The organism is Bacillus cereus group sp. Bc031 (assembly GCF_027716265.1).
Taxonomy (GTDB): Bacteria; Bacillota; Bacilli; order Bacillales; family Bacillaceae_G; genus Bacillus_A; species Bacillus_A paranthracis.
In genome coordinates, this window is the sequence record NZ_JAQFUL010000018.1 from 1 (window position 1) to 57,671 (window position 57,671).

A 57,671-nucleotide genomic window follows, 5' to 3' on the forward strand; every position below is an offset into this window, starting at 1 on the left:
CCCAAACAACGATTTAGCCGTTCATAATGGGGAATTTCATTTCGTTGAAATTGGGGAAATTTGAATCGTTGTTGACACTATCTGTCTAATTTAATTATTGCTGTCATTTTATTCTTAATTTTTATTAACGTAAAAGATAAGTTTAAAATTAAAGGTTAAAGAAAACTATAATTGAAACGAAGCCATTGTAGAGCTACATTTTTCATAAAAAATAAGAGCACCCTGCTATTGGATGCTCTAATGTGATTAGAGGTTTTTTCTGAGTATTGATTCAGACACGAAGATCTTGTCCTACTATTTAATATATGCTTGTACTTATTTTATTGTGCATATATTAAATATCATATCTAGCTACTTCATACATGCATAGGTATCGTTAAAAAATTTGTTCAAATATCCATTGTACAATTATCATATAAAAAAACATCCCCCTGGATGTTTTTTATGTACACATTTTTAAGCTTCCATAAATTTAGCCGGTACACCGATTTTTTCAACTACAGAAGATATATTAGTAGGATTAATCATTACATTTTCAATGCTAACTAATTTATTTTCTAATAGCCCATTCTCTGTTGTAATAAGTTCTTCAAACCGAGCTAAAGTCATCGAAAATTTGTGTTCACTTCCACCATTCATACTGACTTTTACGTACTTCATAGTGTCACCCGACTTTCATAATAATCTATAATTCGGTAAAAAGGCGCTTACATCCTTTTTATTTACCCCTAGATTTTTCACTTTTACATTTGCTATTTTGAAGAAAACAGCCACCATTTTATGTTCAAGTTATAATTGCTAATAAGAATGATAAAGATAAAAATGCACAAAGTGGTATATATAAAACAGTATCCATTCTAGCAAATTGAGTATCTTTTTTTCGCTTAAAAATACCAAAATAATGAAACTCACCAATTACTCTTATGAGAAATACAATCATACACACCCAGGATGCCACTTGAACAATACTATTAGGAAATGCAAAATGAACAATATTAGTTTGTTGTAATAAAATTATTGCTGCCATACTTAATAATAACGCAATGATCAATGTCATTCCTGCACCTGGTGTAAACGCCTTTTCTCCATCTTTAGTCGGAATAACACTATTTGTCGCCCACTTACCTCCGAAAGCCCAGTAAACATGTAAAAAGCTAACTAAAAATAATATACTGACGGCAATATATATAATAATAAGCATTTTATCCTCCCATTATTTTATTGGAGTCCTCAGTTTTAGATTATGCTATAAATTTCTCATTAGCAATCTATATGTAATTACAAAAAAGCCTTTAATGATAAATCATTAAAGGCTTACTAATATTTCTTATGCATTATACCTATTTCTACGACGTTCCATCCTTGTTTGTCCTTGAACAGTACCTTCTTTATATTGATGTATTTGCTCTTTCATTTCATATGTTGCAGCTGGAGCCGGTTCTTCGTAATTATGCTCATGTAGTTTTTCTGGTGTTTTTCGTTTTGATACTTTTTTACCAAACTTAAATAATTTCATCCTAAATTTAGGTAATCTTGGAAGTGGAATCTTAAAGGATAATTTTTTGCGTTTCTTTTTTTGTTTAAATAGATTTATATTTTCTTTATTATCATCTTTCTCTTTGCGGTGAATTAACATCGCAAGTAATCCACCAAATATAAGTCCACCAACTAAAAGCATGATATATTTGAAATTGCTTGTCATTAAGCTAGACATACGTTCAAGTATGACTAACGACTGTACTTCTTTCATATCCCAAAGTAAAGCGGACCATAATGCAAATAAACCGAAAGTAAGTCCATATGTACGAAAACGGAATAAACATGGGACTAAAGCGATACAAGAGGCAATTTTCGCATTCGCTATTATTGAACTAGTTGAAATATCTTGATGCCAAATGATTAACAATAATGTAATAAATGGCGCATACGCTATCCAACTACATATACGTGAATATATTTTTTTCGCAAAATAACTACCGAAACTAGTAAAAAATAAAAGACCTCCAATATATAAAGATTGTTCTAGTGGGATTTGCTTTAAAATTCCTGCAACTGGAAAGAGGCCGCTCAATAGCATGAATAGCACATCTAATTTCTTCACAATTCCTCATTCCTTTCAAATTTCTTTTGAGTCAATTCATATAGCTTTTCCGTATGATGTAGTTTTTTATTTCTAAAAAACATCTTAATCCTGTATGGAAATAAAGTAAATATGTAAAAGAAAAGATACATGACAAAAGATATCCTTATTTACATGAAAAAATGACAAATCCTGACCGATATAATGAACAGGATTTGTCTACTATTATTTAAATCCGAATAATTGAATCTTTCTTTTCTATTTTTATAATATCTACATCCAATTCATCATCAAACTCTTTAAACTCTCTTGCATCTATATCCGTCATATAACTTTTTATTACTTTCGCCATATGCATAGAATATGGCATGTGTATATTCTTTTCCAAAAGCATACTTGAATTACAGCGCATGTAATGTACCATTTTGGCAATATAGTTCCTTTCAACAGCTTTTACACCTAGAGGTAATATTTCAAGTATATATCGATGCAATGTTTCACTATCATTACACAGATACTCACCAGTGCTATAATACATTCCCTTTTGATCTATATATAGACTCGTACTATCTAATACGTCATCACATTCTATCACACCGTATTTGGGTACATCAAAAGATGTATTTATTCTTACAGCATTTAAGTTTGGAACCCTTAGCACATCTGGAACAATGTCAGGGAAAGTATCTATATCAATTTTTTCATTTTGCAACTCTTTTATCCAATATTTTCTTACATTCGCATCTATAATGAAGTATACTTGCTCATTTTGCTCTTTTGCAGGTTGTAAAATTTCCGCTAATGTTTCAGAAACAAATTGTTTAAATTGAATGCCCATATCATTTCTTTTTGAAGGCTGCGGCAAAAAGGTGTTATGTTTATCTACATTTAATAATAAACGATCAATCGTTTGCCACTCTATATTCCCATATAATTTATATGAAATTTCTTTTCCTTTTATTTTTGAAAAAATGGGTAAGAAATCAAATTTCGAGATTCGTTCAATTGATAAATTAACATATGTACAAGGTAAATTTATCTTATTCCAACTACGTTTTAAAAATCCTTTTTGTTCTAATAAACTCAAAATACCATTTATAATCGTTTTACGAGACACACTTTGACCTATAAATAAATTAATAAATGCTGAAATACGGTTTGTTCGTGCAAATCCTTCTCTAACAATTTGCTTTGGATCAATTTTTTCACGTCCATCACAATTTTTCATTGCAATTAACGCCAATGTCGTATCATTACGCTTACCTGCAGTAGCATAAACCGCTTTCATAACATCCTCTACTAAATTCGTTTTATACTTCTGGCAATATTGCATTTTATATGGATTTTGCAATACCTTTTCAATATTACATCTTTCTATTTTTAACAATACTGGAGAATCTGCATGTAATACATATGACGACTCACTGATTTGAGCTAACACCATTTTACTTTCAAATAATGCTTGTTCTACTTCCAGCGATATTTTTTCAGACCATATTTCTAGCGTTATAGTCTCTAATCCTTTTGGTGCAATTAAAGGGAATACTTCTTTCCTATTGCCTGTTTCAATCTTTTTACATTCTGGTAGTAATGTGAAATAAGAAAATTTTTGCTGAAACCCTTTAAATAGATACTCTCTTTCTTTTGCTTTTATACCAGATCTTATTTTAGTACCTTGAACTTTATATATTCTCTCATTGTATGGAAGAAGTACCCTAAGATTTGCTCCTAGCATATAATCTTTCGGATATTGAAGAATATGATCCAATTCAACTTCTCCACCTATACGAAAATCATCTTTTAAATTTCTAAATATCTTAATCCATTTGATGCCGTTTGTAGCCTGCTGAACTTTTAGTTTTACAAATCGTAATTTCTTATTATTCGATGCAAATTCCGGAGTGGAAATTAAAATCATGCCCCGCTTTCGTCTTAATAGCAAAGGAATGTCTGGATGGTTATATTCTTGATAAAATCTCCGAATTCCTATTGAAACATTTAATAATGGAATGTTCTCTCCTCCGCGTGTTATATATTCGAACCGAAATACATAGGCAAAATAATCTTGTGTTTGTTCATCTTTAATAGGCTCTGACATCGCCTCACAAATATTTTGTGATCTAAGAGGAGAAAAATATATATCTTCTTCATTTATGTTTTCTATTTGTACAGGAAGTTCACAAAAAATATGTGAAATTAAAGCGGGCACCCATTTAGAATATACTTCCTTATCATGTAGTACTGTTAAATTAGAAATTAAATCATAATGCCATTCATATTTTGGCGATTCTATTAATTTATTAGGTTTCCAATCATGAATAATCTCATACCAACTTTGAAAAATATAATCAAGTTGTTCTTTTCTAATAGGTTCTTTACTTACAATCCATGGTGTATTTTCATTTAGTACATATGGATTATGCTGAATAAATAATATATCAGAAAACATATCATATAACCTTTCATTCAATCGTTTCAACTTACTCGTTAATAAAAATGTCTTATAATGTATCTCTACAATATCGAGCCATTCAATAGGAAAATATATAAATGATACGCTTTCGTTTAAAAGAGGTTCTACTATATTTTCAAATGTTAACAACTTTAATTTTTCCATAAAATGATTACTTCCTTTCTTCATTTTTCTTGATCACAAAAAAACTAAAGTATTATCACATAATTTAATTATTTAAAAGAATAGCAAATACCGCTTATCCGACTTATATATTAATGACATGACTCTGATAAAAGTTAAAAGAAATTTCCATACATATCCCTCCTTTCATATGATTAATATAATATATTTAGATTATATAATATTAGTCACGTATTGTATTTGGGATTTACAATAATTTTACAAAAGATTATAAAAGAGGTATTGACCATACATATGTATATCAAATCTTCTTTTCACTATCCTATTACCTTTTTCGCTTCTTTATTCACTGACCACTGCTCTAATGTATAAGTCATTTCCCAAAATGAATATTCATATTGACTGCTAATAATAAAATGCTGTTTCATTCCTTTGCGGTCAGACTCTGTCACTTTTTCAGCGATAATTTATGTATATTTCTTCTACAAAACCAGCAACATCCTTATCCCGCCAAGATAGAGCATCATAGAAACGTAGATTGTTAACCTTTGAAACAACACGCTTCCCTACAATAGAAGAATCCACTGTGCTTTTCTTACTGAATTTCACATAAGATGGATCATTTTTAATCCATTGTTCTCCACCAAGATTTAACCAGCCATCTTTTTCAGTCCATACAATATAAGCTTCTGGATTGTTTAACTGGCGAATCATAGAATAGCTTGTACCTGATCCTTTACGTAAGTTAACGTTGTAACCTTCAATATAGGCGATACCGTCTGCTTCTCTAATATAGCACCAAATCCATTAGTAGCTTCTGTTACTCCCTTTATTTGTTTTAATGTTTCAAATGTATCAACATTAATATTAATCTCTAACTTGTTATTAACCATTCTTCATCCTCCTCCGAAATAACTCTAATTTAGTATTGAAATTCTCTAAAACTAGATGTATTATATTTTTGTGTTTTTCTCAGTTCCCGAGCCGAGAATACACCATCACTTGTGAAAGGACCCGAACTCCAGCGGGTTCTTTTTTATTCCTCTTCTTATATTTTTGTTCTTTTTTGTTACGAAATTGCGTTTTGCTTGTATATACCCATGTAAGCACTGAATAAAGAGAGGAGTTTTTATATGAACACTAAATTCGAGATTAATATTTCACCAGAGTTTATTATCTCTATCGTTCAATTATTAAATTTTTTACCTTAGCAGGAATCATTTGATTCTTGCTTTTCTTTTTTCGTTTGTTTTGCGAAATGCAACACGTTTGCGCTTATCTTTCTTTAACAACAAACAAGACGCCACCCAGATCACGGTAGCGCCTACAATAATTGCTGTTGGTTTAATCATTAACAAGTATATCTGGTCCCTTCTTTAACATGTACGAGAAACCCGAAATGAATACGACACTAAATATAATAATAGAAGACCACATATTAAAATGATATTCTTTACCTGCAGCTAAATTATATATGTTATGAACCAAGAAATTAGCACCTATGATAATCACACCTAAAAATGCACTAATTAATATGCTCATTAAATAAAATTTAAGCTTTTGAAACATTTTCCCTCTACCCCTTTTCTAAAATAAACTTTATTTGAGTTTCTTTAGAAAATTATAACATTTATTTTCAGGTATTATTAAATCCATAGTTAAATTAAGGTTATTTTAAGGATGTGTTTTCTATCCAAATGTCCATTTTATTCAATAAAAAGAGTGCACCTGCGCCAGTAGGTGCACTCTTAATGTGATAAGGAAGTTTCTTATGAGTATTGAAACGAGATAGATACAAGCGAGTGAACTTGTACTATACTTCAATATATGCTTGTCCTCATCAAAAGGTGCAATAAAAAAAGCACCCTCGCCCAGGCGCCAAAAGATAGATCATATACTTTGAGGTAACTAACACGTTAGAAAAGACCTTTCCATATCATTGTATGATTATCAATTATCTTTATACCTAGATGACTCATTAAATATGTTTAATGTATAATTTCTATATAATAAAATAAAAACATTTATTACTGACTCATACTTTACCTAAAAGGATTGTTCGCAATGCTTTTTCTTAGATACTCTTCACTGTGTATCAGTTCCATTCTAGGTGGCATACTAATACTTTCTTTATTGTTCTTGTAAAAGTACATACTTTCTAATAAAAAGAGGACATCCATGTTTGGAAATGTCCTCTTTTTCAGTACACTATTCTGTGATTCAATTACGGTAAATGAAATTTTATCCTGCTTCCAATTACCTATTTCGCTACACTCACCCGCTCCAACAATATTAAGTAGCTGGAAGAAGAGCAAAAGCCCTTCCTTGCTTACACAACAGATTTGACTTTGGAATTGAAAACAAGAAACTTGAAAGGAGAGTATTTCTAACTCTTATTATTCCGTTCATACTATAAATGCACTTGAGTTCTGAACTTCCTTCTTAATGCGTTTCAGAAGAGCAGTTAGCTTTTGCTAACTGCTCTTTTATTTGCAATCAAAGAATGATAAGAATTCACTATAATTAATGTGTTCGAAGTTACCTGTATCATTTTTAACAGCTATACCAACTTCTTCTGGTGTTCTAAACAACTTGAAGTCTTCGTCATTAAAACAATATTCTTTACCAGTACTAAATCCTCTTGATTCAGTTTTTGGCACCACATATGATCAATCTCTAAGACTAATTAATATTGATAAGTCGATTAGAATTTGCAAAACGTCCAGAGTCTTACTCATATCCATTCCTCCTTGAATATAAGTGATAACTTGTCATATACTATTTATGCATCTAGATTTTCATTTTGATCGGAGCAGTTAGCTTTTGCTGGCTACTCTTTGTTTGTAAAAACACTCAATTAACTGAACGCGCATATAATATTCTGCGTTCCTTTCTTTATAAAATAGTCATTACAAAATGAATCTCGTCATGAGAGCACTTTATTAAGTGCTCTTTCTTGATTTTAAACTAAACCATAATGAATTTTTTACCACATAGCTAATTGTTAAATATTTTACGTTTATACATTATAATTGAATACGGTATTGTGTATTGGCATTAAGAGAAGCACTCTGGTCAAGTGCTTCTCTTTTTTATAAAATAGCGTTTTTGTCTAGTTTTATTACACCAAAGACATATAGACAACTATATATCAAGATGTTAAAATGTTATTGTGATTCCCATATGGTTTCACAAGCGACTTTTTCTCTGTTCATGGGTTCTTACTATTACGTAAGAACCATTTTTCTATTCAAATTACGATTTTGTTCAATTTTTTGATACATTTATGAAACATTCATATGTTATCTTCAGTATGTTCTTTTCTCTTTTATTAATGCCGTGTGAGATATACTCAGACTTGAAGCCCTAGACCTCCTAACTCTAGGGCTTCTCTATTCAAATAAGAATTTTGTTCTATTTTTTCATTTAAAATATATAAAAATGATCCCTTTATAGAATTCGTCACACCCTAATAAAACAGACATATACTATTGTGTAATTCATTCACTTCTCTATTGGACCACCACCTAAAGGGCACTTATATAGTGCTCTTTTTTAGTATAAATTTTTATTTAAAATAACTATTTTGTTAAATTTCTCAATTCACTAAGTGCTAACTTTATAAAATGAATTCATATACATTTATTGAATACATATACGTTCATATAGAACTAAATAATTTAGGAGCTGATTAGTATGACAAGTAAACCAATGGTAATAACGCTTCCTCCTATATCAAAAACCAAAATTACTTTTTATTCTTCTTCTGGTGAAGTAATTAACAACACTTTTTTTACAAACGAGACTTCAGAGCCTATAGTAACGTTTGCATATTGTCCTATAGACTTTGAAAGATTTGAAACTAAAAGAATGCCAGTCCTTATAAAATAATTTTCATTCTCATTTACGAATAATCTTTTTTTCATTACACATACTACATCTGAGCGCTCTCTCCCTGGGCTTCGCTCTTTCAAAACGGAAGGCACTCCTCCGTGCAGTGTATAAACATAGCGGGTAATCCAGTCAGTTGCCTGCTATGTTTGTTTATAGGTGTAAAGATTATTGTAAAAACTAACGCTTTTATTTCAAAATTATATTGTTTTAAACTATCTATTCTACTTCTCTTGTTCATATGCCAAGTTCTCTATTCATACACTAAACATAATTGACATAACTGAATGGAGGATAACTATGTCTTTTGCAAATATTATTAAATACGGACGCGTTCCCCTCTTTAATTCTAACTTCCCTTTAATTTTATTTTGGAGTCAAAAAAGTGGCTGTACCTCTCTTGCACATTGGTTTTTTTATCAAATAAATTTATTTAAACAAGCCATAAAATACGATTCTTTCATCCATAATTATGAAAATGAAATATATAAAAACTCCTCGGACTACTTTATTGAATTAGCTGCAGCTTTATATTCAAAAGAAAAAGATACCTATAAATTAGTAAGAAACCCGTATACAAGAGCTGTAAGTTCATTCTTCTCATTAATCGCTCCCCCTTACATAGAAAACCCAGCATGGAATCCTATTCGGAATTTTTATTATGGTAATCAATTTTGTAATAAACCTATTTCATTTAAAATCTTTCTCTACTACTTAAAAGCACAAATGATGGATTTAGAACAAGTAGATCCACATTTAATGCAGCAGTATGAACCAGGTGAGGATGAGTTTGTTACAAAGTATATCTACCTTGAAAATTTCTCTACTGAAATTATTCGCCTCGAACAAATATATCAACTAAAAACTTCCCCTTTACATATACTAACCAAATCATGGCATCATCAAAAGGACAGGGCGATTTTTAAAGGTAATTTTGCAGATGCTGATATTACCGATCCTTTATTCCCACGCCTCCCAACATACGATAGCTTTTATGACTATGAAACTATCCAATTAGTACAAGATGTTTTTAATAAGGATTTCAGCACATACAAATACCCATTAACTCCTTTAAAAAATAACTGATTTTCTAATTGCAGTTTCATATATTATGAGGAAACTTAAATTGACCTATTTAAGCTTTCTCATAAAACTCTCGTCGTAAGTTGGGACACTGGAAGCCGTGTCTTTTTTTAATAAAATTCAAATTTAGTCTTTATCAAAATCTTCAATACCATGTAAAATTTATGTAAAAAGTGTTAACCAATCCTCGAAATATACGTAAAATAGAAAGATGGTTAGATGATCCCTACAGCTCGCCAACTCTAACTTTAGGTATAGAGGTGATGAAGTTATTGGTGGATCTATTGTAAGAGGATCTGAAAATGTATTAGAGGTAACTAATGCTAAAATTATCTAAAAAAAGACGGACAAGGAAGTTATATTCGAACAGGATATCCCGTAAGATAGAAATTTAGGAGGATACTTATGAATGATAAAGATTATATGCACAGATAATTAAGCGAATTTTCAGACGCAATATTTCATCAAGATATAGGAACAGTAGAAAAAGCCTTAAATGAATTTATAGAAGAAGCTCACAAAGTGTGTATAGAAAACACTGTAAAGCACATAACTGAATTTTCAAAAAGTGATTTATCCACGCAAGAAAAAGAAGAATTCATTGAATATTATACTGAAATTTATTTTCCTTCTTTAAAACTTAATCCTATAGAATAGCTTGAACAAACAGTTGAAACGTTAAAACAAGCATTAAAAAATCATTAATAAAAATCGACCGCCCTTAATTAAAGGGCGGATTTTATTTTTTTATCAAACTATTCTTTTGTTTTATTTAACTTCATACCACCAACCTTTACGATCAAGGTATTCTTTCATTGTTTTAATTGAACGTCCGACGTTGAATCAGAAATGAAATATGTTAATCCATCAGGTTTTAAAATGATTTTAGCAATCATTTTTAAGGGCATTACCCCCTGTAACATCAGGAGTTTCATAAGGTAAAAAAGCACCTGATTGGATGATGTTTTGTTTAGGTGCTTGTACAACTTCTTGTGTTGCTGATTCAGTAAAACAAGACATTGATTTATTACCTATAAGTAAATTTTCTCTTTAATTTAAGAAAAAAAGATAAGACTCTTTAAAATGATTTTTCTTGATTTCTCAATATAAAGAGTCTTAGATTTCCGCTAACAATCCTATACTATATGAACAAAGAGTAAGGTACGATTGAATGATTGAATATATCCACTAGCGATGGCGCTATATTCTTTGCCGGCATGTACATATATAAAGCTAATATTTTATATGAATATTCGTAATCAATATTCATATATTACAATATCGCCAGAAGTACCATTAAAACAATTAGAGCAACTACCACAGCTACCACAACCGCCACAACTAAAACAACCAAAACAAACCGAAGCAACCAAAACAACGGAATCCACCGCAACGACCACAGCCACCACAACGACGAGCAGCATCTTCAATATAGTAATATGGATATTGGTTTTGCTGGTCCCAATACACAACATTTCCAGACTGGTAATCATTAAGGCTTAACGCTTGTAGTTCTTGTTGAAACTGATTCATTTTCATGACCTCCGTTTATTAACTTTTAACCTTTTGACGCTTTCCTATATTTCCTAAGTAGAAATAGCGCTATAAAGTGAAACGTTAATCAGTGGGGGTTTTGTTCATCACCCACTGATTATTAGTTGAACCAATCGGACGTTTACGGACAGCCCGACTCCCACCTAACTTCTTTGCTCCAACTGAATTTTGAGGTGGGAGTTTTACTGTCCGTTAACGCGGGATAAACTAAGTTCAATACATACACCTACAAAATATGACCTATCACTAGATGATGCACCTTGTTCATGTACCTATTTTTCCACGGGCTCATTTTTATAAATTAAAAAAAGACGCATTTAGATTGATGCGCCTTTTTGCGATACTTCTTTTGTTAAGTATTATTCATACCTGTGAATAGCAATACCTCTTCTCTTTATCCTATTACGTTTTGCTCTTTTGTACTTACCGGCCACTTTTCTAATGTATAAGCCATTTCCCAAAATGAATATTCATATTGACTGCTAATAATAAAATGTTGTTTCATTCGATTTCGGTCTGCCTCTGTTACTTTTTCAGCTATTGCATCTAATCGTGTAATTTGTTCTTCAACCAATGTTCGGAACCAATCGGATCCATAAGCAGAAATCCATTCCTTATAAATTGGCTCTTCTGGCTTACACTCTTTTAAACGCTCACCAATTTCATAATACAACCAATAGCAAGGTAAAATTGCTGCAATAATATCGCCTAAATGTCCTTCATACGCAGCACGATACATATGTGAAGTGTACGCATATGCAGTTGGAGCAGGGATAAAATTATCTTTTTCTTCTTGTGTTATCCCTAATTTCTTCGCAAAATTCTCATGTAAAGATAATTCCGCTTCATATGTATTTTGAGCATGGTGTGCCATACGAGCTGTCGTTTCTAATTCTAGTGCTTTTGCAGCTCCTAAAGTTTGTACTCTAGCAAAGTGACTTAAATAATACGAATCTTGAAGCACATAATAGCGAAAACTAGCTAAATTTAACGTTCCTTCACCAAGTTTTTTTACAAAAGGATGATGAAAACTAGCTTCCCAAATTGAGTCTACTTCTTTACGTAATGATTGTGAAAAAGTCATGTAAATCCCTCCAATTATGTATGAAATTTAAGTATTTACCCACCATTATTAAATCTGTAAAACAAAAAAACTTTCTTTACAGACGTAAAGAAAGTGAAATTGACAGTATTTATACATGAAACAGCAATGTCTTTCCCACTTCCCTACGCTGGCATTAACCAGATCAGGTACTAAGAGTCTCAAATTCCAATTTGATCTCAGCCTATAATAGGCCCCCCTAGTGGATAAAATATTTAATTTTCGTATTGTATTCATCATAACATACTTCATGTAACTGTCAAAAGTTATTCATGATACCACTACTTAAAATCCTTCGTCTTTTCTTACTCTTAATGAAGTTTCAATAATCATATCTAATAGTTTACTATATTCAATTCCCGCTGCAGCTGCACTTTTTGGTAGTAAACTCGCTTGCGTCATCCCTGGTAATGTATTAATCTCCATTACATATGGAATACCATCCTTCACCATCATATCCACCCTTGCATAAACGCTGCATTTTAATGCTTTATAGCAAGCCAGTGACGCTTTGTTTACACGTTCCTTAAGTTCAGCTGGAAGTTCAATAACTTCTTCAATTGTACTAGTATCATCATATTTCGCATTGTAATCAAAGAACTCAGCCGCATGTCGAATTGAAATGATAGGTAACTGTTTTCCATCAAAAATGGAACATGTAATCTCATCACCTTTAATATACTTTTCTATTACTACTTCAGAATCCCATTTGAACACAGTTTCCAGCATTGAAATTAGTTCGTCTTTATCATAGACAATCTTTACCCCCACACTCGAACCACCAGAGTTTGGTTTTACCACTAATGGAAATCCTAACTTATCTAATTCATCAACATTTAGATCCTCCATTTTTGTAAGTTCAATCCAATCTGGTGTTTCTATTCCTTCATAACGTAAAATCTTTTTTGACATGTTTTTGTCCATACATATACCACTAGATAACATATTACTTCCGCTATAAGGAATACCTAAACTTTCAAGCGTTCCTTGAACAGTTCCATCTTCTCCGTATTTTCCGTGTAATGCGAGCAGCGCAAAATCAATGTCTTTCGCTTTTTCGATTAAATCCATTTTTTCATTTAATGTAATTGGGACAATTTCATATTTATTTTTATCTAAATTTGCAATCATTTCATTTCCAGTCATAATGGATACTTGTTTTTCAGAGGATACTCCTCCCATAATAACGCCAATTCTCATTTCCTCAACTCCAAATTTCGTTTTTTATCCCGCATTAACGAGCAGTAAGACCCCCACCTCAAAATTCAGCGAAAGCAATGCAGTTAGGTGGGGGATCAACTGCCCGTAAAAGCCCGATTGGTGAGGGCTAATAATCAGTGGGGGATGCCCCCCCCTGATTAAAGTTTCACTTTATTGTATCACCGATTATTTTGATTCCCCGAACTATTTCTTCTTCTTTCAAACGTGAAAATCCTAATCGAAACGTGTTCGCTCCTCCTCCATCAGAATAAAACACATCTCCAGGAGAAAAAGTAACCCCTTGCTCATAACACTTTTGCAAAAGCGTGCGGGCATGAATTTTTTCTTCTAACTCTATAAATAAATGAAGTCCACCATCACCGGTCATTCTTTGAAACGGAATGTACTCGTTACACGCCCCAACAGCTAACTCATATTTTTTCTTATAAACAGATCTTGCCTTTTTTAAATATTTTTCAAAATATCCTTCATGTAAATATTGAAATAGGACAGCTTGATCTAAAGTAGATGTGTGAATAGTTCTTGCTCTTTTCACACTTTCTAAATAATGAATTAGTTCTTTATCTGCAATGATCCAACCTACACGCAAGCCAGGGAAAAGTACCTTTGAAAAGCTACTAATATAAATCACATTATTACCAGCACCAGCAAAAGTTAATAATGGTGCTAAATGTGAACCTGAATAACGTAACTCTTCATTAAATCCATCTTCTATAATAGGAATCTTATATTTTGAAAATAATCTCATCAGTTCCGTTCTTTTCTCTGAACTCGTCACAATGCCGGTTGGATTATGATAGGAAGGAATTAAATACGCAAAATCAAACTCTTTTTCACGCAAGCTTTTTTCAACTTGATTCGTATCAATACCATCTTCATTCATATCAATACCATGAACTTCAAGGCCATGTAAGCGGAATAGCTTCAGCGCAGCATGGTGAGTTGGATTCTCACAAATAACTCGACCTGATTTCTTTGATAACGAGGATAGAACAATATCTAACCCTTCAGTAAATCCATTTGTAATTAAAATATCTTTGTTCGAAATATCTACACCTTTCATTTCCATATAATGAAGTAGATATTTCATTAACGGTCTATAACCTTTTGCGTATCCGTAATTTAATACGACATCACCTTCAATGGACATACGAGTAAGAAAAGCTCTTTTGAAATTTTCCACATCAAATAGCTTTTCGTCCGGAGCAATACTGTTAAAAACAATCATTCCTTTTTCCCAACGAACACCATGTTTCATTAAATCTAATTCATCCGCTAATAAAGTAACTGTATTAAGTTTATTTTTCCAATCTATTTCAACAGACGAAGTGTTCGATATATCAACCTTCGCAACAAAATTCCCTTTTCCTTTAACTGCATAAATGAGCCCTTCTTGCTCTAAATCTGCATAAGCAGCGAGTACAGTGTTTCTGCTTACACTAAGTAATTCACTTAGTTCCCTTGTTGAAGGAATTTTTTGATCCCCGAGCAAATGCCCTTTCATAATCATCTTCTTTAAATAATCTTTTAATTGAATATAAACGGGACGATCTTTCACAACTTTAAAATCTTTAAACAATTCCTTACCCCCTGCAATCATTTTTGCATATTTATTTCATTCTCAAAAGGTCCACTACATATGTATTTTTTATAAAGGGCGGTACGGTTTTATAAAATACAACTTTAATCAATTAGTAACTTTACTCCCCGTTAATACGTGACAAATCTTTACGATATAAATTAATTATATCTTTTAAAGCTGCTGCTGCGGCTCCGCGTGGATTTGATGCACCACCAATTGTAGTAACTTGGCCCATCGTATCTGTAAAGAACGTAATCCCTTTTTCTGTCCCATTTATATTTGCTAGCGGATGATCTTTATCTATTTCGCACGGTTCAACATTTAAATTCACATTGCCATCCTCATCTTTATATGCTGATGCAATTAATTTAATAAATTTATTTTGTTCCTTAGCATTTCGAATTTGTTGTTTTGTAACATGTTCAATTCCTTTTATATGTATATCTGTAAGCATATGCTCTGTTCCCATTAAACTGTTTGTCAAAAGTAACAATTTACACGCACTATCAGAACCACTTACATCTAATATTGGGTTCGTTTCAGCAATTCCTTTACGTTGCGCTTCTTTCAGTGCTTCTTCAAACGTAATATTTTCCTCATTCATTTTCGTCAGAATATAATTTGTTGTCCCGTTTAATATTCCTTCTATTTTTTCAATATGGCAACCAGCTAAACTAAATTGACCAATATCAAGTGTAGGTAATGCGGCCGCAGTTGCACCACTATATCGAATTCGTACATTCGCAATTTTTGCTGCTTCATTTATTTCTCTCCAGTTTGTAACAAGCGCACCTTTTGAAATTGCTACTATGTCCATTTGTTTTTCAATCGCTTGTTTTATATATTGTTTTCCTGGATTTCCATCTTTAAGGTTTGTAACTGTTGATTCTACCAGCACTGTACCACTTATGTTATCTGTTGCACGTTCCTCCGGATGATATTCTATATACTTCTCAATTGCTGCGCTACTGCTACCATACGTTAATAAGTCCTGAATAGATAACCCATCCTCATTATGTATTGCAACATTTCTACCTAATAAGCCACTTACAACTAACTCTATACCATATGTTTCATATATATATGAACATTTTTCATGTAGTAATTTTATAAACTCTCTTCCTACTGTTCCATATCCTGATAATACAACTTTAATTTTCATAATATCCCCCCATATTTTTCTACCAAAGCCCTCTTTCAATATAATATAAAGCGCCCTCGAATTCCATCGAGAGCGCTTTATTACTATCTATTTCGGTAAACGTGATAACTTTTCAGCAATTGCTCTATAAAACTCTTGAATGCTAGAAAAACCTAACGTGTCCGAAACACTTAATCCTACCATGTCGAAATGGTCCCAATTTGCTTTCGTTTCGATATGATTCCATTTCCCAATCTGTAATGACTCGCTATTATTTACAGTAGCATGAGATGATGGTGCAATCATAGAATTTGTATTTACTACACCATCATTTTGCCACCAAGAAGTATTAATTAATGGACGATTTTCTTCATACCTTGCATAGGAACCTAAGAAAAATGCATTCCCCATTAACACCTTATTCATTGTTATATGAGGCAAATGTAAACCTGTTATAGGTGCTGCTTGTGATGCATGTCCACTATAGGATAAGTAATACACATTTGGTTGCGTCTTTACCCAATTATTTAACTCCTTTGCACCATCTGTACTTAAATCCCATTGACTTATATCTTTTGTATTTTTCCAAATTGAACTATTTAGAATACGATCAGTATATTGTAAAGAGGACTCTCCAGCATTCTTCTTCAACCCCCATTGATCCAATTTAAAATCATATAGTGATAAATTATCGTTTCCTCCAAAACTTGCAGCTGTAATGAGTAAATCTTTAACGAACGGTAGTAGAAGACTACCATCCGCAAGTGTTGTACCGTTGTGAGGAGTTGCTAATGTTGTAACACTATGAACATATGATTTCTCGCCCTCAAATAGTGGTGATATTTTGGTGTTTGGGTGATTTTTCACATAATTTTTTTCTTCATAACTGCCTTCTTTTAATATCTGTACCAATGTTCTAATTGTTTGTCCACCCATGCTATGTCCAACTAAATGTACTTTATTTGTTTCACTCCAACTCTGCGTGAAACCACTATAAGTTCTTCCAAAACGATTATGTCCATGTTTCTCAGCATGTGCGGCACCGTAGTCTACTGTTCCACCGTTAATTTGGGCATATAATTCACATGCACGATCCCAGTTACTAGAAACTGGCCCAACGGCTGCGGTATGAACTGTATAACCATTGCGTTTCAAATCTTCCTGTATATCATGAACACCACCCCAATATTTAACCCCTAGCATTTCCTCTCTACCCCATCCGGCAAACCCGTTTACTAAAATGATCGGATAATTATTTTGTTGACTCTCTTCAGCGTATATTACTTTCGTGGCGAATGAACATACAGTCATCAATGCAAAAAAACATATTTTTAAAAATAACTTCCCCATACTTCCTCCCCCTAATAAAACGTTTACATTTTTAAATTTACAGCATGCTTTAATAACTTAAACATAATGTAAAGTATTTTATATACGTTGTATATATAGAAAACATATACAAATGTTGATAAATATTTACTTTTTACAATACATCTTGTAAATCTGTTTATTTGAATTTATAATTAGATATAGTTTCCTCATGTTAAAAAGATTTAAAAACCATAAGAAAACTAATCTCATTGCTTCAAAAGGAGGAAAAATCATGCAAATCGGATCAAATATTCATACATTGTCTCAACCTACTAAAATAACTCCATCTAATCTTGAGCATAATACTATCTCTTCTACTAAACTTGAAAGTAAGAAAGTAAATGATCCCATCAAGTTCGATATTCGTTCATCCGAAAAAGAAATGAAACAGCCAGAGCATAAATTTAATGAATTAGATTTATGGAAGATGCTAAAAGATAAAGGTGTTCCTTTATGGATCATCCTTGAAATGCTACAAAAAGTTCGTAAAGAAAAAGAAGCTCAAAATAATTCGACTCAAAATACTAATGCGATTGAGGAAACAAACGAGACTCGATTAAATGAAGTAATGTAATCTTTTTTATATAAATAGTCTATAAACTAAAAAGAGTTCAAGCTTGATAAAGTTTCTATCAAGCTCGAACTCTTTTTTAAGATTTTTCTCCAATCGTTACAAACTGAAAAGATACTTCTCCTTCCAAACCTTTAATTAGCTTTTTTACTTTGACATTTTCATTAATCATTGTATTATCTGTCGACATTTTAGGTTTTTCGTCACCTATAGATTTTTTAAATTGAAGAAGATGCATTTTTGTTTCATTTGCTTTTATTTCCTTATATACGCTATTTTTTGCTACAATCACATACCATTGTGTTGGATAAATACGCTTGTTACCTATCCAAGCGTCACTATTGTATATGACAGGAATCTCTTTCCCTTCTAGTTTAATACTTTTCAAAGTCTTTTCGTCGTCTTGCGCAAACAGCAGCGAACCCTCTTTTGGGAATTTCGGTAACGTATTTACAGGTATATAATTAGAGCCATTGTCTCGTTCACGAAAAACTTTAGCTTTAATCAATGCTTGTGCTGTAGACTCATTTAAAATTAATACCTGTCCGTTTCCAACTTTACCTTTTTTTACAGAAAATACTTCATTTTCTTTCGTAATTTCCTGATAACGATTAATAATTGGTGAAATTTTATTTTCATCTCCAATGATTAATATACCGTTTGCAGGAAATAGATTCTCCTTTTTAGAACATGCACTAAAACTTATTAATAGTAGTATCGTTAACATAAAAATAGTTAGAGTTCTTTTCATCGCGTTTCCTTTCATCATACAGTTGATTTTTCACATACTTTCATATAGTCTTACAAGCTAATAAACTCTATTGTTCCATAACCTTATAAAGCTTTTGCAGGTAACGCCAACGGGTTATAAAGAAATATAAAACTTGTATACAAATAAATGAAATTAAAATTACGATAGAACTATTCATAATAGAAAAATCGAGTAATTGTTGTAATGCCATATAAGCGACTACGGCATGTATCACTGCAATGATAATCGGTAAGAAGAACATTAATAATAACTGTCTCGTTACAACTTTCTTTAGCTCGCGTTTACCTAATCCCATTTTCGAAATCATTTTATATTGCTGTTGATCACGATCCAAATCCGTATATAATCGGAAATAGATAAAACTAGCAGCGAATGTAAAGAAGACGATTCCGACTAAAACACTTGCCATAAGTAATAGTCCATTCGTTTGCTTCGCACTTAACAAATCTAGAGTTAAAGCTTGAAATTGAAAACTACCTTCTTCTTTCGCGAATGTACTAATTAATTCGTTTGAAATTCTCTTCGTTTTTATCCAATCGTCTACAACAAATCCGTAAGTACGATATGGAATATGAATATTATTTGGATCACTAGTAATAGGTATTTCATCATATACTTGATCCTGAACAGCGATATATATTTTTCTAGTATCATGTGGTAAAACTAAATTTTCTACAGCTTTTTCCACTTGAAATGTCTTTGTCCATTCACCTTGAATGACTTCTATACTTTTTTTATAGTCGCCATTTTTAAATTCGTGTTTTTGTGATACGACTCCAGGAATTAATAAAGTTTCACCTTCATTTTCAATTGTTTCTTGTTGATATCCAAGTGCTTTAGCAAGATCGTTATATTCGCTTAACTTCATTACAATTACATTACTTTCTGTGTATATATATGAAGCTGAAGCCATTCGATATGGAATATTAGCATCAGCAAGATGTTTTTTTATAATAGAAAGATTTTTATTTAATGCTTTATTGTTTTCAAAATCCTCATATAAAAATGTATACGGATTTGTCATCCTTACTAAATCTTTACTTCCAATTGCAGCTGTTGTACCAATCGCTGTAAATGCAACTGCTGAAACAATAGAAACTATAAAAAACATTGTTGCATTATCTTTCATACGGTAAATTAATTCAGAAATCGTTAATATATTTGTTCTCTTTAAAAAGAAAGATTCTCTCCTTTTAGCAAGATGTAATATATACAGGCTACACTGTGTATATAAAAAGTACGTTCCTATAATTACTAGTAGGACACCCATTCCGAGCGTAGTAAAACTGGAACTTGAAATGAAACGAAATACTAAGAAATATCCATATCCTATACTAATTAAAGAAAGTAGTGATAATAAAATTGAAGATTTCGGTTCAGGTTTTGGTTTTTCCTCTGCTCGAATAAGTTCCACAAGTTCCGTAATTTTTACCATTTTAAATGTAAATAGTGAAACAATGAAAAATAAGAAAAGAAAAGTGATAATCGTTAATAATACAGCCTTCACTGGTGTATAAAAAGGCAAACCATTATTAATCATTAATACACTTGCGCTTATCAATAAGACTAGTTTAGAAAATATGAGTCCAATGAAAATCCCTATACAAATTGAACCAAATCCAATCAACATATTTTCAATTAATAATAATTTCTTAAATTGTCTCATTGACATACCTTGCATCATTAATATGCCAAATTCTTTCTTACGAGTTTTTAAAAATGAACTAACTGAATATAGGATAAAGAAAAATGAAAATACAAAAATCAAACCTTGCGAAATTGTAAATCCCATCGTACCATATGCACTTATTGTTGCACTTGTTGATTTTAATTCCCCTTGTAAATCAGGATGAAATAATAAAAGGGCATATGTAAAGAAAATCATAATAGAAAATGCACTACTTAAAAAATGAGCAGCATATGTACGCTTATTCCGAAAAATATTATTAAATGCGAACTGACGAAAAGTCATGCCTTTTCCCTCCTAACAAAGAAAGGACATCCATAATCTTTTGATAAAAAGTTTGCCGACTTTCACCACGATAAATTTCGTTATACAGTTGACCATCTTTTATGAAGATTACTCGGCTGCAAAAACTAGCTGCATACGGATCATGTGTAACTAACATCATCGTTGCCTTTTCTTCCTTATTAAGCGTATCCAGCATCTCCATTACATCATTTGAAGATTTAGAATCTAAATTCCCGGTCGGTTCATCAGCAAGTAATAATTGCGGCTTATGAACAATTGCACGAGCAATTGCTGTTCTTTGAGCTTGTCCCCCTGAAATTTCAAACGTTCTTTTATTCAAGATATCTGTAATATTTAATTTCTCTGCAATTTCTTCTACTCGTTTATTCATTTCTTGCACAGAAACACCATCTAATGTCATCGGCAATACGATATTTTCCTTCACTGTAAGCGTACTAAGTAAATTAAATGATTGGAATACAAATCCTAATTGTTTTCTACGGAATAAAGCCAAATCTTCAGATGATAACTGGAAAGGATTCGTACCATTTATTACTATTTCTCCCGATGTTGGAGAGTCAATAGTAGATACCATATTTAATAACGTTGTTTTCCCGCTACCAGATGCCCCCATGATCCCTATAAATTCACCTTCTTGAATTGATAAATCAATATCTACTAATGCTTTAAAAGGTATTTTCCCTTTATATACTTTACTAATATTTTTCGCATGTAAAATTCCCATTTCTATTCTCCCTTCATTTGCACGTCTCATAACAGAGTGTAAATGAATTGTCTTACAGTTCATATTGATTCTTCTTTCATTTATCTTACACGCTTGTAAGATTTCTAAAAAAACTGATAATAACATTATTTACAAATTAAAATTAACGCATAACTATCTTATAATAATTGTATAGTGGTAGGAAATACAATCTCCTATCTTTATTATACGAAAAAGAAAAGACCGATAATGGTCTTTTCCTTCCCGAAGTTATATTTTTAACTTACGCCTTTAATTGAAATGTATTTGATAAATACTCTCTGCATCACTGATCGTAAACTCTTGTAGGTATAGATCTCCACAATCTATTTTAAATAACTTAGTGAATCTATCTTCTTCCATGTTAATCCCCCTTACTTATATTAAAGCTCCTTAATCTGCTTCGTAAGTTCCATAAATCGTTCATCCAGAGCTTTATATTCTTTATCTTTAGAAGTTAAAAAGCTTAATTTACCTAATACTTCTTGTCTTTCTGTTTCTAATGTTAAACGTAGCTCTTCGATTTCGTCTCTTGTTTTCGTAGGTTCTTCGAGCTGCTTTTGTATTGTATTGTTTACAAACACAAGCTTTGTATTAGTTGTTTTCTCCAGAAAATATCGATCGTGAGAAACGATAACGAGCGTTCCGTTATACTCAGCTAATGTATTTTCAAGCTGTTCACGTGAAGGAAGATCAAGGTGATTCGTAGGTTCATCTAAAATAAGTACATCTTTTTCATCTAAAATATAAGCCATTAGCTTACATTTTACTCGTTCACCCATACTCATATATCGAATCGGCTCTTTCCATTGGGAAGATTCAAACCCTAAATGTTTCATTAAATTTTGGACTTTTCCTCTTTCTTCAAACGTCTCTTTGAAAAATAAATCTTCTGGTGTTTTTTCCAGCGGTAAATCAAATACTTCTTGTGTTAAATAACCGATGTTTGCTGAAGGTGAAATCCATACTTCTCCTTCAGCAGTTTCGTTTCCCATAATCATCTTCAGTAAAGTTGTTTTCCCGCTACCGTTTGGTCCAACAATCGCAATCTTCTCACCGTGTTGAATTGTAAAATTAACGTTTTCAAATAATATTCGATTATTAAATTCTTTCCGCAATTGTTTTACTTCTAAGAAACGTTTCCCTACTTTTTTACTCGCTTGAATAGAAAATTCAACCGAATAATCTTCTTTCACACGTTCAACTTTCGTTTTCTCAAGCTCTTTTTCAAGACGTTTTCGTTTCGATTTTACTTGCGCATCCATTCGCTTCGCCTTTACACGATAAAACTCTTTCACACCTTCTTGTTTTGTGGACTGCGCATGTGCCTTTTGTGACCATGAGCTTAATTCTTTTATATGAGTTTCTACTTGTTCTATCTTTTTTTGTTGTTTTTCATATTCACGCTGCTGCGCCATTCTTTTATGTTCACGCGCTTTCATATAACTCGTATAATTCCCGCTATGATCAATTAATTTCTTATCCTCAATTGACCATATTCTAGTCGCGACAACATCTAAAAAATATCGATCATGCGATACGACGATAACTGTACCTTTCATATTTTTTATTTGTTTAATAAGAAATTCCGTACTCATCTCATCTAGATGATTTGTCGGTTCGTCTAATATTAAGACATTAGGATTTTCAGCAAATCCTTTTGCTAATCGAACTTTTAGCTTTTCACCACCACTTAAAGTAAGAAAATCATTCGTTGGCACGCCCCATTTCGCAAGAAGTTCTGCTTCTTTTGCAATTATATCCTTACTAACAAAAGATTCTTTTTCTTGTTCAACATATGCTGTTGTCATGTTCATTTGCATCCATTCAACAGTACCTTTTGAAGGCTCAATCTTCCCATTTATTAATTGAAGTAACGTTGATTTACCGGCACCATTTTTACCAATTAATCCGATAACATCCCCTTGTTTTACTGTCACATTCATTTTCTCTAACAACATATTTTCCTTTATTTCAACATAAACATCATTTAATTTTAATAGTTCTTTCATAATACCGATCCCTTTCATTAAGGGAGAATAAAAAAATCCTCCCAAATAAATTTGGCAGGATTAGTCGTTAAAATATTTATACCCAAATAAGCTATTGCGCAACATAAATAGCAATACCGTTGTATGGAAATTGGGCAGACTAATCCTATTTTTTAGAAATTGAAATGTATTGAATTTCAACATTTAAAAATAAGATTAGTTAATCATCGTCCACCCATCATTCCTTTCTGTCATTAATAACCATATTGTACCATACTAGTACTGTATGAGTAAATGTAATTATATGTGCTGTTAAAAAGATTGCTTTCTTTTAGATTTATTTATCATTCCTTAACTTCATGTTGAATAAGCACAAATTACATTGATTGTAATACGTCCTTTAGGTTTCCCCAGTAATAAATTTTATATAAAAACAAAATCTTATTCGTTATCCAATAACCACTTATTGTTTTTCGATAAATTTTTATTGATTATTCCCTTGTAATAAGCTATTATATCTTTACAGAAAATATTAATGTAAGGATTGAATTTATGGACAGGACATTAGAAATCACAAAGTTAAATATGTTTGTAAGGATTTTTATCCTCCCGATTATAGTAGGGATACTTGTTGGTATACTAACGAAATTGGGGCAAGGTATACTTCCAGGAAATTGGCATTCATTAGCTAACTTAGGAAGCGTTTGGTTAGTTCCATCCTTTTTCGTGGCTAGCTTTAGTTATTCTAAGCGTACAGCTATGCTTTCTGGTATCCTTGCACTACTCGGTATGGTATTAGGCTATTATGGTTATGCAATAGTTATTAAAAATGTAGCTCACTCTATTTATTTTATATCTGTATGGATTGTATGTGCATGTATAGGAGGAACGATCTTTGGAATTGCAGGTTTTCTATGGAAAGATACTACAAATCCACTTCATAAATTCGGAAGCGCACTTTTAAGTGGAGTTTTTGTAACGGACGGACTTCACATTCTATTAAACTTTGAAGATTACAGTCACATGTTACCTGTTGGATATACGGAAGTGATAGTCGGAATTATCTTGATTCTTGTATTAGAACGCTCTAATGCTTATCGTGTGTCTTCTTTCTTAATGATGATTCCTATCACTATTTTAGGATTAATTGGGTATAAATTATTAAGTTTGTTTACTTAATTACAATACTGTATCATGAAAAAACAAAAGACTAATTGTATTATAGTCCACAAAACATATCACGTATTCGAACATTACACTTATACATAGGATAGATCCATGAAGCTATCTCTTTCAAAGGGGTGGCTTTTTTCTTACAAAAATATTTATCAGCTTTTTATTAAATCCTTCAAATTTAACAATCGTATTTATTAGTGTGTCATTATACATACTAATATAACGTTTTACCATTTCATATAACCGCTATAAAAAAAGGCTAAAAAACTTATTTCCAAAGCTCTTTAGCCTAGATCACTTATTTATACATTATAAAATTTAATTCGTACAACCGTACCTTTACCAACTTCTGAATGGATTTCTACACTATGTCCTAATTGCTTCGTAATTTCATATACGAGATATAGCCCCATTCCAGTTGATTCTTTAAAATCTCTACCATTTTCTCCTGTAAAGAAAGGTTTAAACACTCTTGGCAAATCTTGCTTCGGTATGCCTACACCATTATCAGCAATTTCAAGTATAACATTATTACCTTCCTTACAAGCTTTCACTTTAATCTTCTCTCGACTACCAGATGAATATTTAATCGCATTTGATAGTATTTGTCCAATTAAAAATTGTAACCATTTCGCATCACTTTCTACTGTAATGTCCTTATCAATTTTAAGCTCTGGATATACAAAATTCCGGATAAAGAAGCGTTTATGTTCATGCACAGAATCATTCACTATTTTATGTAATTGTACTCTTTCCACATAAAAATCTTGTGTAAATGCTTCTAAACGTGCGACATACAGTGCCATCTCTAACCCCTTTTTCAGCCTATCTGTTTCCTCATTTATACTTTCAAAACGCGAATCGACTTCATCCTGTGTAATTAATTCTATTACAGATAAAGGTGTTTTCATTTGATGAATCCACTGATTCATAAAAGTTAAATGATCATTATTTTTTCTTTCTTGTATGTGGAGCTGATTTTGATAATGGCGATATTGTACCTCAAGCAAGTCTTGAAGCGCAGCAGATATAGCTGCAAAATCAGATTTTTGAACAGATTCATCTAAAGATTGCATCGGGTTTGCTAATCGTTCATAGAAAGTACGATGAGTAAAGTAACGAAATACTAAATAGCCTACCATAAAAAAGGCACCTAAAAACATTGCATACAATGCCGTCGCGATATGCTTATGCCCATCAAACCAATATACGAGAAATATGGATAATAGTTGGATGACTGTAAAACAAATAAGAGGTATATGATCACGTATAAACAGCCTTATCATTTTTCCATACCAGTATCCCAAGTAATATGTAGTCTATATCCAACACTACGAATCGTTTCAATCGCATCCTCAATCTGTAACGTTTTCAACTTTTTTCGCACACGTGTTGTATTTACACTCAATGTATTATCATCAACATAGGATTCGCTATCCCATAATTTATTTAATAGTACTTCTCTACTCACAACACGCGGATAATTTTTCATTAACATTTCTAATAAAATAGCTTCATTTCTCGTTACATCAATTTCTTGATTCTTAAGCTTCAATACAAGCCTTTCAGGATATAAACAAAGACCATGTTGCTCAACCATCCGTTCTTCTACTTTCGGTGCATAATCTCCGTAAGCACGCCTTAAATGACTTCGAATTTTAGCCATTACAACTTCGTAATGGAATGGCTTTGAAATGAAATCATCGCCACCGTTTTCTAGCGCCATAACTTGATCCATCGTACCTTCACGAGCTGAAATAAATAATATCGGACATGTAGAAACTCCGCGAATTTGACGACACCAATAGTAACCATCAAAACTCGGTAAATTAATATCTAATAAAACTAACTCTGGTTGTTCTTCTAAAAAAATATTTAATACATTATGAAAATCCGATACAATAATCCCTTCATACCCATATTTCGCAACATGTGTTGATAATAGTTCTGCAATTTTCATATCGTCTTCTACAATCATAATTTTAACCATGTGTTTACTCCTTTTTCGATCCACAATCTTATATTCAATTATATAAAATAAATACTACCTTTTTTTATATAATCCGTAAATCAAAAAAGATACTTTTATACAAAATCATCCTTCTTCTATCATTTCTTATTTAATATGGAATTCACTCATAGTAAACCCCAATTTCTCCACATAATTCATCCCTAATTCCATTCGAGCAGTCTTCAGCGGGTCCACAACTTGACAAACTTTTAAATCGCCGGCTGCTGATAATAAAAGCGTGGCATCAGCTTTAGACATTTCTAATTCTTCATGTAAAAATGTCACCATATTACGTACAGCTCGATTCGCTGCATCATCTAGCAATTTTTCTGAAGCTATCGTCATTACTTTTTCTTTTTGAATAGCCATTGGCAATGGCCATTTCTTTCCTTTTATAATCTGAACTGTTACCGTCACCTCACCAGCAACCTCTACTCCACTAACCCCAATTTCACCATCGCCCATCGCTGCGTGTAAATCACCTAATGCTAATAGAGCACCAGGAACATTTACAGGTAATAATAATGTTGTCCCTTCTTTTATCTCTTTACAGTCCATATTCCCGCCGTGATCATGTGGTGTGCCACATGAAATGCTCGCTTCTTTCGGCGCTGTTCCAATTACACCGATCATTGGATTAATCGGGATTTGTAGTTCATTTGAAAACAAAACATATTCATTATGTACTGAGACAATTTTCACTGTATTTTCATGTAGCTCTTCACCCATTACACCAAGATTTGCACCTGTAGTTAAAACGCCTTTCTCTGCAATTTTTATCTTTTCAATGGTAACAACTAATATATCACCAGGTTCTGCACCATTAATATATACCGGACCAGTCGCTGGATTAATCCGGTTCCAATCTAACTCTTGAAACACAACATCTTCAGAATCAATTTGATTTTCAAAGCAATCATATGTTTCGAATATAAGGCGACTCCCAATTTCCACTTCCATACATGGTTTATTTTCTGGTGACATTGCGTAAATGATATGTTCTTTCTGAATTCGATACATATTATCTCTCCTCTTTATATTTGTCTACAATTACTAATTAGCTTTTTTCATAAAAGCTCCTTTTAATAATTAATAAATTTACATATAGAAAAGCACTTAGCTTATTTTCATACATACACTCTTTACTATAACAGGTAAAGAAAGGTGGTATCACTATGCCCCTTATTCCATATAACGAAAGCGATGTTGATTTACTAGCTCGTTTAATGCGTGCTGAAGCTGAAGGCGAAGGTCGACAAGGTGAACAACTTGTTGGCTGCGTAGTAGTAAATCGTGTACTTTGTGATTGCTTAGATTTTAAACAACTCCGTACCGTACGTGATGCTGTATATCAAAGCCCTGGTGGATTCGAAGCAGTGCAATACGGATATTTTTATCAACGCGCTCGTGAATCAGAAAAAGAAATCGCACGAAAAGTTTTACAAGGTGAGTGGCGCTGGCCTGCACGATGGGCTCTTTGGTATTTCCGTCCAGTTGGAGCTTGTCCGCCCCAATGGTATAATCAGCCGTTTGTAGGACAGTTTAAAAGTCATTGTTTTTATGAACCTAGTGGTGATGAATGTCCGAAATTGTATTCACGGTAGTAAAATTTGGAACGCAAGTACTTAGCTGAGTACTTGCGTTGCTTTTTTAGAAATCTAATAATTCGATAAATTTTTCGATACCTACAACATGTATTAATAACGGTATACGAGGGCCACTGGACTGATTCATAATAAGCCTATAAATTATAATAAATAATTGTTTTTGATTTTCTTTCATTATTTTTTTATTTTCATGATGACAAATCGAATAAAATTGCTCCATTATGTTTGAATAATTTTTATTTGAACGCAATATTTTACAAACTTCTACTAACCATTTTTTCTGCTTTCCCTCTAATGTGTTATAAAACTCTGTATTTTTCTCCTGATTTACCGCAATTAATTTTTCGGATTGAAAGTTTCTTATCCAATGCTCTGCACGATTACTTATCGCTCTCATTTCATCTAACGCATAGCTCCTATCTATTTTCTCTAATATCTCCTGTAAAATAAATGAGTCAAAATTTAATAACGGCAACGTTCCTGCTACTTGATTAAATTTCGGATATTCTTTAAATCCGCTATCAACTCTAGAAAGTTTAATTGCATCAAATAAATCTTCATTTTTGAGCGTTTTATTCTCATAACTATCTTTCAATCGTTCATATTCTGTATAATTGCGAATTACATCTTCATCAAGACCGATATGAAACGCTGCGTCTGGCCTATATTTTGCAAACATAAATAGAATCACTTCGGGCAAATACACTTTTTGCAACTCGCTAGGTGTAATACTATTCCCTGAAGAACTAGACATTTTTTCATGATGCCCTTTAATTCCAATAAAATCGTAAGCAATATAATGAGGCGCTTCACGATTGAATATTTTTCTCGCAATTTCTTTTGATACATTATAACTACCCGTTTCTGATGAATGATCTCTTCCGCCCGGCTCAAAAACAACATCCTCTATCATCCATCTCATCGGCCAATCGATTTTCCAATTCAGTTTCATTTCATTTGTATTTAATACCGATAATTCAGTTTGATTTCCGCATTCACATTCATACCGAACTGTTTTTAATACTTCATCAAAATGTGTAATCGTTGTCGCATCTTTCCTGCATTTCTCACAATATAATGTAACCGGATAAAAGCCCTCTCGCTCTTCTTCACTACACTCTCCCGTTTTAAAACTCATTAAAATATCATATATTTCTTTTCTTTTATATAAAGCCTCCAATATGTTTTTGTTATATCTTCCACTTCTATATTCAGCATGTTGATATATGAATTCCACTTCAATCCCAAATACTTGAAGCGATTCCTCAAACTCTTTTTCAAAATGCTCGGCATATGAATTATGACATCCATACGGATCTGGTATATCACAGTATGGCATTCCGATATACTTTACAAAAGATGAATCAACATTTTTAGGGACTTTTCTAAATCTGTCGTAATCATCCCATGAAAATATAAAACGAGTCTTTTTCCCTAAATCTTGAAGCGCCCTTACAACAAAATAAGTCGTTACGATTTCACGAAAGTTCCCAATATGAACAGAACCAGATGGACTAATTCCAGATGCGCAAACAAAAGTTTCTTTGTTTGGATGTTTTCTAATTAATTCGTGTGCTACTTCATACGCCCAATGCATATGTTACTCACCTCAATTGTTTTTTGTTTTCAGATTTTCAGTTTTATACAATAAAAAAACTCCCACCCCCAAGATTATTCATCTTGAGGACGAGAGTTATTAGCTTCGCGGTACCACCTCAGTTTGTCAATATGTCGCCATATTAACCTCTTCAGGTACGGCAAAATATGCTTATACCCTATCTCTATAACGGGAGATCCCGTCACACCATCCCTAAATAAATTAGTTCCTTGCGCAGCTCCAAGTCTTTTTTCATTAAGATGTATACTGCTCTTTCTCAGCTACCAGAGCTCTCTGTACGTATTCTTTCTTAACTACTCTTCTCTTCCATGCCATTTTACATATTAGTTTTTTCATATGATAATTTAAAATAGTTTCATTGTCAAACTTTTCCGAAATAAAACAGTATAATTATCTAAAAAAATTCTTTATCGCTTCTAATTGAATTTTGTGGCTACACTCATCACAACAATATACCCCTTTTGGTTTCTCTTTAAATCGCTTATATTTTTCACTGCCTTCATAAACACGAAATATATTTTTACAAGAAAAACAAACAATTTCATAAAACATCATATGCATTTTCCTCTCAATATTTATACATTGTTTTAATCACTCGAGAAAATCAGTTTTTCCATGGTACAAATCTTAATATTTTCTGATTAAAAGGTTTGTCCCTATTCTTATCGAATTATATAAATATCTTATAAAGCGAGGTGAACATCTTGGACAGTAATATAGAATTAGTTTTAGATGCGAAAGCAAGTTTAGCTGAAGGACCATCTTGGAATGAAAAAAAGCAACTTTTATACTGGGTTGATATTGTGGAGAAACAATTATGCATATTTAGTCCTACCGCTAATACAAACCGAGTAATTGCTCTCAATCAACAAATTGGTTGTGTTGTTCCATATTTAGATGACATACTACTCCTAGCTATGGAAAATGGCTTTTATTCTATTAATGTAGAAACAGAAAAACTGACACATATTTTTGACCCTGAACCACATTTATTTAAAAATCGTTTTAATGATGGAAAATGCGATCCGGCAGGACGTTTTTGGGCAGGTACTACAGATACATACGGTATTAATGCTGCTGGCTCCTTGTATTGTTTAAATAATAATTTAAAGGTAGAGAAAAAAGTTTCACATGTAAATACATCAAATGGCATAGCTTGGTCACCTGACCATACATACCTTTACTATATCGATACACCTACTAAAAAAGCAGTTCGTTTTCATTATGATATATGCTCTGGAGTAATTCGTAATCCAAGTGATGTAATTATTTTCCCCGAAAATGACGGTCTACCTGATGGTATGACAATTGACGAGGAAGGTTGCTTATGGATTGCTCATTGGGGAGGTTCAAAGATTACTAGATGGAACCCTTCAACTGGTGAACAAATATTAAGTATCCCGATTCCAGCGCCATATGTAACATCTTGTACATTTGGAGGGCCTAATTTAACCGACCTATATGTTACAACAGCCAGAACAAGAATGACGGATGACGAATTAAAGCAATATCCACATGCTGGTGGTATTTTTCGAATTCAAACAAATGTAAAAGGTTGTCCTACCCATTCATTTTACAATAATAATATTGGAGCTGAAACACTATGAATCGCATTAATTTTATAAGACAAGAAGAAAAGAAATATCACGACCTTTGTTATGAACAATACAAACTATTTGAAACTGGTTCTTGGCTGTACAAACCGGTTAAAACGGTTATGGATTTGATGGATTATTTTGAAGGAAAAAACAACTTGCAAGTACTTGATCTCGGCTCTGGCGTTGGAAGAAATAGTATTCCCATTGCCCAAAAGATTCAAAATGCGAGTGGTACTGTTACATGTGTGGATTTACTTGATTCTGCTTTAACAAAATTACAAACTTATAGTAAAGAATATGGTGTAATTAATAATATTAAAATAGAACAAGTAGCAATTGAAAACTACTACATTCAACCTAATACTTATGATTATATCGTTGCAGTATCCAGTTTAGAGCATGTTCAATCAGAAGAAGATTTAAAAAACGTGCTCCATTCTATGAAAGAAGGTACAAAAAGCGGCGGTATGAATTGTTTAATTATTAATTCGAACATACAAGAAATTGACTTACATACAAATGAAGAGTTAGATGCTTTAATTGAAATTAACCTTCCTACTGAAGATATGATATATCTATTAAAAAGCATTTATAAGGAATGGAAAGAAATTAAAGTTGAAATAAAAGAATTAGTCTATGATATTGTTCGCGATGAAAGGCATATTCAATTAAAAACAAATGCTATTACGTTTGTTGTTCAGAAATAAAACTATAAAAGGTAGGGTTTTTCCCTCATATATTCAGAGAAACACCCTTACCTTTCAATTATAAATTCTTCAAAAAATTGCTTCGTTATTACCATCTAAAACATTATTTTTATTAGAAATACTATTCAGCTAGTAATTGAATTCATTCATTTATTAATAATTGCTTGTCGAGCTTTTTCTTTATCATCAAAATGAATAGTTGAATCTTTTAAAATTTGATACGTTTCATGCCCTTTCCCTGCAATCAAAACAATATCATTAGAAGATGCCATGTTTATTGCGTGATTTATTGCAAGTTCACGATCTACTTCTACTTTATAATTCAAATTATTATTTTGCAAAAATCCTTTTTCAATATCTTTCATTATTGGCTGCGGATCTTCCGAACGTGGATTATCAGAAGTAATAAAAACAAAATCGCTATAACTTCCAGCAATTCCGCCCATTATAGATCGTTTTTTTGCGTCTCTATCTCCACCACAACCGAAAACAGTAATAACTTTACCTTTTGAAAACTCGCTAATTGTAGAGAGAACATTTTCTAATGCATCCGGTGTATGAGCATAGTCCACTATTACAAGAAAATCTTGATTTTCATCTATGATTTCCATTCTACCTTCAATACACTTTAAGTTTGATAAGCTATCACAAATGTTTGTAAGCGGAATACCTTCAACTATTGCAACTGTTATTGCTGCTAATGCATTATAAACATTAAAACGACCTACAAGATTAAGGCTAATTTCTATTTCTCCATTAAAGGACGAAACTAAAAAACGAATTCCTTTTGGGCTTAAATTTATGCTCTTCGCTTGAACATCTGCTCTATTATGTATTCCATATGTGATAACCTCAGCTGAAGTAATTTTTTTAAAGTATTCTACCGATGGATCGTCTGCATTCAAAACAGCAATTTTTTTCTCTGTAGTAGATAAATCATTTCCTAATCTTGCAAAAAGAAAACCTTTTACATGCTTATATTCATGAAATGTTCCATGATAATCCAAATGATCTTGCGTTAAATTTGTGAAAACAGCTATTTTAAAGTTACATCCTTTCACTCTTTCCATATGTAAACCTTGTGACGTTACTTCCATAACACAATAATCTGCATTTTGATTTTTCATCATTTGCAAATTCCGTTGAAGTGTTGGAGGTTCTTGCGTATTAATATCAGTAGGATACCATTTTGAATCAACTTTCACTCCGTTATTCCCCATGAGCCCCGTGTGATATCCATAATCACTTAAAATTTTTTCAAGTAAATAGGAAGTAGTTGTTTTTCCATTTGTACCTGTAATTCCAATTAGCTTCATTTTATTAGATGGATAACCATAGAAGTGTGACGCAATAACTGCCATAGCATATCTAGCATCTTTAACAATTATTTTAGGTATCTCAATATTTACATCCCTTTCTACAATTAACGCTACAGCACCATTCTTCACTGCACCTTCAACAAATTGATGTCGATCTTCAAGAAAACCATCGATACCTGATACACATATAAATAGATCTCCATCAGTTATCTTTCTAGAATCCATTTCTAACCCCGTAATTTCTACATCCATATCGCCAATAGTTTCTTTAATCAATAACAAATTCGCCAGCTCTTTTAGTTTCAAATGTCCCTCCCCCCTAAACATTTTCCCTATTTATTTTACCACTTTATATAAAATAATGGCTTAAAATACCATATTGATTTAACGAAATTTATTCATCTTAAATAAACAAAAAATAAAAGAGCACTTGTTTCCGCAAGTGCTCTTTTGGGGATTTTGAGATACCCTATTAACGAAAGTTAAGGTTACTTAAAGTTAAAAGGTATTTCTATTATATGCCTGTCCTCTTTATTTGTGCATAATTAATATATAAACATATTTAATCATTCTTAATAACTTTTAGTTATAGTTCTTTCTTACATTTTATCGTTAAAAAGTTGATTGGAGGTTTATTTGCCATGTTTTTATTTGGTTCATCAATTTCCGAAACTTGTACTAGTCCATATTTTTTAAAATCCTGTTTTATAGATTCAGAATCATAGAAGAACATTTTTACACCTTCCATTATCTCATAATAATCTTTATCCAACTGTTTTCCTTTGCCATACATTGGAGCCTTTTTAGAAACAGTTGTAAAAACCATATATCCACCAGGTTTTAACTGATTATAACAATCTTTAATAAATTTCACTCTTTCCTGCTCACTTAACAAATGAAGAAGAGCATGACTAAATATCCCATCATAAGATTTATTATCAAAAGGCATTTCGTTTACTGAACCATGATATATACTAATATCTTCTAATCCGTTTTGTTTCGCTAAATCAATAGCTGTTTTTGAAATTTCAATTCCTGTTACATTTATATCATTATCGATAAACACTTTTGCGTTTCTACCATATCCAATACCCGGAACTAATATGTTCTTAACGTTCTTTTCTAGAAAAAAATCTTTTGTCAAAATTGCAGATTCTGTAGGTTCAAACCCCCACATCGTTTGTTTCTCGATAAAACTTGATTCCCAAAATTCCATTATGATTCTATCTCCTTGTTCTAATCCTATTTTTAATATCACATTAAAAACTTATAAATTTTAGTGCTGCGGTTACCTATGCCAAATTAATTTTTTACCACATTCACTATAGGTTCATTGAATATAGCATAATAATAAGCCTATATCTAATTTTAAGATTGGGTTATTATTTCCCCTATATTAGTGTGTAAAAAAATAGAAAAACCAATACTTCCGTTGTAGTATTGATTTTTCTTAAGATAAATTATCTTTTTATATTGTACTGATCTATTACTTTTTCTAACATTTCTAAAGTTATCGGTTGAGCTTTCTCTATTAATTGGTAACCAATCCGCCCATTCGGTTCAGCTGTAACTTGCTGTAAACTCTTTAAATCATGAATCCCTTTTTCTCTTAATTGCATATATAGTTGTTGTTCCGACATTTTCGCCTTCATCAAATTCTCTTTTACAATCTCTCCATTTTCTACTACTATAATGCTACTGCCATTTAGGAATTGTTCCACCTTCTTTGATTTCAATTCAAAGAAATGAATGATAAGAAGGACGCCTGCAAATATTACAGCTGCAAATATAGATGGGCCTACTTTCCTACTTAATACAGGCTCCACAATAATACGTGCAATTGATACTACTATAATAATTTCAGCTCTTGTCATTTGGCTAACAGATTTACTACCTGTCATTTTTAATGCAATAATTCCAGTTAAAATTAAAATAATGCTTTCAAAAATCATATTCATAATAGCCCAATCCTTTAATGGTGAATGTTACTAGCATTCCCATTTCATATAGCATTCTAAATGTATTTTAATTAAACTTTTTTGTAAAAATTAAACTTACATATACTGAAAAAGAATCTATTTTAACCAACCTTTTTTCAATAAGGATTTGATAATCCATCTTCCATTATCAAAAAAATAAAAAGCACCCGAATGGATGCATATAGATTAAACTTATTCATTATTAATTTCTTCACTTTCATCATCAACTGATTTGGAGTCTAACATGCTGCCTATATCAGGCGGTAAAGTTAACTCTATTCCAGCTATTGGTTGATTATCTTCATTAAACCATTGTTTCTTAAATTTAATCAATTCTTCATTTTTCTTATTTTCATTCATATTATCCCCCCTTTTATGTTTGATATTAAACTCTTTACTTAATATGTACACTGAGAAAGATAATATACTATTTGTACATAATGAAAGAGCAAAAACCATTCTCTGTTTTCACAACCCGTTGTACCTATTAAAGAATCCCCGTACATGTTACTCCGCGCTCTGCTATCATATTAGTGTCTAAACATATGTGGGCTATGTGACAAGTACCTGGTCATTTTGTTCATTATTCATATGAGACAAATACTTTTAAAGGGGTAATTATTCCTTGACTTAATTCCTCAAAACATTGAATGAGTCCTGTATGTTGTATTTCATGTTGAAAAATCTCTTCTATCCATGGTGTTTTTTCTATTTGACTAAAAAACCAATCTGCATGTTGTTGATAATTATATCCGTCACTTGAACCAATGATCCGCAGTTCTTTCTCATAAAAATCAGCGGTTAATGTTAGTTCTTCAATATTACCATCAGAAAATATACATATTTGTCTATTAGTTTTAAGTGCTTTTTGTAATGTATGAAATCCGCTATTTGTAGCAGAACATTCGAAACCGTAATTATATGTTCTTCTGAAGCATATATGTTTTTCGCACCAAACTTCTTTGCAAAATCTCTTCTATTTTTATTAGGTTCAACAACATCTACATGCTTAACACCTACATAGTATTTTAAGAAATAAAAAGCAAGTAAACCGATAACTCCCATTCCAGTTATAAGTACCTTTTCATCTTGTCGCGGATTTAATTTCAATATACCTTTAGCAGCATCACACGAAAGAATAGATAATAAAGCGACTTTAGGTTTTATATAACTAGGTACTCGAATTACTTTATACCCCTTAACTACTCCTATCGTTTCATGTCCATAAAAAGAAACTACTTTATCGCCTATGTTTAAATTCTTTACTTTATTACCAACTTGAATCACTTCACCGTAACCTTCATATCCAGTTTTTCTTGGATAAATAGGATGTGTATCTGTAACATCGGATCCATTATACTGAGGTAACTCTGCTCCAATGCTTATTGCACCTGCAATTGTTTTAACGATAATTTCATCATCCTGTATAGACTTTATTTTACACGTTTTCCACTTAAGGTATTTTGGTCCTTCTAAAACTATTTTATTTTGTTCCATTTATAACCCTCTCATTTTATAAAATTTATTCTCACTAAATTTCAAACAATATATAATAGATTCATCAAAAATTTAAGCTATAACGTTGGCTAGCACCCAACAGTGATAACATGATAATTGAATTTGATGGATATGGTATAAATGAGTATGTAGCTGGACAATGCGTTTCAATTACGAAATTAAAAAGGATGTATTTGAATGTAAAACATGAGGGGATTTCTAACGGTGGTGTCATCGATTTGTTTTGTGTTCGACATAATTATGACCGTATTCCCTGCTCTTTTTGTAAAGACTTTATAAGTGAGATTGTAATCAATCTAGATACCGACTATATTTATTTACCTAATTCTATAAGCCTATCTTTGTCCTTTGCCTTTGTTTACCGTACATTTCTGCCCAGCACCTAATAAACAATTAGCCCTACATTAACTATTCTGACAACATTTTAAGAAAAGTTGTTGCCGCCCAAATGAAATACGCAAGTTGCGTCATGATATACATCGTAATTTCAAAACCTGTAAGCTTTCTTTCCCTTTTGATTTTCTTTAAATATCTATAAAAACAAAATGAACATAGAAGTAATAAAACAATAGACATTTGAAATAGATTTTCCATTAAAAGAACTGCCATTTATTTCATCACCTTTCCAATAAAAAAGTATATAGTTCAAGCATATCATGTTAATGGAAGTAATTACCTTAATTTTTAAATTAAATAATCTTCCTAAGTAAAAGAAGTCACTTTTTTTTAATGTTTCAATACAATATTATGTAATTCACTACGCTCTATATAATATTAGATTACTTTTTCTTTTAATGTACATGCTTAGGAGGAAGTTTTACATGCAATTGATTCATAACATAAAAAAAGCGTTTCATAACTTATGTGACTATGATACGGCAAATCTAATATCCGCTATTCAATCATTAAATATTACACTTCATAAAATATCTCCTTTTATTACTTCACCACTTAACCTTGAATACGGAAGAAATGTTATCTATAAGTCTGAATTTGTGGAGATTTTAGTATTAAATTTCCCTAGAAAAGCAAAGACTCTTATTCATGATCACGGAATATCTATAGGATGTATATTAATAGTCAATGGTACGCTACAAAATATTACGTACGAAAAAAATAGAGAATGGATTGAAGAGTTTACAGAGGGAAATATTTTCACCGTAAAAAAAGATACTGTGCATAAAATGTATAATGCTACAGATTCAACAGCAATAACATTCCATGTATATTCACCACCATTAAAAGATGTACAAATATATGAGTAGTCTTTAAAAGGAGGAAATATGCAAAATTTAAAGGATCACTATATAAAGAGCTTACAAGATGGTCGAAATGTTTGGCTCTATGGAAAAAAGTAGATGTAACTACAGACAACAATTTTTCGGGGACACTATGTACCATTTCTAATTTATTTTCGTTATTTGATGATCCCAAACAGAGAGATTCTATTGGATATGTGAGCCCAAAAACGAAAGACTTTGTTCATAAATCATTTTTAGTTCCGAATTCCTATAATGAATTATTAATGAGAAGAACTGCATTTGAAACATGGGGTTATGCTACAGACGGTGTAATGAGTAGACTATCTGATTACGCAAGATCGAGACTTACTGGCTGGTACGTATCAAGAGATTTTTATAAAAAGTTCGATGCACAGTTTCCAGATAAAATCGCATCTTATTACGAAAAAGCTAGGGATAATCACTTGTTTTTAAGTGTAGTCCAACGTGATCCGCAAATAAATCGCTCAACAGAATCAATGTTAAATGCAAATGACTTAGGGTTGCTAAGAGTTACAAAGGAAACTTCTGATGGAATTTATTTAAGTGGTGCGAAAATGATAGGAACTGCTTCTCCTTATTCAAATGATTTATTAATTTACCCATTAACAAAACTGACTGACGCTCAAAAAGATTTAGCTCACTTTCTTATCGTGGCAGCCAATTCTCCAGGATTACATATGGTTTGTAGAGAACCATATGCAAATACAACTTCAAGCACAGTTGATTCCCCTATTAGCTCACAGTATGATGAAATGGATGCACTATTAATCTTCGATAATGTATTTGTCCCTTGGGAACGTGTTTTACTTTATAACAATCCAGAAGCAATTTGGGCTATAAAATCAGATACAGCTTCTAGTAGTTTAGCTTATCATCAAGCTATAGTACGATTACTAATAAAGCTAGAATTTATAACTGCGATTGCTTTTGAAATTGCTGAAGCAATTGGAGCTCACACTTATTTGCATGTTCAAGAAAAACTTGGAGAATTAATTATGCAAATCGAAACAATTCGCGCACTTTTAATTGCTGCGGAAGTTGAAGGTACTACAAATGAAACAAAAACTTATTTACCAAACTTTAAATATATCGAAACTGCAAGGAATCTTGGTTCTAAATATTATCCCCGCGCAATAGAAATTTTACAATTAATTGGAGCAGGTGGCTTCATTCAACTTCCTTCAAGCTCGATTGATTTCCAGAGTCCAATAGCTGATTTATTAAAAAAGCACTTTAAAGGAACAAATATAGATGCCGAACAACGCACAAAATTATTTAAGTTAGCCTGGGATATTATTGGAAGCCCATTAGGATCAAGACACGAATTATACGAAAGATTTTACGCGGGAGATCCAATACGAAATACAGCTACACAATATGTAAATTATGATAAAAATCACTTTAAAAAGATGCTAAGTAAATATTTATGATGAAAAAGAGCACCCTTTGCTAAGAGTGCTCTTAAAAAATATATAATTATCCAGTTACATATATAGTTGCTCCGACCACAACTGCTACTTTTTCCGTAATGGTTTCATCTTATTCACCTTTATGTTTCTAATTAAGCTTTATAACTTTTGGTATATGCTTCCTATCATATTTCCTCGTATAGATTTCTCCATCTGGAGTAACGAATTGTAAAACAATCTCACCACATACCCCATCTAGTATTTCAAATTCACCTTCTGCATTTGAAATACTGCGTTCCTTACCTTTAATAGAATCTTCATAAATTTTCACATTAAATATAGGTTCGTTATTTTGACCTATGATAATACCTCTTGAATACTTACCAACGACAATGCATTTCTTTTTTATAATAATTAGTCACAACTATAGCTCAAATTATTACAACGGTACACACAAACAAGAGAATTATTTTACGCCTCACAACAAACCTCCTTATTCATTTTATTCTTTTTTTAAATTGAAAATTTAGACGTTCCACTTGTTTGATTTCCTCCACTACTTTACGAATTCCTTCCTCAATCCTATCTTCCTTTACATTCGATACGTTTAACTTTAATAGTCTTTGTTTCGGAAAACCTCTCACATAATTTTTATCAATCGAATCAATACTGATTTGTATTTCACTTAGTCTTTGTATCAACATGTCCGAAATACTTGTTTTATGTACTTCTAAACAAGTATGGATTCCAATTGTATTTTGCTTTTTATATGTGAATAGAAGCGGGTTTTCACTATGCATCCTTTCTAATGCTTCTGCTAGTTTTTTAGATCTATTATTATAGGAAGATTGAATTTTATTTTTATGGCGTTCGAACATGCCACTCTTTATATAAATTTCTAAAGCAGCTTGGGATATCATTGGGCTATCGATATCTAAAATTTTTTTATATGTATGGAAAGCACTCGAAATAATCGGTGGAATAACTGCTACACCAACTCGTAAACCTGGAAAAATAATTTTCGAATAACTCTTTAAATATATGACATGATTACCATGATCCAGGCTATATAATGGATCGGCTTTTGAATCTGTTTCTAAATCTGCTAAATAATCATCTTCCACTATAAATACATTATATTTCTTAGCCAATAACACGATCTTTTCTTTCTCGTCTTTAGAATAAGAAGTTCCAAGCGGATGATGATATCTTGGTATTGTATAAAAGAATTTTATTTTACCTGTTCGAAAAATACGTTCCAATTCATTTAAGTCAATACCTTCATTCGTACGTTTGATACCAATTACTGGAACTTTATTTATTTCTAGATATTCTATATATAAATGATACGTTGGCTGTTCAACTAATATTGTTTCATTTTCATTTGGAAATGAGATAGAAGTTAATATTGCAAGTGCCTGTTGTACGCCTGACGTTATAAAAATATTGTCTTCTTTCGTGAACACTTGATAATTTGCCAACTGTTTTTGAATGACTGGAATTAAAGATGGTAAGCCTTTCGGTGTTCCGTATACGAACAAATCATTTTTATAAGTATCAATAGCCTTATTAATGCAATGCTGAAAATCTAAATATGGGAAAACATCTGGATCTGGTGCTGAAGAAGCGAAATCAATTATCTCTTTATTTTCTATAGTACTCCCAGATTTCTTAACAACGTAGTATCCACTTTGAGGGACAGAATATATAATGTGACGCTTTTCTAATTCATGAAGCGCACGTATAACTGTTGCCTTATTACATTCATATTGCGCAACGAGTGACCGTATTGATGGTAATTTCTGTCCTTCTTTTATCTCTCCATGTTGAATCATTTTTTCTATATCATTTAAAATATGTAAATACTTATACATTCTTTCACTCCCTTATAGAAGTATTTAAAAGGTCCCTCATTCTCACAGTCATTATAAAGTAAAAAGAAATACATCCTTTCTATCATTTTTAATTTTAACATTATTTCACATTTCCTCCTCTTAACAAGGAAATTACAATTAATAAATAGAATATCTCTATGAATAAATAAAAAGTGAGGGATATGTAATGCAACGTGTAAATACAATTGATATTAGTAATGTACTACAATTAGAAAAAACTCTTTCGTCTTTATTAAATAAAATGATTTCTTCAAAATTAGACCTAGAAAGCTGGTTAAAAGAGCAGTCAAAAGTGATTTGGGAAATCGAAGAACAATTAAGAGCACATTATATCGCCTTTCAATGTAATACGGATGATGAAAAAATAAAGGATACTTTTGAACATGATCAACAATTTGTAAAGCCACTTTTAAAACGGTACCAAAATTTATTGGATAATAAATATTTAGAGTCACCTTTTCGAATAGAATTAGATTCTAACGTATATGGTTTGTTGGATGCAAAAATAAAAAATGCTCAAAAGTTATTTTGTGAGGAAAATATTGAATTAGAAGTAAAGGAAGACAAATTAGTCACAGAGTACTTTGAAATCACTGGAGGATTAATTGGAATTTGGGACGGAGAAGAAAAAACGATAACAGAATTACAATCCTATTTACAAGATTCGAATCGTGACATCCGTAAAAAGGCCAAAACCATTATTTCTGAACAATTTTTATCTGTTGAAAAAGAACTCCAAAACATATTAAATCAATTAATTGAAATTCGCCATCAAAAAGCAAAAAATATTCAACTAGAGAATTATCGCGATTATATGTTCAAAAAATACGAGCGTTTTGATTATTCAGCGAAAGATTGCTATGAACTAGCTGAATCCATACGTAAGTATGTTGTGCCTCTTAAAGATAAAATATTACTAGAGAAAAAAGAGAAACTGCAAGTGGATACGCTTCGCCCGTGGGATGTATCAGCTGTAACTCCAGATCAAAAAGTACTTAAACCAATTGCAAATGAAAATGATTTAATTGAAAAGAGCACTCATATCTTTAACAAACTAGATCTTGAATTTTCAACACTATTAAACCGAATGTATAAACACGATTGTCTTGATTTAACAAGCCGCAAAGGAAAAGCATCTGGAGGCTTTTGTGAGTACTTACCAGCTTCACAATTAGCATTTATTTTTATGAACTTAAATTATACACAAAATGATATTATCACTTTTATACATGAAATGGGTCATAGTATTCATAACGAACTTATAAAACCATTAAAATTACGACAGTATATAGAAATTCCAGCTGAAACAGCTGAACTAGCTAGTATGACAATGGAGTTATTCTCGCTTAATTATTGGGATACCTTCTATACAGACAAAAAAGATTTAAAACAAGCAAAAATTAACTTCTTTAAAGATGTTATTTCATATTTACCTATTATGCTTATTGTCGATCAATTTCAACACTGGCTGTATGAAAATCCAAGTCATACTTCTGAAGAAAGAAATGAAAAATACTTACAACTTCAAAAACATTATCAGTCTAGCGTCATACATATTGATGGCTACGAAAACTGGATAGCAACGAGTTGGTTACCTGTACTCCATATCTTTGAAGTACCATTTTATTATATTGAATATGCGATCGCCCAACTTGGTGCATTACAAATGTATAAACAATATAAAGAGGATCCAAAGCAAGCACTTGAAAATTATAAAAAGGCCTTATCATTAGGTAGCTCTAAATCTTTAACAGAAGTATATGAAGCTGCTGGAATTCGTTTTGATTTTTCTAGCGAAACAATTAAGGAACTAATGGCATTTGTAGAAAAAGAATTAGAATTACTTGAGCAATTATAAGAAGAAAGCTGCACCTATATTTTTGGTGTAGCTTTCTTCTTTATTTTATTAATCAGCTCTATATACTGAGAATCACCATATCCGATTGTTGGAAATAGTTGAAACAACTTTGTTAATAATTCTTGAGTTGATAAATCTTTATTTTTAGAGATAAATTTCATTACAGCATTATCTTCTTTTAGCATTTTTAAATATAGATCTATAGCCTGATACATTACAGGTGGTACCTTATAGAAAGTCTTTTTATGATTTACTAATACTTCATTGTATACCGAAGAATAATTTCCTAATTCAAGTTCAATTTGATTTACTTTAAATTCATCTTCTCTGAAGCTATTTAAGTATACTTTCCCCTCATAACGAGACTGTTCAAGGTATGAAAGTATTGTAAGTAAGTTCATTTGACAAAACATATCTTCACCAAACCATAAAACAATACATTTATACTCTTTCGTAAAAAGTTTCTTTAATGGATCTATAACCTTTTTTGTGTAACTTTCTACTGAACTGTTATGTCCTGCTGCCCTTGTCTTAATAAATTCTTTATCAAAAACTAGTGTAGTAACTTGGTTTACACACATCGCTTCATTAAATGGTGCGTAATCAGAATCACCCATTAGCTTTTCATTTTTAAATTCTTCATACATCATTTGACCATTCAATATGTTTAATACATCTTTATCAAACAGCTCGCTCTTCGCATTTCGTAATTGTTCAACCTCTATTTTTCTAGAAATATTCATATTAAACTCTCCTTCCTTATTTATATTGAGTTTAACAAATGATTGAATAGGCAATTGGTTAAGTTGAAATTCTCTTGGATTCATTCCAAAAACATTCTTGAAAGCTCTACTATAGGCCTCTTGCGAAGAATAATTATAATCCAATGCGATATCTATTATCTTCCTACCATTCTTTAAATCTTCTATAGATAAGTATAACCTTCTAAGAAGAATATAGCGTCTAATACTGAAACCCGTTACTTGGTGAAATTTAAAAGAACAATAATAAGGAGAATACCCCATATAACGGGACAATTCATCTAATGAAAATTCCTTTTTTAAATTGACCTCAATCCAGTCAATCATCTGCTGTATATGTTCATTCATTTCCTTCACTCCTTATATAAAAGTATAAGAGAAGTGCGTTTCATTCTTTTGATATTTCTTGTGTTTTAAAACATGAGCCATTCTATAAAATCTATATATGAGTATTAGTTTTATATTTTTTACCTATCTTATTTTGACATACCTTCTATTCATTTTTCAATTTAGTGTTAATTCGTATGCTTGCAAGACCTAACTAATTATTAAAGGTCAATTTACATCATATTTCATTTTAAAGGATTTCAAAAATGAAACTAGAATTTTGTAAAATAAGATTCTTTTAATTCTCTAATAAAAAAATAAAAGTTTAGAAAGGGCGTTACAATGAACAAACTAGAAAAAGAAATACTTCAATTCATAAATGAACTATATCCGTTGAATTTTATTAACATTACACCAATAACAAATGAGATGTATGAATGTCTCACAGATCAAGGAACATACTTCATTAGAATTACAAACTACAAAACATATGAAGAACAATTAGAAGAAGTTACATATACGAATTTTCTATACGAAAACGGTTTATCTGTTCCACCAATCATCCCTTCATTGCAAGGGGATTTTGTAGAAAAGTTAACATTAGATAAAGAGATTTTTGCCGTATTATATAAAGCTGCGCCTGGTATACATTTACCAAAGTACGAATGGGATTCTAAAATATTTAAAAAGCTTGGTAAACAAATTGGAAAATTACATCGTATTTCTAAAAGCTTTGAAAAGACTAAACCAGTTAAACATATAAACGATTGGTATGAAAATGAAGAATATAATTTTCTTAAGTATATCCCTCAAGAAGAAACTACTATAAGAGAAATTGCATCTGATGTTTTAACTTCTATAAAAGAGTTACAAAAATCCACTTCAAATTACGGCTTAATTCACGGAGATTTATGGTTAGAAAATATTTTAGTTGAAAATAATTCAAACTTAACAATGATTGATTTTCAAGACTGTGAAAAACATTTTTATATATTCGATTTAGCAGTTCCTATTTATAGTGCTTTAGAATATTCATTTGCTGGAAATGCAAATATCGTTGAGTATGAGCATTCCATTACAAAAGCACTATTTGAAGGGTATCAAGAAGAAAATGAACTACCTAAAGAAATGATAGACAAGTTTCCATTATTTATTAAATTAAAGGAGATTTTTGAATATAACTTAATGCATATGTATTGGGATAAAGAAGAATTAACTGAGGAACAAGTACGGATAATGAACCTTTATAGGATGAAAATTGAAAATAAGTATACCTATATCAATGTTTAAAAATGCTGTTGTTTAACTAAGTTTCCTTGTAGTTAAACAGCAGCAATTATTAATTATCTACTAGACAACCTTTTTTACAACTTATAAATACTGATTCAAAAGTTTGCTCAAATACACTTCATTTTGCGGCGATACTTTCTCGGTAAATCTAGCTACGCTAATAATAGGAGCCCATTGAAAGATTTCATCTCTTGTAAGATCGGTATTACTGCAATATATTTGCAAATACATTTCCGCTAATTCTACCGAATATTGTGAGTACAACAAATATGTACGAAACACATCTGCACGAAGATCACCCGCACTAGCATCAACCCAATCTATAATATTCGCTTTCTTATTATTCAAAATTAGATTAAATGGATGGAAATCACCATGGCATAATCTAGGTTCAAATTTAATTGAATATAACTTATCTAATATCTTTCCCTTTTGTTTTTCATCTACTTTATGAACAGATTTAATTTGTCGCTCTAACCTTACTCTCATTGATTCTATTTCATCTGTGTTCATACAGATAGCATGAATCTTTTTTTGTTCATTAACACAAATATTTATGTAACGCTCTGCTTCATTTAAATTATTAAGCAGGAGATCGCCAATACTGTCCCCTTTTACGTATTCCATAATAATTGCCTGTCTATTTTGTATCTTTGTCACTTCAAATACGTTTGGAACTGGTAGCCCACATGAATAAGCGTATTTTTGTTTTTTTGCTTCATTCATAGACTCTGTATCCGGAAGATATTCATTGAATAATTTGATAACCTTCTTTTCATAAAGATATATGTTGGCAGTATTTCCTTTTGCTATCTGATTTTCTAGATTCAATTCATTTCTCTCCTTACAGTAAATTAAGCTAACAACTTATACTCCTCTATAAATTCATTGTAATTTGGCAGAAACCCTTCTCCATGAAAATATAAAAAACTTACCGCTTTCCATCATTAAATAGAAAGCGGTAAGTTTAATTGTTTAGGAATATCCGAATGAAATTCTGATGTATGCACAATTGAAAATGTATATCCTTGCTGAATAAATAATACTTCATTATGTTTACACTCAAATGGAATACTATGTTTCTTAAATTTATTTTGAATTTGTTGTAAAAATGCTTGATCTGGTGTTCCGAAAGAAACATGTACTTTCGGTGGTAAAGCTTTCATCGCGATTGGAATCCACGGTCGCTGCCACCAAGTTGCAACAATGTATGCAGTGCCGCCTATAACAAAGTTAAAAATATCCCCACCTTCCATCGTTTTCATATTTAGATTTGATTTTAACCATTCCGTAAAAACAGGTACACTTTTAACGGGAAGACCGATTTCCCTTATATATAAAATGTTTAAAGGTGACTGCGGTACTAATACATCTTCTTTAACATAACTATGTGCGATCATTTCGAGTAGATTTCCATCACCATCTCTAAAATATAAGTTGAATCGGCCGCTCTCTTCATCAATTGTATGACCATCTTTCCATTTCACAATGAGTAATCCAGACTTTTCAAGCCATCTTGCAGTTTCATGAAATTTTGAATATGGAATCTCAAAAGCAAAGTGCGCAGATGCAATTGGTTCATATACTTCTTGAAAACTAATTGTAGTGTACGGTGTTACTTCAAATTGAATAAATGATGTCGTTTCTTTTTTTATGGGGAAACATAATATGTCCTTATAAACTTGTTTTACCCCTTCTATGGAAATCGTTTGTAGTTTTATATCTGTAATATGTGTAATCACATTACATTCCCCCTTGTTTCTTATTATCTATTTGTATTGTATTACAATTATAAATAGATAAAATCAAACGGAAGGATGGATTTTTCATATAAAAACTACAACTTTAGTATGCATATGTTAGCTTCAAAAGTCTTTTTGTTTGATACACACCATCAATAAAGATACATTTTTAAGTTTTTTTCTAATTTAGAAACTGCTGAAGTAATACAGGATCCTCTTTTAAAAGTTCTGATAAAAACATAAGTTGTGGAAAAGGTTGTAAAATTAACTCTTTATCCATTTTTTCTTTCAATATAGCAACTCCGCCTTGATTTATATAATTATTTAATGTTATTTTCCCAGTGCAAATTAATTCAATATCATTCAATGAAAGTAATAGTAGTCCATTCGTTTCAGAAGATGGTTTAGGTAGCATCTTTGAATAGGCAATATACATGATAGATAAACTTTCATCCGGGCTATCAATAATTAATATTGGATTGACTTCATTTTCTACTTTTAATTTCTTAGATTGTGCATTCCAATACTTTTTATAATATGTAGTTGGTGAATTCAATATAGTAATATCCATAGAAGCTTCTTCTTCCACTTCTCTTTTAGCGGTTTCTACTGCTGTTTCATCCGCCTCTTTATGTCCTCCAAGTCTTACTACACCTAATGTATCACCTTTACTCGTTGGTCCAACTTGAAAAACAAATAAATCCTTATACATTACATATGCACCAGATGTTCATACATTCTTATCTATATGTATCAATATTTCCCCTCCTAAATTAACCATCTTACAAACTAATTTACTATAATTTTATTATGTTTTTAAATAATCTTCAATCCAAAGCCTTCATTTTTATTTCCGCCTTAAAATTTTAAAATACATCTAAAAAGTAGGATTCACAAAAGAATCATAGAATTCTATACATAACAAATATTGGACGGCTTTTTTTCAAATTCCTCTATAATAAAGGTGGTATAAACAGTGTGAAACTTATACAAGAACGTAGCCTTACCGTAAAGACAACTTTTTCTAAAAAATACAAGATTTTTATTTTGGGTTTACTCATTTCACGAATTGGGGATTCACTATATACTTTTGCGTTACCTTGGATTGCCTATCAATTAACCGGTTCAGCTGTAATTATGAGTTCTTTATTTGCTATTAACGTATTGCCAATCGTTTTATTTGGCTCTTTAGTTGGTGTAATAATTGATCGTTATGATCGAAAAAAGTTACTTTTGGTAGCGGATATTACTAATATTATTTTAGTAAGTCTTGTTCCAATACTACATTCATTACATCTATTAGAAATCTGGCATTTATACATAATTACTTTTATGTTAGCAGTTATGTCCATGCTTTTTGATGTAACCACTGTTATAGTCATTCCGCAAATTGCTGGAGCATCCTTAACGAAGGCCAATTCTTTCTATCAAATGGTTAATCAATTGGCTAGTTTATTTGATCCAATGATAGCTGGGGTTTTCATTTCTTTTATTGGCGGCTTTCAGATGCTTTGGATTAATGTTCTTTCATTTATTGCAACATTAATTGCTGTGATATTATTACCGTCTATGAAAACCGTAAACAAGAAATGCCAAGATAAAAATACACTTCAAAATGTACTAGCTGATTTGGTTAATGGATGTAAATGGCTCAAAAATGACCGTTTAAATTTAGCTTTATCTTTTCAAGCTATGATAGGAAACTTTGGAGCAAGTGCAGTTTTAGGTATATTCATGTATTATTTATTATCCACATTACATCTTACCCCAGAACAAAGTGGGGTTAATTATTCATTAATTGGAATAGGTGGTCTTTTAGGAAGCTTGATTGCAGTTCCTTTAGAAAAGAGGTTGCAGCGCGGTATACTAATTCCTTTACTCCTATTTGTTGGAGCAATTGGCTTAACTTTTGCACTTTGGAATACATATTGGTTCGTTCCTGGAATTGCTTTCGGTATTGCAATGACTTGCAATATTGCATGGAATACCATTGTAGCCACAGTTCGCCAGGAAACAGTTCCATCAAATATGCAAGGGAGAGTTTTAGGATTTTCACGTGTACTTACACGATTAGCTATGCCACTCGGGGCATTAGTAGGAGGCATTATTTCAGCTTATAATCCTGTCTTTGTATTTGCTTTAGCTGCTTTTACTAAATTAATTGAAGTCTTTATTGCTTTATATAGTCCGATACGAAAACTATAATAGAAGGAAAGATAACTATGATTGGTTAATTGCAATTACGGATAAGTTTATAAAGAAAAAAGGCATATTATAATGCCTTTTTTCTTTACAATCATTTAACTGGATAACCATTTAACTGGATAACAAACTTCTGTAACCCACTTATTAGGATCCGACTCCATTCCCGGACTCACATGATAAATATTAAACATCGGGCCTGCTAATTCGTAACCTTCTGTCTCAATCCATTTTGCGGCTGCTTCATTTACGTTTGTCATTTGTTCATAACTTCCGCTTACTGTTACAGAAGCTACTTTGATTGGCTCTATTTTAGGATAAATTTAACAGACAATAAAACGAAAAGATTAATAAACAGACAATACCACTCATCAACCATTTTTAATATTAATAATCATTTTTATAATATAATAATTACATAATTAATATAACTTTTAACGTTATTACCCTCTTACTTCAAGAACCTTATCTTTATATATTTCAAACCATTGTTGCCATTTATCTTTAGAAAATTCTTTTTCTTCTCCTTCTAGAACGGCAGAAAAAAGATCTAAACAAATATGCCAACCAGCTATATCTTTCGGTGTATGATCAGTTAATTCGTGAATATATTCTTGGAGAAGTAAAAGAGTTCCATTATCCTCTTTATGTATTTCAAATCGGACCCGATCTTTATCCCAAGTAAATTCAAGCACTGAGTTTTGTTGACACTCTATAATATCAATATTTATAAATGAACCATCCATCATGTCGAACTTTATTACACCATTTGTTTTAAGGCTTTCAATCTGCAAATTGGACATCCATTTTTTTAACTTACTATTTTCTGTTAAAACTGACCAAACTTCTTCTATCGAATATGAAAAATGACGTTCAAATTTTACAATATATCCATTAGTTAGTTTCCCGATTTCAGCTATCATATTGATTGCCTCCCTATATAGAATGTATGTTCTTAATTTATTTTACACGAATATAAATATAAAATAAATCTTTATATAAACGAAGTAGTAATTAAAAGTTAAACGTGATGAGAAAAACTTTAATCTTTTCTAAATCAATTTAAATAATCTTGAAAAATAAATATCATTTATGCACGTTTCTTCCCAAAATATAGACTTACGCTCAAATAAAAAGAGCCACATTTGCGACTCATAAATTTATAGAATTACTCCTGTTTTTGTTGAATGATTTACCGCTTAATCGCATCAACAATTAACGATGGAAAACCAAGTTTATCACCTTTATTTCTAGAATCATACCTTTTCGAACGGAAAATAACACCGTCGTTTGCATCCCATTCATTATAATAAAACTGACTATTTTCATCACAATATTCAAGTAAAACTACCTCAAATCCAGCAGTTTCAAACATTTTCGTTAGTGTTTTATAGGTATGGACAATTTTATGACTTGCTGCTGGGTGATCTTTTGGGCCAGGTCCACCTATTTGAACTACATTTTGGTACGCCTCATCTCGAAAAAATGCATCAGGAACACCGCACCGAATATGCCCCTCTTGCTTTAAAAATTCATAGCAAATTTCAGCAGCTCTTACACCTTCTTCAAACGAATAAGCTGTACTATCTACTTTTATATTTTTCTAAATTTGCGAACTAAAGTGAACACTATACCTGCAAAAACCATCCATAAGCCCATTGTTGTACTATTAGTTGTACTGCCCCCCGTGTTTGGAAGCTCTTTATATGTAGATTCTTTTTTATCGGAATTACTGTTGTTTTGGATATTACCGTTATTACTGTTATTAGTACTACCTTTAGCTTTGCTAGCGTCTGTATCCTTCACTAATACTTTTTGTATGGCATGTACCTTATTACCTACAGAATCTGTGACACTATATATTATTTCAAAAGTACCAACTTTAGTGGTATCTCCAATATCTTTATATACTACTTTAGAAGTAAGATCACCATCTTCTTTATCCGTAGCTGATACACCTACCATTGGATTGAATTCATCTCCCTTAGTAATTGTAGTTGTAGAAGGTACTTTTAGTATTGGTATGTCATTCTTAACTTCTTCTCTACCTGTGACTGTTACAGTTTGTTTCGCAATTTCTTCATGGCCTTTAGAATTTGTAACTGTATACGTTACTATGTAAGTACCGACTTTAGAGGTATCTACTTCCCCCTCAACTTTTACTTTAGAAGTAAGATCGCCGTCTTCTTTATCAATAGCTTTTACTTTTGCCATCGGATCGAATGATTCTCCTACAGTAATTGTCGTTGCAATAGGAACTGTTAATGTAGGTTTTAGATCTGATGTTTCTCCATCCCTCTCTACAATTACGGTCTGTGTTACCGTTGCTTTCCCACCTTGAGAATCAACGACAGAGTAATCCACAATGTATTTGCCTGGTTTAGAAGTGTCTACATCACCTTTATGTTCTACTCGATTTGTTAAATCACCATCTTCTTTATCAATAGCTTTTATATTGCTCATTGGGTCAAACTTATCACCGACACGTAGTGTAATTGTTGGCGGTACTGTTAGCTCTGGGACTTGGTTTGCCTCAGTTTTTTCGTTTTCTTTCACTGTTCCTTTAATTTTTGCTGCATCAAAAGCTTTTTGGACCGTTTCAACCTCAATGGAATTTGCCCCATATTTATTTGTTGCAACTTTAAGACACGCTAATCTTAATTCAGAGAAATTAGAAGTCATGTTCAATTCATCAGTATTTGCATAATAGAAAATATCAAACATTTTATCTTCACCAATACCATTTACAGTTACACCGTTATGAGTGCCACCTTGTGCAATTAAATACGCGACTTTATTAATAATACTTGAGTTGAAATGAACGCCCTCATTATCCTCTCCGTTTAAATCACTGTATTTGCTATAATCATCTGGATACGGTACTCCATTAAAAAATTTGACTGAAGATGGATTTTTCATATTACGGAGAACTGATCCACTTTGTTCTCCTATTGTCCAATTAAATTCCCCATTATTTATATATTTCTCAATAGCCGTTCCCATAATATCAGATAACGCCTCGTTAATTGCTCCAGATTCTCCAAAAAATTCAAGATTAGATTCACTAGATGTAACCGCATGTGTAAATTCGTGACCCGCTATGTCAAACGATCTAACCATTGGATCACCATATATAAGCATACTAACATTGTTAATATTAGCGCTAAACGCATTCCCCCAATTTTTAGGATCACTTGTTTCTCCAGAATCCCATGCATGTACAACTGAAACTACTTTTTTCCCTTTATTATCAAAACTATTACGCTTATATTTGTCTTTATAAAAATCATATACGTTTGTCGCTAAGAAATGAGCACTTACCGCTTTTGGGTCATTAAATGTTGTTGATGTGCTAGTTGTTAATATACCAGGATAATATTTTTCTTCAAAAGTAATATCTCTATAATTTACATCATACGTCTCAATTCCTTGCCCTCTTGTATAATCAGCAAGCGCATATTTCCCGTTACTTTGTTCAGAAATACCGAATGTACGAGTTATTCCTAAATCATCTTTTCCAGTCCCGGTTAATGATTTAAAATTACTTTTTTTACTCTCCTGAATAGCTTCAACACGCTCTTCATTTACTTTTAAATCTGACTCTTGCACCATATTTTTCAACATATCACCACTATGAGCATCCACTAAATAAGTTCCAGATACATAGTTTGGTGTGGCAGCTGCAAATGTAACTTGATATGCATTTGTAGCTTGCCCACGATTTTCATCAACAAAAATAACTTCCTTAACTTCTGCCTCAGAAATAAATTGAATATCATTTCCGTACTTCGTATAAATATATTGTTTTGCTTCTTCTTTTGATAAATTAATAGGATTCTTTAAATCTTCTTTTTCTAAGTTTTGTGCACTTTCCCCTGAAACACTTTTAATAATACCCTTTTTATCTACATGAGCAGTCAATTGGTGTCCGTATACTTCTTTACCTTCATATATTTGTTGCATACGAACAAGTGTAGTCCCATCATATGAACCACGTTTTTGAAGAACCTTGTAATCTACCCCTTTGTCTCCACTAACTTGTTTTGGAGACAAAGCATGTTCCGTCTTTTCCTTAAGTGCATCTTTCACTACGTTCTCTGGCTTTTTTTGTGATGGTTTTGTAAGTTCACCTGTACGGAACGAATCCTCTTGAATATCAACTTGCATTTGATCCGTTTCCTCCGCATAACCTTTCTCGTATGGTACTATGCTTGTCAAAGCTAATCCTGTTGTTAATGCAACTATAGCTATTTCTTTTTTATTTTTCATGTTATTTCCCTCTTATGATTTCCTAAAATATGAAATTACTAAAATTTATACAATCTATTTCTAATGTAAAAAGATGACTTCTGTAATCAACAAAAGTCACCTCTTCAATATGTAATACCCTAATATATTTTTAATGCATAATTTCTATATAAAACAGAAAAAGCATTCATTAACGAGCATTTTGCATTACTTTTATTAGGTCATTTATATTTTCAACTTTCTGCTGAAACTGATCAAATCTACTATGTAACAATGAAGGATTCTTATCTTCAGTTGAAATAACTTTTTTTAACTCCTGTTCTAATATATCATATGTATCAAAGAAATTATCAAATTCTACACTTACAAGCTCTTCATTTTCACGATAAAATCTTTTTGTTTCTATATAAGTCATGTATGATTTATTTAAAAAACCTAATGAAATTAAATATTTAGAAGTGTTTTCTTGATAAATAGCAATATCACATGCTATTTTCATATCAGAATAAGTCTTTTGAACGAAACAATGCAATTCACAAATCTTAAACTTTAATCCATTATTCATTTCATCCCCTCCCATCCTATCTATTCTACATAAAAAAAGAATATTATACAAAGTAAAATATCAATATAGTACAAAAATAAAAAGCGAAAGAATAAATTCTCCCGCTTATTATATCAATAAATACATTTCATATTGTGCTAAAGAATTCTTTTCAAATCCAGTTTTCTTAAAAAACCCTTCTAGTAAATTGTTATTTGGAAATCCAATTGATAAACTTTCTAAATTCAACTCATCTCTTGCTACTTGTAATAATTTTGATCCAATACTACGATTTCTATACTCTTTGTCTACAAAAATAAAACTAATTTTACCTTGTTCATTTATACATATAGCACCTTTTAACTCATTATTGACATATGCGCCGTAAAATGAATTATTTGTTTTTTCAATATAGTCCATATCATTTTGCCAATTTATATGGAAGTGTAACCATTTCTGAATTTCAACTTTAAAAGCAGGGAATTCTAATTGTTTTACTTCAATTCCTTTACATTCTTTATGTATTATTTTAGTCATATCTTTTAAATTATAATAAGATAGATCGTACACTTTTTCATAGCCTAATTTATTATAAAAACGAATCGCTCGGTCATTACCTACAATGACTTCAAGAAAAAGTTGCTTACACTCATTTTGAAGCGCCTCTTCTTTATGCAGTTCAAATAACTTTTGACTCACACCAACACCACGATAATTCGGATGAACCGCTAATGTACCGCAGCGCATTGTTTTTATATTTTCATAATCCTTTATCCCACCAAGTATTACACCAACTGGCTTGTCACCGTCTAAAGAAAGAAACGAGTGTTCTAACGAATTCCCTTCAGCTCCAAAAAACCTTTTTATAAAATCTTCTTTTGAAACTTCCATCTTAATAATATAATCTGAAATCCCATCCCTAAAAGCTTCATACACTAAATCTATATTTATTTCACTGCATCTTTTATATTGAATCATATAAAATTATCCCCCACTTACTCGTGTTAAACTTAACGTTCAAATACATAAGATCTACTAGTCACATCATACTTTAATTTTGAATTCTACTGCTTAATTTGAAATGAACGGACACTTCCCTACATATCTATCACTATTAATTTGTTTTATAACAAACGGTGCAATATCGCCATTTTGTATTTTAATTCCTGGCATATCAACTAAACTCTCTTTTATACTTCCAATACCATTTCCCTCTATAACAAATGGTAATCTAACAATTGTCCAATCTACCTCACTATTTTGGATAATTTGTAATTCTTTATATTTATCTTGCATCATTTTTGGTAAAAACAATTTAAACAAAGTAGCTCCTATTTTATTTACAATTCCCTTCTGATCTCCCGTAACATTTAAAGAACCTCCGGAAATTAGAATATATCTTTTTATTTTAGACTCCTTCATCGCTTCTAAAATATGCTTCGTTACTGTACTAAAAATGTAAGATTCATTTTTCGGTTGACCTACTGCATTAATTACAGCACTACAACCTTGAAGTAAGTCTTGTATCGTTGAAAAGTTACGTGCATCCCCAATAATAGTCTCTATATTTTCATTTATTTTCTCTGTATTTGTAGAGTTTCTCGTTAATATTTTTACTTGATATCCCTTTTCTAACGCTTCATTTACAAGAATTTTTCCAGCTTTTCCGTTTGCACCCAAAATAGCTATTTTATTTGTACTTTCCAATATTAACCCCTCTTACTATCTATGATTTACTACATTAATCTCATATACACGTAAAAAAGCAATTAAATGCTCACACGCTCGTTCACATGCTAACATTTTAAAGATTTTTTGTTCCTCTTTCGTTTTATCATTTGCTTGATCTGAAGCAGCTTTTAAACATAAAAAAGGTTTTTTATTGATTTGACATACATAAGCAAAAGCTGCCACTTCTTGATCAACTGCCAATGCCCCATATACAGTATGGAGTAAATATCTCATTTCCGAACTACGGATACGTTGATCTCCAGATAAAAATGTCCCGAAATGAATCGGATCATACGATCGTATTTTTTTTATTCTTCTTACAAGTGATTTTGTTGTTTCAATAGGTGCTGTTCTACCATTATATAAGTTAAAAACATCTTCACCCGAACCAGCAGCAGTGACATCGTGTTGTATTGCGTTCAGTGCCACTACAATATGACCATTTTTCACCTTATTTGATAAACTCCCGCATATCCCTGTCATAAACAACTCATCCGGCTGAAACTCACTAATTAATAATTGTACACAACTAGCACAACTTACCTTCCCAACACCAGTTATAACTGAAATAATTTCCAGATCATTTATAGTATGAAAATGAAATTCCCAAGCGGCTTTTTTTTCAATGCGTTCACTTGGATAAGATTGATGCAAATACGTAAGTTCAGGTTCCCAAGCGGCTACGATTGCAATACGTTTCATTACAAACTTCACTTCCCTCACTGTCATTTAAATAATTTATCTATGCTTTCTCTTTTATAATCTGGAATCCACTCTTTATATTTCTCATATAAATTTCGTATTGTTTCTTTATTCTTCGAAATTACTTCACTTCCTCTATCATCATGCATAAACATGATAATATCTTTTGTTGCATTTATGAGAAATACATCTGGATAAGAAATTTCTTTTTTTGCGTCCTAAACGGGGATAAAGACCTGGTAAATCTTCATGATTCGCCGCTTTAATAAATCATTTATACTTTATATCACCAGCGAAATATTTTAATGAAAATTGATATGTACAATACAAGTCAGTTTCTTCATCTTCAAATAAAAAAGTGTGGATTTTTTACATTTCCCTTTTTAAGTCAATAAACATTTGCTATTAAAAACACTTTATCTTCTTTTGAAAATATATCTTCAAATAAGTGTTTAA

At 31.6% G+C, this 57,671-nt stretch carries 49 protein-coding genes, 13 pseudogenes, 1 riboswitch and 1 other annotated feature (1 of these 64 running past the window's edge); of the genes and pseudogenes, 15 read left to right on the plus strand and 47 right to left on the minus strand.

The window, feature by feature from the left end; translation table 11 throughout:
* Positions 1-456: 456 nt before the first annotated feature.
* The 9 genes and pseudogenes from PDQ33_RS09555 to PDQ33_RS09590 form a co-directional block, all read right to left on the minus strand.
* Positions 457-660 carry a hypothetical protein gene (locus PDQ33_RS09555; RefSeq protein ID WP_000878365.1) on the minus strand — a complete coding sequence of 68 codons (204 nt, stop codon included), beginning with the start codon at positions 658-660 and terminating at the stop codon, positions 457-459.
* A 124-nt stretch (positions 661-784) separates the two neighbouring features.
* A complete protein-coding gene (locus PDQ33_RS09560; protein ID WP_000905442.1) occupies positions 785-1,201 on the minus strand; it encodes a DUF3995 domain-containing protein in 417 nt (138 codons plus the stop codon).
* A 126-nt stretch (positions 1,202-1,327) separates the two neighbouring features.
* Entirely contained in the window at positions 1,328-2,101 is a 774-nt protein-coding gene (locus tag PDQ33_RS09565) for a DUF3959 family protein (protein WP_061130282.1), read from the minus strand.
* A 208-nt stretch (positions 2,102-2,309) separates the two neighbouring features.
* Positions 2,310-4,697, minus strand: coding sequence for an RNaseH domain-containing protein (locus PDQ33_RS09570; RefSeq protein WP_270755483.1), 2,388 nt, complete (start codon positions 4,695-4,697; stop codon positions 2,310-2,312).
* A gap of 296 nt (positions 4,698-4,993) precedes the next feature.
* Positions 4,994-5,140 (minus strand): annotated as a pseudogene (locus tag PDQ33_RS29150) (TenA family transcriptional regulator); the annotation flags it as partial.
* 19 nt (positions 5,141-5,159) lie between these two features.
* Positions 5,160-5,456, minus strand: a pseudogene (locus PDQ33_RS09575) (N-acetylmuramoyl-L-alanine amidase); the annotation flags it as partial.
* Positions 5,387-5,569, minus strand: coding sequence for a hypothetical protein (locus PDQ33_RS09580; RefSeq protein WP_061130414.1), 183 nt, complete (start codon positions 5,567-5,569; stop codon positions 5,387-5,389). The pseudogene PDQ33_RS09575 and the gene PDQ33_RS09580, both read right to left, overlap by 70 nt.
* A gap of 451 nt (positions 5,570-6,020) precedes the next feature.
* On the minus strand, positions 6,021-6,245 hold the full coding sequence (locus tag PDQ33_RS09585; RefSeq protein ID WP_270394882.1) for a hypothetical protein: 225 nt from the start codon (positions 6,243-6,245) through the stop codon (positions 6,021-6,023).
* A gap of 917 nt (positions 6,246-7,162) precedes the next feature.
* Positions 7,163-7,339 (minus strand): hypothetical protein, encoded by a 177-nt coding sequence (locus tag PDQ33_RS09590; protein WP_239696957.1) that lies wholly within the window; start codon positions 7,337-7,339, stop codon positions 7,163-7,165.
* A gap of 1,048 nt (positions 7,340-8,387) precedes the next feature.
* Between PDQ33_RS09590 and PDQ33_RS29155 the strand changes: the two genes are divergently transcribed.
* From PDQ33_RS29155 to PDQ33_RS09605, 4 genes and pseudogenes are all read left to right on the plus strand, one after another.
* Positions 8,388-8,567, plus strand: a complete 180-nt coding sequence (locus PDQ33_RS29155) for a hypothetical protein (RefSeq protein WP_429680501.1) — start codon at positions 8,388-8,390, stop codon at positions 8,565-8,567.
* Positions 8,568-8,867: 300 nt separating this feature from the next.
* Positions 8,868-9,653 carry a sulfotransferase family 2 domain-containing protein gene (locus PDQ33_RS09600; RefSeq protein WP_061130410.1) on the plus strand — a complete coding sequence of 262 codons (786 nt, stop codon included), beginning with the start codon at positions 8,868-8,870 and terminating at the stop codon, positions 9,651-9,653.
* Between the two features lie 170 nt (positions 9,654-9,823).
* Positions 9,824-10,037, plus strand: a pseudogene (locus PDQ33_RS29060) (RNase A-like domain-containing protein); the annotation flags it as partial.
* Positions 10,038-10,055: 18 nt separating this feature from the next.
* A pseudogene (locus PDQ33_RS09605) lies at positions 10,056-10,307 on the plus strand (contact-dependent growth inhibition system immunity protein).
* A 111-nt stretch (positions 10,308-10,418) separates the two neighbouring features.
* Here the strand turns inward: PDQ33_RS09605 and PDQ33_RS09610 are convergent.
* The 7 genes and pseudogenes from PDQ33_RS09610 to PDQ33_RS09640 form a co-directional block, all read right to left on the minus strand.
* Positions 10,419-10,694, minus strand: a pseudogene (locus tag PDQ33_RS09610) (N-acetylmuramoyl-L-alanine amidase C-terminal domain-containing protein); the annotation flags it as partial.
* 215 nt (positions 10,695-10,909) lie between these two features.
* Positions 10,910-11,189 (minus strand): annotated as a pseudogene (locus PDQ33_RS09615) (heterocycloanthracin/sonorensin family bacteriocin).
* Positions 11,190-11,598: 409 nt separating this feature from the next.
* On the minus strand, positions 11,599-12,288 hold the full coding sequence (tenA, locus tag PDQ33_RS09620) for a thiaminase II (protein ID WP_061130408.1): 690 nt from the start codon (positions 12,286-12,288) through the stop codon (positions 11,599-11,601).
* A gap of 123 nt (positions 12,289-12,411) precedes the next feature.
* A riboswitch (TPP riboswitch) is annotated at positions 12,412-12,517 on the minus strand.
* Positions 12,518-12,591: 74 nt separating this feature from the next.
* Complete coding sequence (ddlB, locus tag PDQ33_RS09625; protein ID WP_074543417.1) at positions 12,592-13,506, minus strand: D-alanine--D-alanine ligase; 915 nt, start codon at positions 13,504-13,506, stop codon at positions 12,592-12,594.
* A gap of 166 nt (positions 13,507-13,672) precedes the next feature.
* Positions 13,673-15,106 carry a MocR-like pyridoxine biosynthesis transcription factor PdxR gene (pdxR, locus tag PDQ33_RS09630; RefSeq protein WP_000471621.1) on the minus strand — a complete coding sequence of 478 codons (1,434 nt, stop codon included), beginning with the start codon at positions 15,104-15,106 and terminating at the stop codon, positions 13,673-13,675.
* A gap of 121 nt (positions 15,107-15,227) precedes the next feature.
* Positions 15,228-16,271: a homoserine dehydrogenase gene (locus tag PDQ33_RS09635; RefSeq protein ID WP_000695910.1), complete on the minus strand. Its 1,044-nt coding sequence runs from the start codon at positions 16,269-16,271 to the stop codon at positions 15,228-15,230.
* An 87-nt stretch (positions 16,272-16,358) separates the two neighbouring features.
* Entirely contained in the window at positions 16,359-17,600 is a 1,242-nt protein-coding gene (locus tag PDQ33_RS09640; RefSeq protein WP_074543418.1) for an esterase/lipase family protein, read from the minus strand.
* A gap of 253 nt (positions 17,601-17,853) precedes the next feature.
* Between PDQ33_RS09640 and PDQ33_RS09645 the strand changes: the two genes are divergently transcribed.
* A complete protein-coding gene (locus PDQ33_RS09645; protein ID WP_001165503.1) occupies positions 17,854-18,195 on the plus strand; it encodes a DUF3914 domain-containing protein in 342 nt (113 codons plus the stop codon).
* A gap of 76 nt (positions 18,196-18,271) precedes the next feature.
* Here PDQ33_RS09645 and PDQ33_RS09650 read toward each other — a convergent pair whose 3' ends face one another.
* The 5 genes and pseudogenes from PDQ33_RS09650 to abc-f all read right to left on the minus strand — a co-directional run bounded on the left by PDQ33_RS09650 (position 18,272) and on the right by abc-f (position 23,711).
* The gene (locus PDQ33_RS09650) at positions 18,272-18,943 is read right to left on the minus strand and encodes a lipoprotein BA_5634 family protein (protein WP_002163634.1); all 672 of its coding nucleotides are present in this window, start codon (positions 18,941-18,943) and stop codon (positions 18,272-18,274) included.
* Positions 18,944-19,010: 67 nt separating this feature from the next.
* Entirely contained in the window at positions 19,011-20,936 is a 1,926-nt protein-coding gene (locus PDQ33_RS09655) for an ABC transporter permease (protein ID WP_270755477.1), read from the minus strand.
* Positions 20,911-21,681, minus strand: a complete 771-nt coding sequence (locus tag PDQ33_RS09660) for an ABC transporter ATP-binding protein (RefSeq protein WP_270755487.1) — start codon at positions 21,679-21,681, stop codon at positions 20,911-20,913. Before PDQ33_RS09660 ends, PDQ33_RS09655 begins: the two co-directional genes overlap by 26 nt.
* 282 nt (positions 21,682-21,963) lie before the next feature.
* A pseudogene (locus PDQ33_RS09665) lies at positions 21,964-22,062 on the minus strand (acetyltransferase); the annotation flags it as partial.
* Between the two features lie 20 nt (positions 22,063-22,082).
* Positions 22,083-23,711, minus strand: a complete 1,629-nt coding sequence (gene abc-f, locus PDQ33_RS09670; RefSeq protein WP_002170234.1) for a ribosomal protection-like ABC-F family protein — start codon at positions 23,709-23,711, stop codon at positions 22,083-22,085.
* Positions 23,712-24,242: 531 nt separating this feature from the next.
* On the opposite strand from abc-f, the gene PDQ33_RS09675 reads away from it, so the two are divergent.
* Positions 24,243-24,869 (plus strand): DUF6518 family protein, encoded by a 627-nt coding sequence (locus PDQ33_RS09675; RefSeq protein ID WP_000376248.1) that lies wholly within the window; start codon positions 24,243-24,245, stop codon positions 24,867-24,869.
* 299 nt (positions 24,870-25,168) lie between these two features.
* On the opposite strand, the gene PDQ33_RS09680 is transcribed toward PDQ33_RS09675, so the two are convergent.
* The 3 genes from PDQ33_RS09680 to PDQ33_RS09690 all read right to left on the minus strand — a co-directional run bounded on the left by PDQ33_RS09680 (position 25,169) and on the right by PDQ33_RS09690 (position 27,897).
* Positions 25,169-26,152 (minus strand): sensor histidine kinase, encoded by a 984-nt coding sequence (locus PDQ33_RS09680; protein ID WP_002163637.1) that lies wholly within the window; start codon positions 26,150-26,152, stop codon positions 25,169-25,171.
* Positions 26,149-26,856, minus strand: a complete 708-nt coding sequence (locus tag PDQ33_RS09685; RefSeq protein ID WP_000238972.1) for a response regulator transcription factor — start codon at positions 26,854-26,856, stop codon at positions 26,149-26,151. The genes PDQ33_RS09680 and PDQ33_RS09685 overlap by 4 nt, the downstream gene beginning before the upstream one ends.
* Before the next feature lie 126 nt (positions 26,857-26,982).
* Positions 26,983-27,897: an acetamidase/formamidase family protein gene (locus tag PDQ33_RS09690; protein WP_061130404.1), complete on the minus strand. Its 915-nt coding sequence runs from the start codon at positions 27,895-27,897 to the stop codon at positions 26,983-26,985.
* Between the two features lie 155 nt (positions 27,898-28,052).
* Here PDQ33_RS09690 and PDQ33_RS09695 point away from each other — a divergent pair, with 155 nt between their 5' ends.
* On the plus strand, positions 28,053-28,481 hold the full coding sequence (locus tag PDQ33_RS09695) for a cell wall hydrolase (RefSeq protein ID WP_061130403.1): 429 nt from the start codon (positions 28,053-28,055) through the stop codon (positions 28,479-28,481).
* Positions 28,482-28,527: 46 nt separating this feature from the next.
* On the opposite strand, the gene lysS is transcribed toward PDQ33_RS09695, so the two are convergent.
* Both lysS and PDQ33_RS09705 read right to left on the minus strand, forming a co-directional pair.
* A complete protein-coding gene (lysS, locus tag PDQ33_RS09700; protein ID WP_270394460.1) occupies positions 28,528-30,081 on the minus strand; it encodes a lysine--tRNA ligase in 1,554 nt (517 codons plus the stop codon).
* 82 nt (positions 30,082-30,163) lie between these two features.
* Positions 30,164-30,420, minus strand: a binding site (T-box leader).
* Between the two features lie 72 nt (positions 30,421-30,492).
* The gene (locus tag PDQ33_RS09705; RefSeq protein ID WP_000551046.1) at positions 30,493-30,663 is read right to left on the minus strand and encodes a DUF2197 domain-containing protein; all 171 of its coding nucleotides are present in this window, start codon (positions 30,661-30,663) and stop codon (positions 30,493-30,495) included.
* A gap of 143 nt (positions 30,664-30,806) precedes the next feature.
* Between PDQ33_RS09705 and PDQ33_RS09710 the strand changes: the two genes are divergently transcribed.
* Positions 30,807-31,709 carry an SMP-30/gluconolactonase/LRE family protein gene (locus PDQ33_RS09710; protein WP_270755471.1) on the plus strand — a complete coding sequence of 301 codons (903 nt, stop codon included), beginning with the start codon at positions 30,807-30,809 and terminating at the stop codon, positions 31,707-31,709.
* Complete coding sequence (locus PDQ33_RS09715; protein ID WP_001079922.1) at positions 31,706-32,407, plus strand: class I SAM-dependent methyltransferase; 702 nt, start codon at positions 31,706-31,708, stop codon at positions 32,405-32,407. Before PDQ33_RS09710 ends, PDQ33_RS09715 begins: the two co-directional genes overlap by 4 nt.
* A 146-nt stretch (positions 32,408-32,553) precedes the next feature.
* Here PDQ33_RS09715 and PDQ33_RS09720 read toward each other — a convergent pair whose 3' ends face one another.
* The 5 genes and pseudogenes from PDQ33_RS09720 to PDQ33_RS09740 all read right to left on the minus strand — a co-directional run bounded on the left by PDQ33_RS09720 (position 32,554) and on the right by PDQ33_RS09740 (position 37,202).
* Positions 32,554-34,032, minus strand: a complete 1,479-nt coding sequence (locus tag PDQ33_RS09720; protein ID WP_270755469.1) for a UDP-N-acetylmuramoyl-L-alanyl-D-glutamate--2,6-diaminopimelate ligase — start codon at positions 34,030-34,032, stop codon at positions 32,554-32,556.
* A gap of 280 nt (positions 34,033-34,312) precedes the next feature.
* Positions 34,313-34,942, minus strand: coding sequence for a class I SAM-dependent methyltransferase (locus PDQ33_RS09725; RefSeq protein ID WP_000397609.1), 630 nt, complete (start codon positions 34,940-34,942; stop codon positions 34,313-34,315).
* Between the two features lie 244 nt (positions 34,943-35,186).
* Positions 35,187-35,684 carry a DUF421 domain-containing protein gene (locus tag PDQ33_RS09730; protein ID WP_076872629.1) on the minus strand — a complete coding sequence of 166 codons (498 nt, stop codon included), beginning with the start codon at positions 35,682-35,684 and terminating at the stop codon, positions 35,187-35,189.
* A 213-nt stretch (positions 35,685-35,897) separates the two neighbouring features.
* A complete protein-coding gene (locus PDQ33_RS09735) occupies positions 35,898-36,065 on the minus strand; it encodes a hypothetical protein (protein WP_061130301.1) in 168 nt (55 codons plus the stop codon).
* Between the two features lie 223 nt (positions 36,066-36,288).
* Positions 36,289-37,202: pseudogene (locus tag PDQ33_RS09740) on the minus strand (alcohol dehydrogenase catalytic domain-containing protein).
* 110 nt (positions 37,203-37,312) lie between these two features.
* Between PDQ33_RS09740 and PDQ33_RS09745 the strand changes: the two are divergent.
* Complete coding sequence (locus PDQ33_RS09745) at positions 37,313-37,609, plus strand: hypothetical protein (RefSeq protein ID WP_050552160.1); 297 nt, start codon at positions 37,313-37,315, stop codon at positions 37,607-37,609.
* A gap of 22 nt (positions 37,610-37,631) precedes the next feature.
* Here the strand turns inward: PDQ33_RS09745 and PDQ33_RS09750 are convergent, their stop codons facing one another.
* Positions 37,632-37,832, minus strand: a complete 201-nt coding sequence (locus PDQ33_RS09750) for a hypothetical protein (protein WP_061130299.1) — start codon at positions 37,830-37,832, stop codon at positions 37,632-37,634.
* A 212-nt stretch (positions 37,833-38,044) separates the two neighbouring features.
* Between PDQ33_RS09750 and PDQ33_RS09755 the strand changes: the two genes are divergently transcribed.
* Both PDQ33_RS09755 and PDQ33_RS09760 read left to right on the plus strand, forming a co-directional pair.
* Entirely contained in the window at positions 38,045-38,488 is a 444-nt protein-coding gene (locus tag PDQ33_RS09755; protein ID WP_001175997.1) for a cysteine dioxygenase, read from the plus strand.
* 18 nt (positions 38,489-38,506) lie between these two features.
* A pseudogene (locus PDQ33_RS09760) lies at positions 38,507-39,936 on the plus strand (4-hydroxyphenylacetate 3-hydroxylase family protein).
* Positions 39,937-40,063: 127 nt separating this feature from the next.
* Here the strand turns inward: PDQ33_RS09760 and PDQ33_RS09765 are convergent.
* Positions 40,064-40,343: pseudogene (locus PDQ33_RS09765) on the minus strand (carboxypeptidase regulatory-like domain-containing protein).
* A gap of 69 nt (positions 40,344-40,412) precedes the next feature.
* Positions 40,413-41,789, minus strand: a complete 1,377-nt coding sequence (locus PDQ33_RS09770) for an aminotransferase-like domain-containing protein (RefSeq protein WP_061130296.1) — start codon at positions 41,787-41,789, stop codon at positions 40,413-40,415.
* 187 nt (positions 41,790-41,976) lie between these two features.
* On the opposite strand from PDQ33_RS09770, the gene PDQ33_RS09775 reads away from it, so the two are divergent.
* The gene (locus PDQ33_RS09775) at positions 41,977-43,668 is read left to right on the plus strand and encodes a M3 family oligoendopeptidase (RefSeq protein WP_270755464.1); all 1,692 of its coding nucleotides are present in this window, start codon (positions 41,977-41,979) and stop codon (positions 43,666-43,668) included.
* A 14-nt stretch (positions 43,669-43,682) separates the two neighbouring features.
* Here PDQ33_RS09775 and PDQ33_RS09780 read toward each other — a convergent pair whose 3' ends face one another.
* Positions 43,683-44,777: a helix-turn-helix domain-containing protein gene (locus tag PDQ33_RS09780; protein WP_061130337.1), complete on the minus strand. Its 1,095-nt coding sequence runs from the start codon at positions 44,775-44,777 to the stop codon at positions 43,683-43,685.
* Between the two features lie 321 nt (positions 44,778-45,098).
* Here PDQ33_RS09780 and PDQ33_RS09785 point away from each other — a divergent pair, with 321 nt between their 5' ends.
* Entirely contained in the window at positions 45,099-46,046 is a 948-nt protein-coding gene (locus PDQ33_RS09785; protein WP_270755460.1) for a phosphotransferase enzyme family protein, read from the plus strand.
* A gap of 81 nt (positions 46,047-46,127) precedes the next feature.
* On the opposite strand, the gene PDQ33_RS09790 is transcribed toward PDQ33_RS09785, so the two are convergent.
* From PDQ33_RS09790 to PDQ33_RS09800, 3 genes are all read right to left on the minus strand, one after another.
* Positions 46,128-46,877 (minus strand): aminoglycoside phosphotransferase family protein, encoded by a 750-nt coding sequence (locus tag PDQ33_RS09790; RefSeq protein WP_074543424.1) that lies wholly within the window; start codon positions 46,875-46,877, stop codon positions 46,128-46,130.
* 116 nt (positions 46,878-46,993) lie between these two features.
* Entirely contained in the window at positions 46,994-47,788 is a 795-nt protein-coding gene (locus PDQ33_RS09795; protein ID WP_061130338.1) for a VOC family protein, read from the minus strand.
* Between the two features lie 181 nt (positions 47,789-47,969).
* Entirely contained in the window at positions 47,970-48,500 is a 531-nt protein-coding gene (locus PDQ33_RS09800; protein WP_270395292.1) for an NUDIX domain-containing protein, read from the minus strand.
* Between the two features lie 266 nt (positions 48,501-48,766).
* Between PDQ33_RS09800 and PDQ33_RS09805 the strand changes: the two genes are divergently transcribed.
* Positions 48,767-49,993: an MFS transporter gene (locus PDQ33_RS09805; protein ID WP_270755456.1), complete on the plus strand. Its 1,227-nt coding sequence runs from the start codon at positions 48,767-48,769 to the stop codon at positions 49,991-49,993.
* Positions 49,994-50,088: 95 nt separating this feature from the next.
* On the opposite strand, the pseudogene PDQ33_RS09810 reads toward PDQ33_RS09805, so the two are convergent.
* The 9 genes and pseudogenes from PDQ33_RS09810 to PDQ33_RS09850 all read right to left on the minus strand — a co-directional run.
* A pseudogene (locus PDQ33_RS09810) lies at positions 50,089-50,310 on the minus strand (MerR family transcriptional regulator); the annotation flags it as partial.
* Between the two features lie 123 nt (positions 50,311-50,433).
* Positions 50,434-50,913, minus strand: coding sequence for an SRPBCC family protein (locus tag PDQ33_RS09815; RefSeq protein WP_000559856.1), 480 nt, complete (start codon positions 50,911-50,913; stop codon positions 50,434-50,436).
* Positions 50,914-51,182: 269 nt separating this feature from the next.
* Positions 51,183-51,563, minus strand: a pseudogene (locus tag PDQ33_RS09820) (class I SAM-dependent methyltransferase); the annotation flags it as partial.
* 20 nt (positions 51,564-51,583) lie between these two features.
* Positions 51,584-54,259 carry a M4 family metallopeptidase gene (locus PDQ33_RS09825; protein ID WP_270755452.1) on the minus strand — a complete coding sequence of 892 codons (2,676 nt, stop codon included), beginning with the start codon at positions 54,257-54,259 and terminating at the stop codon, positions 51,584-51,586.
* A gap of 169 nt (positions 54,260-54,428) precedes the next feature.
* Positions 54,429-54,803 carry a hypothetical protein gene (locus PDQ33_RS09830; protein WP_076874699.1) on the minus strand — a complete coding sequence of 125 codons (375 nt, stop codon included), beginning with the start codon at positions 54,801-54,803 and terminating at the stop codon, positions 54,429-54,431.
* A 108-nt stretch (positions 54,804-54,911) separates the two neighbouring features.
* A complete protein-coding gene (locus tag PDQ33_RS09835) occupies positions 54,912-55,760 on the minus strand; it encodes a GNAT family N-acetyltransferase (protein ID WP_270755450.1) in 849 nt (282 codons plus the stop codon).
* Positions 55,761-55,853: 93 nt separating this feature from the next.
* The gene (locus PDQ33_RS09840) at positions 55,854-56,489 is read right to left on the minus strand and encodes an SDR family oxidoreductase (protein WP_000446321.1); all 636 of its coding nucleotides are present in this window, start codon (positions 56,487-56,489) and stop codon (positions 55,854-55,856) included.
* Positions 56,490-56,504: 15 nt separating this feature from the next.
* Positions 56,505-57,242: a phosphorylase family protein gene (locus PDQ33_RS09845; protein ID WP_000218296.1), complete on the minus strand. Its 738-nt coding sequence runs from the start codon at positions 57,240-57,242 to the stop codon at positions 56,505-56,507.
* A pseudogene (locus tag PDQ33_RS09850) lies at positions 57,239-57,671 on the minus strand (DUF3885 domain-containing protein) (it continues 62 nt past the right edge of the window). The gene PDQ33_RS09845 and the pseudogene PDQ33_RS09850 overlap by 4 nt, the downstream one beginning before the upstream one ends.

Coding starts and splice junctions, on each gene's coding strand:
- PDQ33_RS09555 (WP_000878365.1), bottom strand. CDS start 660: ATGAAGTACGTAAAAGTCAGTATGAATGGTGGAAGTGAACACAAATTT.
- PDQ33_RS09560 (WP_000905442.1), bottom strand. CDS start 1,201: ATGCTTATTATTATATATATTGCCGTCAGTATATTATTTTTAGTTAGC.
- PDQ33_RS09570 (WP_270755483.1), bottom strand. CDS start 4,697: ATGGAAAAATTAAAGTTGTTAACATTTGAAAATATAGTAGAACCTCTT.
- PDQ33_RS09580 (WP_061130414.1), bottom strand. CDS start 5,569: ATGGTTAATAACAAGTTAGAGATTAATATTAATGTTGATACATTTGAA.
- PDQ33_RS09585 (WP_270394882.1), bottom strand. CDS start 6,245: ATGTTTCAAAAGCTTAAATTTTATTTAATGAGCATATTAATTAGTGCA.
- PDQ33_RS29155 (WP_429680501.1), top strand. CDS start 8,388: ATGGTAATAACGCTTCCTCCTATATCAAAAACCAAAATTACTTTTTAT.
- PDQ33_RS09600 (WP_061130410.1), top strand. CDS start 8,868: ATGTCTTTTGCAAATATTATTAAATACGGACGCGTTCCCCTCTTTAAT.
- tenA (WP_061130408.1), bottom strand. CDS start 12,288: ATGACTTTTTCACAATCATTACGTAAAGAAGTAGACTCAATTTGGGAA.
- ddlB (WP_074543417.1), bottom strand. CDS start 13,506: ATGAGAATTGGCGTTATTATGGGAGGAGTATCCTCTGAAAAACAAGTA.
- PDQ33_RS09635 (WP_000695910.1), bottom strand. CDS start 16,271: ATGAAAATTAAAGTTGTATTATCAGGATATGGAACAGTAGGAAGAGAG.
- PDQ33_RS09640 (WP_074543418.1), bottom strand. CDS start 17,600: ATGGGGAAGTTATTTTTAAAAATATGTTTTTTTGCATTGATGACTGTA.
- PDQ33_RS09645 (WP_001165503.1), top strand. CDS start 17,854: ATGCAAATCGGATCAAATATTCATACATTGTCTCAACCTACTAAAATA.
- PDQ33_RS09650 (WP_002163634.1), bottom strand. CDS start 18,943: ATGAAAAGAACTCTAACTATTTTTATGTTAACGATACTACTATTAATA.
- PDQ33_RS09655 (WP_270755477.1), bottom strand. CDS start 20,936: ATGACTTTTCGTCAGTTCGCATTTAATAATATTTTTCGGAATAAGCGT.
- PDQ33_RS09660 (WP_270755487.1), bottom strand. CDS start 21,681: ATGGGAATTTTACATGCGAAAAATATTAGTAAAGTATATAAAGGGAAA.
- abc-f (WP_002170234.1), bottom strand. CDS start 23,711: ATGAAAGAACTATTAAAATTAAATGATGTTTATGTTGAAATAAAGGAA.
- PDQ33_RS09675 (WP_000376248.1), top strand. CDS start 24,243: ATGGACAGGACATTAGAAATCACAAAGTTAAATATGTTTGTAAGGATT.
- PDQ33_RS09680 (WP_002163637.1), bottom strand. CDS start 26,152: ATGATAAGGCTGTTTATACGTGATCATATACCTCTTATTTGTTTTACA.
- PDQ33_RS09685 (WP_000238972.1), bottom strand. CDS start 26,856: ATGGTTAAAATTATGATTGTAGAAGACGATATGAAAATTGCAGAACTA.
- PDQ33_RS09690 (WP_061130404.1), bottom strand. CDS start 27,897: ATGTATCGAATTCAGAAAGAACATATCATTTACGCAATGTCACCAGAA.
- PDQ33_RS09695 (WP_061130403.1), top strand. CDS start 28,053: ATGCCCCTTATTCCATATAACGAAAGCGATGTTGATTTACTAGCTCGT.
- lysS (WP_270394460.1), bottom strand. CDS start 30,081: ATGCATTGGGCGTATGAAGTAGCACACGAATTAATTAGAAAACATCCA.
- PDQ33_RS09705 (WP_000551046.1), bottom strand. CDS start 30,663: ATGCATATGATGTTTTATGAAATTGTTTGTTTTTCTTGTAAAAATATA.
- PDQ33_RS09715 (WP_001079922.1), top strand. CDS start 31,706: ATGAATCGCATTAATTTTATAAGACAAGAAGAAAAGAAATATCACGAC.
- PDQ33_RS09725 (WP_000397609.1), bottom strand. CDS start 34,942: ATGGAATTTTGGGAATCAAGTTTTATCGAGAAACAAACGATGTGGGGG.
- PDQ33_RS09730 (WP_076872629.1), bottom strand. CDS start 35,684: ATGAATATGATTTTTGAAAGCATTATTTTAATTTTAACTGGAATTATT.
- PDQ33_RS09735 (WP_061130301.1), bottom strand. CDS start 36,065: ATGAATGAAAATAAGAAAAATGAAGAATTGATTAAATTTAAGAAACAA.
- PDQ33_RS09745 (WP_050552160.1), top strand. CDS start 37,313: ATGATAATTGAATTTGATGGATATGGTATAAATGAGTATGTAGCTGGA.
- PDQ33_RS09750 (WP_061130299.1), bottom strand. CDS start 37,832: ATGGCAGTTCTTTTAATGGAAAATCTATTTCAAATGTCTATTGTTTTA.
- PDQ33_RS09755 (WP_001175997.1), top strand. CDS start 38,045: ATGCAATTGATTCATAACATAAAAAAAGCGTTTCATAACTTATGTGAC.
- PDQ33_RS09770 (WP_061130296.1), bottom strand. CDS start 41,789: ATGTATAAGTATTTACATATTTTAAATGATATAGAAAAAATGATTCAA.
- PDQ33_RS09775 (WP_270755464.1), top strand. CDS start 41,977: ATGCAACGTGTAAATACAATTGATATTAGTAATGTACTACAATTAGAA.
- PDQ33_RS09780 (WP_061130337.1), bottom strand. CDS start 44,777: ATGAATGAACATATACAGCAGATGATTGACTGGATTGAGGTCAATTTA.
- PDQ33_RS09785 (WP_270755460.1), top strand. CDS start 45,099: ATGAACAAACTAGAAAAAGAAATACTTCAATTCATAAATGAACTATAT.
- PDQ33_RS09800 (WP_270395292.1), bottom strand. CDS start 48,500: ATGTATAAGGATTTATTTGTTTTTCAAGTTGGACCAACGAGTAAAGGT.
- PDQ33_RS09815 (WP_000559856.1), bottom strand. CDS start 50,913: ATGATAGCTGAAATCGGGAAACTAACTAATGGATATATTGTAAAATTT.
- PDQ33_RS09825 (WP_270755452.1), bottom strand. CDS start 54,259: ATGAAAAATAAAAAAGAAATAGCTATAGTTGCATTAACAACAGGATTA.
- PDQ33_RS09830 (WP_076874699.1), bottom strand. CDS start 54,803: ATGAATAATGGATTAAAGTTTAAGATTTGTGAATTGCATTGTTTCGTT.
- PDQ33_RS09835 (WP_270755450.1), bottom strand. CDS start 55,760: ATGATTCAATATAAAAGATGCAGTGAAATAAATATAGATTTAGTGTAT.
- PDQ33_RS09845 (WP_000218296.1), bottom strand. CDS start 57,242: ATGACAGTGAGGGAAGTGAAGTTTGTAATGAAACGTATTGCAATCGTA.